Origin of the sequence: Segatella oulorum F0390 (genome assembly GCF_000224615.1) — a bacterium.
Taxonomy (GTDB): domain Bacteria; phylum Bacteroidota; class Bacteroidia; order Bacteroidales; family Bacteroidaceae; genus Prevotella; species Prevotella oulorum.
Genome location: NZ_JH114215.1, coordinates 402,336 through 460,006, shown reverse-complemented (window position 1 = coordinate 460,006; position 57,671 = coordinate 402,336). Strand labels below are relative to the sequence as shown.

Genomic DNA, 57,671 nt, shown 5'->3' with positions numbered 1-57,671 from the left:
ACGATGCACATATCATGATCTACGGATACTGTGCCATATTTCTTTAATTCATTTACAATCTCATTTAAGTGAACTTCTGAGTCTATGCTCATAGACACGCCGACTTCACTTGTCGTAATCATGTCTATGGGGGTTTGGTAGCTTTCAAAAATCTCAAATACTTTGCGCAAAAAACCAGTTGCTAAAAGCATCCTACTACTTTTAATTTTAACAGCTGTAATATTATCTTTAGCGGCAACAGCTTTTATTTTTCCTTTAATAATTGTATTATCAATGATGGTACCTTCAGCTTCTGGCTCCATTGTGTTTTTCAATCTCACAGGTATTCCTGCATATTTGGCAGGCTGTATACATGTCGGATGTAAGATTTTTGCACCGAAATAAGCCAGTTCGGCTGCCTCTTCAAAATTAAGTTGGTGCAATGCTTCTGTTTTCTTTACCACTCTGGGGTCATTGTTATGCATCCCATCAATGTCGGTCCAAATTTGGATTTCGCTTGCAGAAAGCGCTACACCAATGAGTGAAGCCGTGTAATCGCTGCCTCCTCGCAAAAGATTGTCTACCTCTCCATAGGCATTTCTGCAAATGAAACCCTGCGTCATGTATATTTGAAAGCCTTGATGATGCTCCATGATTTTCCCCAATTCCGTTTTTATAAATTCTAAATCGGGTTCACCATTTTTGTCTGTACGCATAAAGTCGAGGGCATTGAGCAATATGGCCTTAACCCCTTTTTCTTTGAGATAGTTCACAACCATATTGGTACTCATGATTTCTCCTTGCGCAACAATATTTTTTTCTTCAAAACTGGTGAATAAATCTTTTGTAAATGAACGCAGATATTCAAACTCCTTTAATAGGAACGCTTTCGTTTTTAATTTGTATTCTTCTGTAGAATATAAATCTTGCGCATGTTGCAAATATTTTGCTTCAAGTTTATTAATCACTTCATTTGCGCCTTCTGGATTTTTTTTATAGAGGTAATCAGCAATCTCTATCAACGCATTTGTTGTGCCGCTCATCGCCGAGAGAACAACAAATGTGGGTTTTGAAGATGCTGTAACTAATGATGCGACTTCTTGCATGCGGCTAACCGTACCAACAGAAGTACCACCAAATTTCATAACTTCCATACTCATCCTTGTATTTGTTATTTTGTTATGGCTTTGGGTTGTTGACACGCTCGGCATCTTCTGCGAGAGCTATGTGATTATATTCTTTTGTGACCTCTGTAAGAATGCTATTCTCACAGCGATATACGATACCCGGGATTTTGTTTAACAACGTTATGTTGTGTGTGGTAATCACGACGGCCGTATTAGCTCTTGTGATGTTTTTTAGTAAATGAATAATATCACTTGCTGTTTCAGGATCGAGATTACCTGTCGGCTCATCTGCCAAAATTATCTTGGGCTCATTTAAAATTGCTCGTGCAATAGCAACACGTTGCTGCTCTCCTCCCGATAATTCATGTGGATATTTATCGATCTTATCCAACAAGCCCACATCAGAAAGTGTTGTCTCAATGCGCTCATTTATTTCTTGCTCATTTTTCCATCCCGTAGACTTTAGGACGAACTCAAGGTTTTTTCGTACACTTTTTTCGTGCAGCAGTTTAAAATCTTGAAAGATAATGCCAAGCTCTCTGCGCAAGGCCGGCACTTCTTTTCGTTTTAAAGTCAGCATGTCGCGCCCCAGGACTTCGGCTTTCTGTTCGTCCTTTTCAGCATCCTTGTATAAATCAAGTTCGCAATATAATGTTTTGAGCAAGCTTGTCTTTCCAGATCCGACTTTGCCGATGATATAAATAAATTCTCCTTCTTCAACCTGAAAATTCACATCTTTCAAGACGAGATTATCCTCTTGGTAAATGTCTATGTTGTTGTAGCCAATTAAACTCATGCTTTGAAAAACTTAATGTTGTTATGGTTTCATGAAAAATATCTAATGAAAAATGATAGCTACAAAGGTAGATAATATAATTTAGAAAAAAGAATGTATGATTTCTTTTTCAACTTTATACGGCTCTGCGTCATAATTTGCCAGCAAAAGTGTAGCAGTTGGGAAATGAGGATGAGAAATCTTTGGGACTCTCCTTAAAGAGTCCGTAAAGACTGCTGCCACTGCCGCTCATCGAAGCGTAGCATGCACCTTGCCGATAGAGTTCTTCTTTAATTTCTTTCAGCTGCGGATAATTTTTGAATACCGATGTCTCGAAATCGTTTGTCAGTTCATTCTTCCATGTTTCAACAGGTTGTTTCACGATGTCTTTGCAGCATGTTGCGGGTCGTTGTGGTAAAACATGAGCATAGGCTTCTTGTGTAGAAACAGCAACCGGTGGTTTTACAATGCCAATGTAATAGGATTGCAAGAGATCTTGGAGCTCATCCATGGGCGACAAATTACTACCAATTCCTTCAGCAAAAGCAGCTTCATTGCGGATAAAAAAAGCACAATCTGCGCCCAAATTTGCAGCATATCGTTCCATCTCTGCATAGCCTAAGTTGAGGCGGAAACGCTCATCCAACAATTTTATCATAAATGCAGCATCGCTTGACCCGCCACCTAATCCTGCCTGTGAGGGTATTTGTTTGTAGAGATGAATGTGGATACGCGGCAATTTGAAATCGCGTTTCAGCAGTTGATAAGCTTTCACCACAAGGTTGTCTTGTTCGTTGCCTTCCAGCTTGTTTCCCGTTATTTTAAGATCGCAATCGGTTGCCGACGGGAAGTTTTCGTCCATGTTTTTAATTTCGAGTGCATCACACAATGGAATGGGGTAGAAAATGGTCTCAATATTGTGATAGCCATCGCTTCTTTTTTCGACGATGTTGAGCCCGAGATTGATTTTTGCGGTAGGAAATAAAATCATGTGTTTATGCTTATTTTTATAGGTTGCAAAAATACAAAAAATAGATTTAGCGAGGCGGCTTATACCTAAAAAAATGATTACCTTTGCCGAAAATCAAAAAATTTTATGGTAGAAAGTAGTACTAACGGTGCCCGGCGCCGAAAGGGAACACAACAGATAGACACCACCTATGGGCATTTGCAGCCACAAGCCACCGACATCGAGCGGGCTGTGATTGGCGCGCTGATGATTGATAAAGATGCTTTTTCGGTGGTTTCGGAAGTGATTTGTCCCGAGACTTTTTATGAGCCTCGAAATCAAAAGATTTATCAAGCGATTCAGAATTTGAACATGACTGAGCGTCCCGTTGACATCATGACGGTGACAGAGGAGCTGAAACGCAATGGCACTTTCGAAGAGGTGGGCGGCTTGCCCTATTTGATGGAGATTAGCGACCGTGTGGCATCGTCGGCCAATGTCGATTATCATGCGCATGTCTTGGCACAAAAGTTTTTGGCGCGGCAGTTAATTCAATTTGCCAGTAGGGTAGAGGAGAAGGCGTTTGACGACACGGTTGATGTAGATTTGTTGATGCAGGAGGCCGAGGGTTCGCTCTTCGAGATTTCGCAGCGCAACATGAAGCAAGATTACACCCAGATAGACCCTGTGGTGAAAGAGGCCATCGATATCTTGCAAAGAGCTTCGGCCAACAAAGATGGTTTAACGGGTATTGCGACAGGCTACACAAAATTAGACGAAATAACGAGTGGCTGGCAGAAGAGCGATTTGGTGATTATTGCCGGTCGGCCGGCCATGGGTAAAACCTCATTCGCTTTGAGTTTGGCCAAAAATATTGCGGTTGATTACCAAGTGCCCATTGCTTTTTTCTCGCTCGAAATGAACAATGTGCAGTTGGTAAACCGTTTGATTTCCAACACGTGTGAAGTGGCAGGTAGCAAGATTTTGAGTGGACAACTCACGCCCGATGAATGGGAACGTTTAGACAAGAATTTGAGAAAGCTCACCGGGGCGCCTATTTATGTGGACGACACCGCCAGTCTCTCGGTTTTTGAACTGCGCACGAAAGCGCGCCGACTGGTGCGCGAGAAAGGTGTGAAGCTGATTATGATTGACTATTTGCAGCTCATGAATGCCAACGGAATGAAGTTTGGCAGTCGTCAGGAAGAGGTGTCAACCATTTCGCGTTCGCTCAAAGGATTGGCTAAAGAATTGGACATTCCCATTTTGGCCTTGTCGCAATTAAGCCGTAATGTGGAAGGTCGTGAAGGCTTGGAGGGCAAGCGTCCCGTGTTGAGTGATTTGCGTGAGTCGGGTGCCATTGAGCAAGATGCCGATATGGTGCTCTTTGTGCATCGTCCCGAATATTATCATATTTACGAAGACGAACATAAAAATGACTTGCGCGGCATGGCACAAATCATCATTGCCAAGCACAGAAAGGGTGCGACGGGCGACGTGTTGCTCACGTTTAAAGGTGAGTTTACCAGTTTTCGCAATCCCGAAGAGTCTTATCATTCGATGCACGATGGCGGCGAAATCGTTGGCTCACGAATGAATGGCGGTGAGAGTAATCCGCCGGAGAGCTATCCATTAAGTGACGCTCCATTCCAAGAAACACGTGGCGATGTGCCCTTCTAACGCCGCGCATGGAATAGTATAAAAGGATTTTGGTGTTTGCCGATGGTTGAGCAAGCACCATTTTTCTTTGGAAGCGGCTTGCTAACAAATTAGCAAACGCAAAAAAATGATTTTTGGCCTTGCTAAAAACTTAGCAGGGCAAAAAAAACGATTTTGAGGCTTGCTAAAAACTTAGCAGCGCAAAAAAAACGATTTTGGGCCTTGCTAAAAACTTAGCAGGGCAAAAAAACGATTTTGAGGCTTGCTAACAACTTAGCAGGGCAAAAAAATGATTTTGAGGCTTGCTAACAACTTAGCAGGGCAAAAAAATAATTTTGAGGCTTGCTAACAACTTAGCAGCCGCAAAAAAACGATTTTGAGGCTTGCTAAAAACTTAGCAGGGCAAAAAAAATGATTTTGAGGCTTGCTAACAACTTAGCAGCCGTAAAAAAATAATTTTGAGGCCTTGTGTAGCATCGTAATGGCTCTATTCGCCTTTAAATTGGGCGTTTTGTTTTCGCATTTCAGTGAAATTTGCTATTTTTGTCTCGCTAATTACAAAATCATTATTGCATTGGCACGTGCTATTCCTTTACATCCTGACATTTGTTGCAGCTTGAACAATAGGCTGTTGCTTATGCTTACCGGCTTGAGCCTGCTCTTGCTGTTGGGAGGTTGTGCGTCGGCTCCGAAGCAAAGGATTGATGCGCTCAATGGCAAGTCTTATGCTTTTCACTACCGCAATTTAGACTCGGCCAAACATTATGCGGAGCAAGCGTTGGCTTTGAGCCGGCACGATGACGAGGGGCAAGCTGAAGCACTCAATAATTTAGCTTTCGTAGCCACGATGCGCATGAATTATCAGACGGCCTATGCGCTGTTGCACAAGGTGAAGAAGATAACAGACAATCAAATAGAATTGTTTGTGAGTGACGTGCAAGCCATGCGCCTTTGTCAGCGCCAATCGCGCAACAAATCGTTCTACACGTATCGGGAATTGGCATTGCGCCGTTTGCGTCGCATTCGTGAAGAGTGGAAATACCTGACCTCGTCGCAACGACGTCGGTTTACTTATGCCGAAACGGAATTTGACATCATCACCTCCACCTATTATTATTATGTGGGCTTGAAGCGGCAATCCATCGAGGCGCTGAAGCAGATTGACCCCTATGGAGCCATTCAACAAGACACGGCACAGCTGCTTTCCTATTATTATAACTTGGGTACGGGAAGCATCATCGATAAAGGGAGCAGCCAAGAGATTGCACAAAAAGAGTTCGATTATTTGATGCGCTGCTACGAATTGGCACGCCACAACGGTTATGTGTTTTGGGAAGCCAATGCCATGCAAGCCATCAGCGAGCTTTTAATCGACCCTTCCGATCGCAAATTCCTTATTCGCAACAACATTCCTTTCATTCAGCACCTCAACGTCGACAACCTGCCCGACTCGCTTTTGGCAGGCAACTTGGCGCAACGTTCACTCAACATGTTTCGGCAGTTTGGCGATGTCTATCAAATAGCCGGTTCCTATCGCACCTTGGCACAATGCTATTGGCAACTTGGCGATTATAAATCGGCGCGAATGTGCTTAGACAATGCTTTGAGCGACACCATTATTAATCGTGCGCCCGACTTGGTTTCTTCTATCCGCGAGCAAATGTCATTGGTCTTTGCGGCCATTGACGACAAGGCACAAAGCGATTATAACCGAAATGTTTATTTAGATTTGCAAGAGCAAACCCGACAAGACAAGCAGCTCGAGGCACGTGCCGACCAGCTCAACAAATCGGCGGCTCAGCTCAACGGCATGCTCATTGCCGTGGCCACCATGATTGTTGTGGTGGTGGTTTTATTGGTCATATTCGACCAAATGCGTCGCCGTCGTGACAAACAATTTTCGGTAGAGCAATTGCTTGCGCCTTTAGAGCAATGGCAAGTGGAGGAAGAAGAGCGGCTGGCGCAAATCGATGAGGCTTTGCAAGCTGTGGAAGACCAATGCCACGTGGCCGAGCTTCATTTGTCGGACAATTTGCGTCGCAACATTGAGCAGCGTGCTAAGGTGGCTTTGGTGAACGTCATCACTCCGCTTATTGATCGCATTTTGCACGAGATTGATGTGTTGAATCATCGACATGAGTCCCCGGCAGAGCGTGCCGCACGTTATACTTATATTGGCGAGTTGGCCGGCAAGATTAATGAATATAATAATGCGCTGACGCAGTGGATTCAGTTGAAGCAAGGGCAACTCAATCTCAACATCGAGCGCTTTGCTTTGCAAGATTTGTTTGCCATTGTTGAAAAAAGCAGCTTTAGTTTCAAAAACAAAGGCATTCAGCTGATAGTAGAGCCTTCGAAAGCCGTTGTAAAAGCCGATCGGGCGCTCACACTCTTTATGCTCAACACGCTGGCCGACAATGCACGTAAATATACGCCTTCGGGCGGGCATGTGTGGATTGCGAGCCAAGTGCTCGAAGCAGAAGGTGCTGTTGAAATTGCAATTCGGGACGATGGCGAAGGCATGTCGCCCGCACAAGTGGCTCATTTGTTCGAGCATAAAGTGATTGTAGACGAATGTTTGCAAGGACAGGAGCAGATGGAGACTGAAAAATCCCATGGCTTCGGTTTGATGAATTGCAAAGGCATTATCGAGAAATATCGCAAAGTGAGCAAGATTTTCTCGGTGTGCTCGCTCACAGTAGAGAGCCAACTTGGCAAAGGAAGCTGCTTCAAGTTTAGACTGCCTCAGGGCATGCAGCGTGTGTTATTGCTGTTGGGTGTTCTGCTGAGTTCCGTTTCTTCGTGGGCTGCACCCCACTATTTGCTCAAGCAAGCAGCCAGCTTTGCCGATAGCGCTTACTTCTCTAATCTCCGCAGAGACTACACCATAACATTGGCTTACGCCGACAGTTGTCGTCAATGCCTGAACCGCTATTACCGCCTTGCTCATCCCAAGGCTGTCGACACGTTGCGTTATGTCGGCACGGAAGTGGTGCCAGCCGAGATCAATTGGTTTCGTCAGCAAGTGAAAATGGATTATAACATCATTTTGGACATGCGCAACGAGACGGCCGTTGCCGATTTGGCTTTGCACCAATGGGCAGCCTATCATTATAACAACAGAGCCTATACGCAGTTGTTCAAGGAGACTTCGGCCGACAACTCTTTAGACGAATACGTGCACGTGATGCAACAATCGGAAAATAGCAAAAATGTGGCGGTTGTGCTACTCATTATGCTGTTGATTTCAATCTTCCCAGCCTATTATTTCTTGTATTATCGCTACCAGCTTTATTATCGTTTGGCTGTGGAACGTGTGGGGAAAATCAATGCAGTGCTGTCGGCCGATTTGCCGATTGAAGAGAAGTTGCGTGCCATTGACAGACTTTGGAACAAGGGCAATTTCTTATTGAAAACGCCCGACCCACGACTCAATGAGGTGGTTGATCGCATTCGAGTTGCCTTGAAGAGCAGCATGGCTTCGGGGCAGCAAAAGCGCATTGCTTTGGAGCTGGCACACGATGAGCTCCACCGCATTGAATATGAAAGTCAGCAGCTGCACGTGAGCAACAATGTGCTCGATAATTGCCTTTCGACACTGAAGCATGAAACCATGTATTATCCGTCGCGCATTAAGCAATTGGTAGATGCCGAAGAGAAAAATTTAGCCTCTATCAGCGAAGTGGCTCGCTACTACAAGCAGCTCTATGCTGTTTTGAGCCGGCAAGCCATGTTGCAGATCGAGAAAAATCTCAAGGTGACACCCGAACTGATAAAATACTTATTGCTGTTGCTGAAGAAAATCAGCCACGAAACCGATATGCATTGCCGCATGGTGGACAAAGATCCCAGCTACATTGTGGTTGAGGCAGAACTACCCACGCTACAACTGTCGGCCGATGAGCGTGCATTGCTCTTCACGCCATCGTCGGTCAATATTGAATACATGGTGTGTCGGCAAATAGTGCGTGAGATAGGCGATGCCACAAATTTGCGTGCTTGTGGCATTCAGGCGCGCCAACGAGTCGGCGGTGGGACACTTGTCGAAATCACTTTACCTCGCAGAATTAAAAAATTAATTGAAATATGAATCCATTCAAAGTAATTATTGTTGAAGATGTGCCACTCGAGCTGAAAGGCACAGAAGGAATACTTAGAAATGACATTCCCGAGGCGCAGATCATTGGGACTGCCGATAACGAAGCAGCTTATTGGAAATGCCTGAAACAAGAGGTGCCCGACTTAGTGCTGCTTGATTTAGGCTTGGGTGGCAGCACCACCATTGGCGTTGAGTTATGCCGGCACACTAAAGAGATGCATCCTCATGTGAAAGTGCTTATCTTCACGGGTGAAATTCTCAACGAGAAGCTGTGGGTCGATGCACTTGATGCAGGCTGCGACGGTATTATTCTCAAGAGTGGCGAAATGCTCACCCGTAGCGATGTTGCCAGTGTCATGGATGGCAAGCGCTTGGTGTTCAATCAGCCCATTTTAGAGAAGATCGTGGCGCGTTTTAAAACAGGAGTTACCAATCAACTCATGCAGCAGGAGGCTTTGGTGAATTATGAAATCGACGAATACGATGAGCGCTTCTTGCGCCATTTGGCCTTGGGCTATACCAAAGAGCAAATCACCAATCTGCGTGGTATGCCCTTTGGCGTGAAGAGTTTAGAGAAAAGGCAAAACGAATTGGTGCAGAAGTTATTTCATGAGAGTAGCAGCGGTACAGGAATCAATGCCACGCGCTTGGTGGTGCGTGCCATTGAACTGCGCATTTTAGACATTGATAATCTGCATGCCGATGAAGAGTAGGAGAGGGCAGCGCCTCTTTGCCGTGATAATGTTGCTGTTGCTCGTAGCACAAGGGCTGGTTATTTTGGGTTCATGGCTCATCACGGCCATCCTGCCCAGCTTGCAGTTGCACTCCCTACTGAGCAGCGAAGGCATCCGTTGGTTCTTTGGCCAATTCTCCTATAATCTCGCTTCGCCTATCATGGTGTGGATGCTGGTGGCCACAATGGGGTATGGCTGCATCACCACGAGCGGATTGCTGCACTTAAAACGTCCTTTAGACTTCAGACAGCGGTTGGCCTTGCGCTTCGTTGTTTCCGAATTGGTTGTACTCATCGCCGTGCTTGTGTTGCTCACATTGCTGCCCCATGCCGTGTTGCTCAACATTGACGGCCATTTGTTTCCCAGCAGTTTCTCAGATAGTATTATTCCCTATCTGTCCTTTTCGGCTTGCATCATGGGCGTAAGCTATGCGTTTTTGTCGGGGCACATCACTTCACTTGTGCAAACCTTTTCCATGCTCTGTTCGAAGTTCGACACCTTGTCGCCCCTATTTGTGCTCTACATTGCAGCGGCTCAACTCTTTTGTTCGATCCGTTTTGTCCTCACTATAGGCGCACAATAGCTCGCAGAGTCCGATATTCCGTACTTTGCGTCGTAAAATAGATATAATTTTGAACGCAAATGACCCTATTATTGGTAAGAAAAAGGGCATGCAAGAAGTTTATAAAAAACATTTCGCTGCAATAGGGTGACTACCTTTAAAAGAAAAAGCGTAACTTTGTGTGCACGAAAAGGATAATTTTTTATGGATGAAACAATCGATATAAAAGGGGCTCGTGTAAATAACCTCAAAAATATTTCACTCAGTATTCCTCGCAATCAACTCATTACGATTACCGGTGTGTCGGGTTCGGGCAAATCGTCTTTGGCTTTCGACACGCTTTATGCCGAGGGACAGCGTCGCTATGTGGAAAGCCTGTCGGCTTATGCACGCCAATTCTTGGGGCGCATGAGTAAACCGGAGTGTGATTTTATTCAAGGACTTCCACCAGCTATTGCCATTGAGCAGAAAGTTATTTCGCGCAATCCACGTTCAACAGTGGGTACAAGTACAGAAATCTACGAATACCTTCGTTTGCTCTATGCACGTATCGGCCACACCATTTCTCCTATCAGTGGTGAGGAGGTAAAACGTCACACGCCCGAAGATGTAGTTAACCAAATGTTAGAATACGCCGACGGCACGGCCATTCTCATTTTAGCGCCCTTGCATCTTGGCGACAATCGTACGCTTGAAAAACAGCTTGAAATGTATATGCAAGAAGGTTATGCGCGAGTTTTCATCAACCAAGAAGTTGTGCGTATCGAGGATGTTTTAGATAATGCACAACTGCTTCAGCAGCCTGTTGGAGATTTTTTCTTGGTTATTTCACGCATACGTGTTGATCATACTAAAGATACCCGCACGCGCATGACAGACGCTGCAGAAACGGCTTTTTATGAGGGTGATGGAAATCTTCGTCTCAGCATTCAGCCAAGTAATATTGCCTTTGACTTCTCTACGCGGTTTGAAGCTGATGGAATAACGTTTGAAGAGCCCAACGACAACATGTTTTCATTTAATTCTCCTTTAGGTGCCTGCCCCACCTGTGAAGGTTTTGGAACCGTAATTGGTATTGATGAAAAGTTAGTCATTCCCAATACTTCCTTGAGTGTTTATGAAGGTTGCGTACAATGCTGGCATGGTGAGCGCATGGGGATGTGGCAAAGCGAATTTATTCGTCGAGCTGCCCAAGACGATTTCCCTATCTTCGAACCCTATTACAAGTTGGATAAGAAGTATAAACAAATGCTTTGGCATGGTCTTGATAGCGAAAAAGACATGGATATTCATGAGAAGATTTGTATTGATGCGTTCTTTCAAATGGTAAAAGAAAACCAGTACAAAATTCAATATCGGGTGATGCTGAGTCGCTATCGCGGAAAAACAATTTGTCCGGATTGCCAAGGTATGCGACTAAAGAAAGAAGCTACTTGGGTGAAGGTAAATGGAAAAAGTATCACTGAATTGGTCGAGATGCCTGTAGGATTGTTGAAAGATTGGTTCTGCAATTTAAATCTTTCGCCGCAAGAGGCCGATATATCCAAACGCTTAGTCACCGAAATTCAAAATCGCTTAAACTATTTGGTTGAAGTGGGACTGAGCTACCTCACACTCAATCGTCCTTCCAACACGCTCAGTGGCGGCGAGAGTCAGCGTATCAACCTCACAACCTCGCTCGGTTCATCGCTTGTCGGTTCACTTTATATCTTGGACGAACCCAGTATTGGCTTGCACAGCCGAGACACCGATAGGCTCATTCATGTGCTCAGAGAGCTGCAGGAAGTTGGCAACACTGTGATTGTGGTTGAGCATGATGAAGAGATCATGCGTGCAGCCGATTATCTCATTGATGTCGGCCCTGGTGCAGGCAACTTAGGAGGAAATATTGTTTTTCAAGGTAGCACGAACCTGCTTTCGCAAAAACCAGCAGCAGAACTCACTGCAGAATATCCCCAATCCTATACCATTAAGTATCTCACCCATACCGAGACCATCGCTGTTCCCAACTCTCGGCGCACTTGGAATCAATCCATTATGCTGAAAGGTGCACGCATGAATAATCTGAAAGGTGTTGATGCAACCATTCCGCTGAATGTGTTTACATGTGTTACAGGGGTTTCGGGCTCAGGAAAATCATCCCTCATCAAAGGAATTCTCTACCCAGCTCTCAAACGACAACTTGACGAAGTTGCTGATGCGCCTGGAGAATTCACAGCTTTAGAGGGAGATGTAAAGGCAATCAGGCACATTGAATTTGTCGACCAAAACCCCATCGGAAAGAGCACACGCTCCAATCCTGCTACTTACGTAAAAGCCTACGAAGCTATTCGTCAATTATTTGCCGAACAACCATTAGCAAAGCAAATGGGCTTCACTCCACAATATTTCTCATTCAATACTGATGGCGGACGATGCGAGGAATGCAAGGGCGCTGGTGTCATCAATGTAGAGATGCAATTCATGGCCGACCTTGTGTTGGAGTGTGAATCGTGCCATGGACAACGTTTCAAGCGTGACATCTTAGAGGTTAAATTCCACGACAAGAATATCAACGATGTGCTGAACATGACCGTCTCCGAGGCCATTAGCTTCTTCGACGCACACAAACAAAAGACGATTGTTAACCGTTTGCGTCCCTTGGAAGATGTCGGCTTGGGCTATATCAAGTTGGGACAGAACTCGAGTACGCTGTCGGGCGGTGAAAACCAACGCGTGAAGTTAGCTTTTTTCATTGGACAAGAAAAGCAAGACCCCACGCTCTTCATCTTTGATGAACCCACGACGGGACTCCATTTCCATGACATTCAACGTCTGCTAACGGCATTCAATGCACTTATTGAGCGTGGGCACACGATTCTTGTCATTGAGCATAATTTGGATGTCATCAAGTGTGCCGATTATGTAATTGACCTCGGACCTGATGGCGGAGATAAAGGTGGTGAACTGGTTTTCCAAGGAACACCAGAGGCCATGATGGGATGCAAACGCAGCATCACTGCAAAATATTTGAAAGATAAACTATAAACACGCATAATCGGATGCAGAAAGCGCTTAGCATACTCATTCCCTGTTACAACACCTATTGTGTGGAATTGGTGCGCCAACTTGCCGAACAATGCGAAAACATTGAAGGCTTGCACTATGAGATTATCGTTGCCGACGATGGCAGTTGCGACGAACATATCCGCATGCGCAATAAAGAAATCTTAGAACTTGACTATGTGGTTTATCTCATGCGCAAGGAGAATGTCGGTAGGGCACGCATCCGAAACTTTCTTGCTCAGCAGGCGCAATATCCTACACTGTTGTTTATTGATGCCAACATGGTCGTCCCACGTGCTGATTATATTTTGAACTACATGCAGCTTAGCGACTCTACGCGTGTGGCCTATGGCGGTTACCTTTTAGCGCAGGGGGATGAAAGAAATTTAAGATATTGCTATGAGCGCGCGGCAAGTGCAAAAAATCAGCTGAAGGAACGCGTCAAGCAGCCCTACCGCAAGCTGCGCACTTCTAATCTTTTTATTCTACGTGAGGTGGTGCAGCAATGTCCTTTCGATGAGAACCTGCATCAATATGGCTATGAGGACATGCTCTTGGGAGTACAACTACAAAAGGCCAATATTCCTATCGTGCACATTGAAAATCCCGTCCTTTTCTATCGTTATGAAAGCAATGCGCAATTTGTGCGGAAGACCGAGGAAAGCTTGCGAAATCTTTTCTTGTTGCGTCAACGCATAGGTGATTTCTCGCAGTTGCTCAACACTGCGAAAACGATGCGGGCGTGGCACGTTGATTGGATTTATCTTAATTATTGGCGCCGAAAGCAACAGGCATGGAAAGCTCAGCTGTGCAGCAAGGCTCCCAATCTGAATGTTTTCAAGAGCTATAAATTAGGCTATCTCATTTCACTCTTTGCGGCAACCGATTCAAATCAACCAACCAACGGTTGTCATGCTGTTTAAGGGCAATGGCATAAACAGCTTTCTCAACCTGATGCGCCACCGTGCCAAGCGTGTCCATCGCCAAGAAACTGGAGACTTCCACCTTGGCGTTCATCTGTTGTTCGTTCTCACCATATTGCAGCGACACCACTTCGCATTTTGCTGCCGATGTCATAGTACGCAGCGCTTCAACATCTTCTTCGTGCACTTGCGATGCGGCATATTCCAACCAGCGTTTCGAGTCGGCCGTCACATAAGGCACACACGCCTCGTACTGCCAGTTGAAATAATGTAGTGCAAAAGAATCGACACACGCATCAGCCGCGCCTTCATCTGTGAAATGCTGGCATGAGGAGGTTGAAAACCATAAGCATGCAGAGGCGAAATAAAAAATAAATTTATGCACAAACAACAAATTAAATTGAATGAAATAAAGCTCGTTATCGGCGCAAAGTTAGTGAAATTCCTTGGTTTACTCGGCTTTTCTTAATAATTTTGCCGCAAAGAAACAGGAAAAATGCTGAAGTTTATTTCATTTGGTAGTGGAAGCAGTGGTAATTGCTACTACCTTTATACAGAACAGGATGGTTTGCTTATCGACGCTGGAGTTGGCATTAGAACGCTGAAAAAACACGTTAAAAACTACGGACTTTCTTTAGACAAAGTGCATCATTTGCTCGTCACCCACGACCATGCCGACCACATCAAATCGGCCGGCTATCTTAGTCTCGAGCCGGGAATAAACGTATATGCAACCCATAAAGTGCATCAAGGCATAGAGCGCAACTATTGTGTGCGGAAGAAAGTTGTCCCCGAACACATGAAAATCATCGAGACGAATGCCACTTTCAACATTGGCGACTTCAGCATCACGCCCTTCCATGTGCCTCACGATAGCGCCGACAACGTGGGTTATAAAATTGTTTACCACGGCATCACGTTCGTGCTCATAACCGATGCCGGTCAGGTCACACCCGATATGCAGCGGCACATCAGCGAAGCCAACTATCTTGTGATAGAGGCCAATTATGACGAGGCCATGCTCCAGCAAGGCCCCTATCCGCAACATCTGAAAGCACGAATTTCGAGTCCCAATGGTCATCTCAGCAACCGCGCTTGTGGCGAGGCGCTCGCTCAGTTTGCCACACCAGCGTTGAAGGCGGTTTGGCTCTGCCATTTGAGCGAAGAGAACAATCACCCGGTGTTGGCACAAAAAACCATTGAAGATATTCTCAAGAGCCATGGTATCATCGCCGGGGTAGACTTTGCTTTAGAGGTGTTGAAGCGGAAAGTGCCCAGCGGATACAAAGAACTCGTTTAGATTTTTGGCGGACAACGCCACCGCCAGTGTTTCTAATCCGCTTCAGAGCAGAACCACGTTAGATACAGTGTTTCTAATCCGTTTCAGCGAAAAAACACGTTAGTTACCGCTTCACTAATCTGTTTCAGCGAAAAAACACGTTAGTTACTGCTTCACTAATCTGTTTCAGCGAAAAAATGCGTTAGATACAGTGTATCTAATCCGTTTCAGCGAAAAAACACGTTAGATACAGTGTATCTAATCCGTTTCAGCGGAAAAACACGTTAGTTACTGCTTCACTAATCTGTTTCAGCGAAAAAATTCGTTAGTCCCCGGGGGGCTAATCTGTTTTCAAGAAAAAATACGTTAGTCCCCGGGGGACTAATTATTTTTTTAACAAAAGCACGTTAGCCCCCGGGGGATTTTTCAATTTCATTAACGTAAAGGCGTTAGTCCCCTGGGGACTAATCTATTTCAAAGAAAAAACACGTTAGTTCCCGGGGATCTAATCTTTCCGGTTCGTTTTTAGGTGCAACCGCCTTGGTAGTCTGATGATATAGCGCAAAGAAAACAATAATATGCATCACTTTTTGGGATGAAGTGATGCATATTGCAATGAAATTACCAAGACTTTTCTTTGCCGTCCACCCGATTTTAAAATGGGGCGAAAGCGGAAGTCTGCATGGGAGAGCGTGCTTCAATAAAGCGCCAAGAATGGATTTTATTTCGCAATCTTCTTTACACGACGCTCATGGCGCCCGCCTTCAAAGGTGGCACTAAAGAAGCTGTCTAAAATTTCGGCAGCTGTTCGGTTGTCGATAAATCGTCCCGGCAACACGATTGCATTGGCATCATTGTGCTGACGCGTGAGCTGCGCGATGTCTTTGTTCCACGCCAATCCGGCCCTCACACCTTGATGCTTGTTAAGCGTGATAGCCATCCCTTCGCCACTGCCACAAATGGCAATGCCGGGATAAACTTCGCCGTCCTCAATGGCCTGGGCCAAGGGGTGGGCAAAATCGGGATAATCAACACTCTCATCGCTAAACGTACCGAAATCTTTGAAGGCATAACCTTTCGTTTTAAGATATTCAACTACGAATTGCTTCAAAGGAAAGCCGGCGTGATCGCAAGCTATTCCAACCGTTTTAACTTCCATAGGCTTGTATATTTAAAGGTGAAAGGGATAGCCAGAGACGGCCATCCCTTGTTAATTTTTATCGATTTAAAAATGCTTTTACTTCTTTGTAAATATGCTCGGCTGTATAGCCTAATTTCTCGTCTAACACCTTGTAGGGTGCCGAGAAGCCAAAGGACGACATGCCATAAATGGCGCTCTTGGGGCCTATGCCAACCAGACCTTCTAATGTAACCGGTAGGCCGGCCGTTAACCCAAATTTCTTTACGTCGGCAGGGAGCACGACTTCCTGATAGGCTTGGGGCTGTCTGCGGAACAATCCCTCGGAAGGAGCACTCACCACGCGCACATGCACGCCATCGTGGCGCAACATTTCGCTCGTAGCTACCAATGTCGATACTTCAGAACCGTTGGCCACTAAGATAATATCGGGTTGCGCATCCGATCCGCTCACAATATAAGCGCCTTTCGCAACATCCGCATAAGGATTATCTGCTGGCAGCATGTCCACATTTTGTCGCGAGAGAATAAGCGCTGTCGGTGTGTCTACATTTGCCATAGCCAGTTTCCAGCATTCGGCCGTCTCGTAGACATCCGCGGGACGGAACACCCGCACACTATCGTAGCCTGCATGGTTTTTTAGCTTCTCCATCAACCTTATCTGAGCTTCTTGTTCAATGGGTTGGTGGGTTGGGCCATCTTCTCCAACTCGGAAAGCATCATGACTCCAAATAAACTTCACCGGTGTCTGCATCAAGGCTGCTAACCGAATGGCGGGCTTCATGTAATCAGAGAAAACGAAGAATGTTCCCATGGCCGCCACCACACCGCCATGAAGCATCATGCCAATGCACATATCGGCCATGGTCAGCTCGGCCACACCGGCCTGAAAGAATGCGCCGCTGAAATCGCCACGCACCAACTCTTTTGTTTTCTTTAAAAAGCCGTCGGTCTTGTCAGAATTGCTCAAATCGGCCGATGCACAAATCATATTGGGCACTTGCTCCGCTAAAATTCCTAAGCATGCGGCACTGGCCACACGTGTGGCAGCACCTTCTTGCAACGTAAGCCCGCTCCAATCAACCTTTGGAGCGCGGCCACTAAACCATTCGTCCATCTGCTGTGCCAAATCAGGATTGGCTTCGCGCCATGCACGTTCAGCAGTCCGACGCTCTGCAACCAATTGATTTAATTGCTCTTTTCGCTGTGCATAAAGCTGTGCCACATTATCGAAAATCTCAAAAGGTTGGTCAATATTCCCTCCTAAATGCTTTATGGTGTTGACATAGGCATCTCCACCAAGTGGCGCACCATGCGTTTTCACGCTGTGCTCATAGCTGCTTCCATCTTCTTTCAATGCACCTTTTGCCATGATTGTTTTACCGATTATCAACGTCGGGCGTTGTGGTTCGGCAATGGCTTCATCAAGTGCATGGCGAATTTCGTCTACGTTGTGCCCGTCAATCGTAACCACTTTCCACCCCCATGCTCTATACTTCATGGCTGTATCTTCGGTACTGACCAAATCGCATTGTGTGGAAAGCTGTACATTGTTGGCATCATAAAACATAATCAAGTTGTTCAAACCCAAATTACCTGCAATACGCCCGACGCCCTGAGAGATCTCTTCTTGAACGGCACCGTCGCTGATATAAGCATAAATTTTATGCTGCATCATTACCGAACCTAACCGCGCCTCAAGGAACTTCTCGGCTACGGCGGCTCCGGCAGCTAACGCATGTCCCTGCCCTAATGGGCCAGAGGTGTTTTCAATGCCACGTAAAACATCAACTTCGGGATGTCCAGGTGTAACAGACCCCCATTGCCGAAAGGCTTGAAGCTCGCCCAAAGAAAAATAACCGCGCAAGGCCAATGCTGCATAAAGCATCGGACTCATGTGACCCGGATCTAAGAAAAATCTATCACGCCCAGTCCATGCGGGGTCTTGAGGGTCATAAACTAAATATTCAGAAAAAAGGACATTGATAAAATCTGCGCCACCCATCGCACCACCAGGATGTCCGGAATGCGCCTTTTCTACCATTGCTACAGCAAGAATACGAATATTGTCTGCTGCGTGATTCATTACGTTAATGTTGTTCATTGCTCTATTATTGGTGCACAAATATACCATTTTTCATTTAGATAGCCAACCGCTATTGCATGTTTTTTGCTTTTCTTGCTCTGATTTCCTGTTTATTTTAAGTTCTTTGAATGATAATCTTTGAAATACAAAAAATCCTCCATGACTGATTTTGCCATAGAGGATTATTTTTATGTATGTGATACATTATCGAATTCTGTCTGCCGCACGAACTAATTTTTCATCTGCTAAAATGGCGTGGCGTGCTAAAACATAGAGCAATAAAGATGTCAATGGAAAGAAAGCTGTGAAACGAATTTCCAATGTTGTATCTTGACGTTCAATGCTAAAGAATAAGAAATAAATTGCAACGACATGCCACAACACCAATAAAATAACGTTTATCAAGCACAACTTTGCTTGAAATTTACGCGCTTTGAATGCGGATATTGCCCACACATTGAGTGGCAGTGTGAGCAAAAGCAACACAAATAGTGGAACAGTCTTAAAGTTGGGAATTCCACGCCCCAAACGTTCACACAGATTGGTTACCAACGTATCCATGTGCAAATCGTTGCCAACAAATGTTGCCAAAGGAAAGGAAAGGCAGACAAATGTTAGAACTAATGCAATAAGCAGATATAAAGTTTGCTTGCGCTGTATCATTAACCCTCTTGATTGTAATTGTCACGTGTGGGGTCACGCCAATAAACACTTCCCTCTATAAACTCTTCTGTGGCCAAAAGTGTTGGTTTGGGGAGCTTTTCGTAGTAGCGCGAAATCTCTATTTGCTCACGATTTTCGAAAACCTCTTCTAAGGTGTCATTATATGAAGCAAACTCTGACAGCTTTTTATTTAAGTCTTGTTTAATCTCTACTGAAATTTGATTTGCCCGCTTAGCAATTATAGCAACACTTTCATAGATGTTTCCTGTTTCCCGACTTAAGTCCATAATGTTGCGTGTCACTGTATTCACAGGCGCTTTTGATTTCTTATAGTCCATATTATTTATATGATTTTATAATTGATTTTCGTTAGAATGACGCATTGTAAACCGCTTGCATCTTGCGATATATTTCTCTGCCGTAGCCTTTTCTTTTGAATCAGGATATTGATTGATAAAGCCATAACATTCATCTTCCGCATCTTGATAACGCTCTAACTTCTTTGCTTCAACACTCTGTTCAGCCAACTCGAACTTGCTCTTCATAATCAGTACAGAGAAGTCTTCACGCAAATTAGAGTATGGATAATCTTTCAATGCATTCTGGCTGGTAACAATACAAGCCTCATAGTTATTTCCCCCTTCTGTGCAATTACCAAAATACGTTCCAAGATTAAAATATAACTTTGCAGAATAAAGCTCTTTCAAAACCAACTTATCCTGCAATTCGAAAAGTCGCTTCTGTGCTTCATCCTTCAATTTCCCATCAGGATAGAGATCCAAATAGGTCTGGAATGCAGCTATTGCAGTAACAGTCATCGATTGGTCTAAACGTGGCTCAGGCGTTCCCATATACAGACTTTGCCCCTCATAATAATGTGCCATTTCTGCCAAATAACCTTTGGGATATGACTGGTAATAACGCTTAAAAGCTTGCGCTGCACCCTCATAATCCATGCTGTTATATTCGGCCATGGCCAACATGTAGAGGCTTTCCTGCGCATTATCGGTGCCTTTTTCTATATTGATGAGTCCTGTCAACAAAGTAATTGCCTGTGCGAACTTCCCTTCCGCATAGCACTCTTTGGCATACTCATATTTATATTGAGTATTCTCTGTTTTATAGACCTTTGTAAACTCTTGTGCACAACCCGCAAACAAGATTGCCATGCAGCACAAAAGTATTCCGTTCTTTCTCATATTGGATAATTTAGCGCAAAGGTAGCTACTTTTTCATAATCTACAAAGTAACGAAAACACTTTTTAGTACTTTCGCTATGCGACCATGCTTTTTATGCCGCCTCCGCAAGCTATTTCTTAAAAAAAAGGTAACTTTGCGGCTTGTAATAAGGATACACAAATGAAATTTGAACTTACTTCACCCTATAAGCCTACGGGAGATCAACCGCAGGCTATACAACAGTTAGTCGATGGAATTAACGACGGGACAACTGCGCAAGTGCTGCTTGGTGTTACGGGTTCGGGCAAAACCTATACTATGGCCAACGTCATTGCACAAGCCAATAAGCCCACACTTATCTTGAGCCACAACAAGACATTGGCTGCGCAGCTCTATGAAGAGATGAGAGGCTTTTTTCCACACAACGCTGTGGAATATTATGTATCCTATTATGATTATTATCAACCCGAAGCCTATCTTCCCACGACCGACGTCTATATTGAAAAAGATTTAGCTATCAACGACGAAATCGACAAGTTGCGATTGCGTGCCGTCTCTGCGCTACTTTCAGGGCGGAAAGATGTTGTTATTGTTTCGTCCGTTTCGTGCATCTATGGCATGGGGGCGCCCATTGCAATGGAAGAAAACATCATTCGCATTCAAAAGGGAAAGCAAATAGAGATGAGCGAGTTTCTACGTCGATTGGTGAGTGCGCAATACGTGAGAAACGACATTACTCCCGGACGAGGCATGTTTCGCGTGAAAGGCGATACGGTCGATATTTTCACCACCTACAGCGACAATGTGTTGCGACTCACATGGTGGGACGATGAGCTCGACAGCATTGAGGAAGTAGAAGCCGACACGTTTCATCGCATCGACAGTTTCAATCAATATGAAATCTACCCTGCTACCTTGTTTGTTACCACACCCGAACAAACCACGTATGCCATTCGCGCCATACAAGATGATTTGGCCGAGCGCATTGCCTATTTCGAATCGATTGGCGACAAAGTCAAGGCGCAGCGCATCAAAGAGCGCGTGGAATATGACATGGAGATGATTAAAGAGCTCGGCCACTGCAGCGGTATCGAAAACTATTCACGCTATTTCGACGGACGCCAGGCTGGTGATCGCCCCTACTGTCTGCTCGATTTTTTCCCAAAAGACTATCTCATGATCGTTGACGAAAGCCACGTGAGCGTTCCACAAATAGGCGCCATGTATGGTGGAGACCGCTCGCGCAAGCAAAACTTAGTGGAATATGGGTTCCGACTGCCTGCTGCATTTGACAACCGCCCACTGAAGTTCGATGAGTTCCACAGTCTCATTCACCAAATCATCTACGTCAGTGCCACACCCGCCAACTACGAAATCGAAGAGGCCGAAGGCGTAGTCGTAGAGCAAATCATCCGTCCGACGGGGCTGTTAGATCCCGAAATCGAAGTGCGCCCATCTGAAAACCAAATCGACGATCTCATGGCCGAAATACTCCATCGCATCGACCTGCAAGAGCGCGTGTTGGTGACTACACTCACAAAACGAATGGCTGAAGAGTTGACCGAGTTCCTCTTAAACCACGACATCAAAACCAACTACATCCACAGCGACGTGGCCACGTTAGACCGTGTGAAAATCATGAACGATCTGCGTACCGGTGTCTACGATGTCTTAGTGGGTGTTAATCTGTTGCGCGAGGGGCTCGATCTGCCCGAGGTGTCGTTGGTGGCCATTTTGGATGCCGACAAAGAAGGATTTCTGCGCAACCATCGCAGCTTGACACAAACGGCCGGGCGGGCGGCACGCAACGTACATGGCAAGGTCATTATGTATGCCGACAGTATCACCGAGAGCATGCAACGCACCATCGATGAAACGGCACGCCGCCGTAGCATCCAGATGCAATACAACGAAACCCACCACATCGTGCCCCAACCCATTGAAAAGAAAATTGGCTCGTCGCTGATGGAGCAAACTACCGGCAATGACGATACACGGCAGAAAAAGGAAGCCCCTGACACAAAATATGCACTGTTCACCCCCGTGGGCGAAGCCTTTGTGGCCGACCCCATCAGCCGCAGCATGAGCAAAGAAGCGCTCAAAAAGAGCATTGCCAACACCACAGCGCTAATGAAGCAGGCTGCCAAGGAACTCGATTTCTTGCAAGCCGCACAATATCGTGACGAAATCGTCAGGCTCGAAGCCTTGCTCAGCGAAAAATAAGTTTGCAAGGAAATCGGATATCTTGATTGCACTTTTTTGATGGAATGTGCCGGATTTCCAAATAAAAATAGTAGCTTTGCAACGCTTTAAAACGAGGAAAGGTGCTCGAGTGGTTGAAGAGGCACGCCTGGAAAGCGTGTAAACGCCTAAAGCGTTTCGTAGGTTCGAATCCTATCCTTTCCGCATAAAAAGGACATTGGGTTGGCTGATTGCGCCGAATGTCCTTTTATTTTTAGGGCTATTTTTCCAACACACTTCAAAATGGTGACCATTTTGGGGTATTCTGCCGTGAAAGTCCGCATCCGTTGACTTTTTTGGGGTATTCTGCCGTGAAAGTCCGCATCCGTTGACTTTTTTGGGGTATTCAGCCGTGAAAGTCCGCATCTGCTCACCGTTTTGGGGTATTCTGCCGTGAAAGTCCGCATCCGCTCACCGTTTTGGGGTATTCAGCCGTGAAAGTCCGCATCCGTTGACTTTTTTGAGGTATTCAGCCGTGAAAGTTCGCATCCGTTGACTTTTTTGGGGTATTCAGCCATGAAAGTCCGCATCCGTTGACTTTTTTGGGGTATTCGGTTGTGACAGTTTCAAAACCAGATTCTTTTGTATTTTCACACCAAAAAGCCAGCATAGGGACTCTGTGCTGGCTTTCTATCTGCTTCTTATCTGTATTTTTAATCGAAGTTCTTATCATCTAAGTATTCGAAACCGCAATAGGGCACTAAAACTTTTGGAACGCGGATGCCATGGGGCGTCTGATTGTTCTCTATGATGGCTGCAACGATGCGGGGTAGGGCGAGGGCAGAACCGTTAAGTGTATGACACAACTCTATCTTCTTATCTTCCTGTTTGCGATAGCGGCATTTCAGGCGGTTGGCCTGATAGCTTTCGAAATTGGATACCGAGGAAACCTCCAACCAGCGCTTTTGAGCGGCACTCCATACCTCAAAGTCATAGCAAATAGAAGATGTGAAGCTCATATCGCCACCGCACAATTTAAGAATGTGATAGGGAAGTTCTAACTTCTTTACTAAACCCTCTACATGTTGAAGCATTTCGTTGAGCGACTCATAAGAGTGCTCGGGCTTGTCGATTCTTACGATTTCGACCTTATCGAATTGATGCAAGCGATTTAAACCTCGCACATCTTTCCCGTAAGACCCGGCTTCTCTACGGAAGCATGCTGAATAAGCGCATCGCTTGATAGGGAGCTCTTTCTCGTCAAGAATAACATCTCTGAAGATGTTGGTCACAGGTACTTCTGCTGTGGGGATGAGGAAGAGATTGTCTAAGTTGGCATGATACATCTGACCTTCCTTATCGGGCAACTGCCCCGTGCCGTAGCCTGAATCTTCGTTGACAACGTAAGGTGGCTGCACTTCTAAATAGCCCGCCTTGCGCGCTTCGTCTAAAAAGAAAGCTTCGAGTGCCCGTTGGAACCGCGCCATCTTACCTAAATAAATAGGGAAGCCTGCACCTGTGATTTTTACTCCCAAATCAAAGTCAACTAAGTTGTACTTTTTCAGCAAATCCCAATGGCACAAAGCTTCATCGCCAAGGTCGGGCTTCGTGCCGCCTTCTTTCACAACAACATTGTCGTTAGCATCTTTACCTTCGGGCACTTCGTCATTAGGAATATTTGGAATAGAAAGCAGCACCTCAGTCATGTCCTTTTGTGCTTTCTCCATAACCTCATTTAAAGCCTTGTCTGCAGCCTTTAGTTCAGCCACTTGGTCTTTTATTTTTTCGGCTTCTGCTTTGTTTCCATCTTTCATCAAGCCACCAATCTGCTTGGAAAGCTGATTTTGTTGTTGTTTGTTAGCATCAAGCTTCTGTTGTGCTTTACGGCGTATCTCGTTATATTCGAGTACTTTTTCAACAGCCTCACGTGCCCCTTGAAAATGTTTTTTCTCGAGTCCTTTAACAACGCGTTCTGTTTCTTCGCTAATCAATTTGAGTGTAAGCATTGATTTCTTTCTTGTTTGATGATTTTATTGATGCACAAAGTTACTATTTTTTTTGAAGTGGAAAATATTATTTTGCGCTTTCCTTAACCACATAAAGGGGAGCTATCCTAAATGATAAAAAATCCAATTGCACTATGCAATTGGATTTTATGGTTTGTTTGGAATAAATCTTTTTCTTTATTTATGCTTCGCTTTTTGTTTTAGCTGCGTAAACTTCGGGTGAGAGAACTGATACCGTACTCTTATTGAATTTACCTTTGTGGAAATAAACTACACCATCCGTCAAAGCGTATAATGTATCATCTTTTCCTTGAGCTACATTTTCACCTGCGAAGTGCTTGTTACCACGTTGGCGAACGATGATATTGCCAGCAATAATCTTTTGGCCACCCCAAATCTTTACGCCTAATCTTTGTGAAGCTGACTCGCGTCCGTTCTTAGAACTACCTACACCTTTTTTATGTGCCATTTCTTGTTCCTCCTTCGTTTTAAGCGTTAATTGATTTAATTGTAACCTCTGTGAATTGTGCACGATGACCATTCTTTACGCGATAGTCCTTGCGACGCTTCATCTTGAAAACGATGACTTTGTCACCTTTTACAAGAGGGTTAACAATCTCTACTACTACTTTCGCACCACTTACCGTAGGTGCACCGACTTTTACTGCGCCATTGTTGTCAATGAGCAATACTTTGTCAAATTCAACAGTCTTTCCTGCTTCTGCATCTTTAATGTGATGTACGAAAAGCTTTTTGCCTTCTTCTGCTTTAAACTGTTGACCGTTAATTTCTACAATTGCGTACATATTTTATTGTTAAACGGGTTTCCTCCGATAGGCGATTGGCATTTACCAATACTTCTTTGAGCCTAAACGGGATAAATCGCCTGCAAAGGTACACTATTTTCATGGAATTTATTTAAGCTGCTTGCAGAAATGCCGTATTTTAATATTCCTTAACCCAGATTGTTTGGGAACTATTGCAGTATAGCCAAGTTCTAATGACAAATACAATAGGAGGAGTAATCATAAAATATTTATGGATTAAGTGGTAAGATAGATGAGGTCACTCATAATATCATCCGAGACAAATAATCCTTGTTCACTAATACGCAGATGATTATCCTTTAGGATAAGATTACCATCTTTTAAATGTTTTTGGGCTTCTTGTTTCATATAATTTGCCAACTGGGAGCCGTATTCGTGTGTCAAATAAGCGAGATCGATACCTTCTTGTGTGCGTAGTGCCGTAGTGACAAGATCATTGTAACGTGTGTAAAGATCTAAAATCTCAATCGTTTGTGGCAGTTGTTGACGTGCTATAGCTTCCATATATTGCATGACATTTGATACATTCCATTTACGTTGTTCCCCATTATAACTATGAGCTGCTGCACCTATTCCTATATAAGGTATCTCGTGCCAATAACTACTATTATGCAAGCTACGATGATAGGGCTTGCAAAAATTACTGATTTCGTAGTGTTCATAGCCAGCTGCTTTTAAGCGTTGGCATAGTTCTGTATACATGTTTCGGCTTAACAGGTCGTTAATTTCATGTATTTTTCCGCTATCACGCCATTTATATAAGGTTGTTCCAGCCTCGTACATTAGGCTATAGGCTGAAATGTGTGGAACGTCGCATTGTAAAGCGATATTGATATCGTTCATCCATTGTACTAAAGTTTGGTTAGGTAGTCCAAACATTAAATCAATACTGATATTGTGTAGCTTAGCTTGATGCAATAGTTCAATAGCATATAGTGCCTGTTGACTTGTATGTCTGCGGTGAAGAAATTGTAGCAGCTTATCATCAAATGTTTGTACCCCCATACTTATTCTGTTCACAGGAAGCATTGTAAGCTGTTCTATGAAAGATGGGGTAAGGTCATCAGGATTGCATTCGAGAGTCACTTCTTTCCAGTTTCCTCCCCAAAGGGATTCAATTTGTGCGAAGAGCTGTTTTAATTGTTTAATGGTCAGCACGCTTGGAGTCCCCCCACCTATATATATAGTAGAGAGGTGTTGTGCTTCATCTGCTCTAAGCAGCATCTCTTGACACAGAGAATCAACATATTGTTGTTGTAGCTGTCGTTGTGTCGTACTATAAAAGTTGCAATAAATACAACGATTTATACAGAATGGGATATGGATATAGAGACCTTGCATGTATCTATTTTCCTGCAAAAGTACATTTTTTGTTCAAATCTTTTGTGGATTATAATATTTTTTCTACCTTAGACCACGAAAATGTAGGTCTATCTTGCATTCTAACAGCAAAACAATTTATAATTTTTTTAAATCTAATTGGTATATGAAGGTCTATCAGACGAATGAAATCAAGAATGTGGCCTTACTCGGAAGTTCGGGTAGTGGCAAAACAACTTTGGCCGAGTGCATGTTGTTTGAAGCAGGTGTTATCAAGCGTAGAGGGAGTGTAGCCGCAAAGAATACGGTAAGCGACTATTTCCCAGTAGAGTTAGAGTATGGTTATTCTGTTTTTCCAACGGTTACGCATGTGGAATGGAATCACAAGAAACTTAACATTATCGATTGCCCGGGTAGCGATGATTTTGTGGGTGGTGTGGTAACATCCCTGAATGTAACAGACCAAGCTGTTATTTTAATTAATGGACAATATGGTCCGGAAGTAGGAACACAAAATAACTTCCGTTATACGGAGAAGCTAAAAAAACCTGTTATATTCTTAGTTAATCAGTTGGATAGTGATAAATGTGATTTCGATGCTATTATCACATCCATGCAAGAAATTTATGGAAAAAAATGTGTCCCCGTCCAGTATCCGTTGCAGACAGGACCAGAATTCCATGCATTAATCGATGTGCTTGTCATGAAGAAGTATTCGTGGAAAGCAGAAGGTGGTACCCCCATCATAGAAGATATTCCTTCAGAGGAAATGCCTAAGGCTTTAGCCTGGCATAAGGCTTTAGTTGAAGCTTCTGCAGAGCATGATGAAGTGTTGATGGAGAAATTCTTTGAGTCAGAAGCACTTTCTGAAGATGAAATGCGCGAAGGCATCCGCAAAGGGTTAGTTACACGAGGCATTTTCCCTGTATTCTGTGTTTGTGCAGGAAAAGATATGGGAGTTCAACGCCTGATGGAATTCTTGGGTAATGTTGTTCCTTTTGTAAACGAAATGCCTGTCCCGCATAATTCACGTGGTGAGGAAGTCGTTCCTGTCGCTTCTGGTCCAACAAGTTTGTACTTCTTTAAAACGGGAATGGAACCACATATAGGTGAAGTTTGTTATTTTAAAGTGATGAGTGGAACCGTATCTGCCGGAATGGATCTAACGAATGTTGACCGTGGAAGTAAGGAACGCATTGGGCAGATTTATGTTTGTGCAGGTGCAACTCGGTTACCTGTTGACAGCTTGCAAGCGGGTGATATTGGTTGCACTGTGAAATTGAAGGATGTAAAGACGGGAAATGCTTTGAATGAAAAGGACTGTGACTGGCATTATAATTTTATAAAATATCCCAACTCGAAGTATAGTCGTGCGGTGAAAGCTGTTAACAGCCAAGATACCGAAAAGCTGGTTGCTGCTATTCAACGCATGAGTCAAGAGGATCCAACTTGGGTTTTAGAACAAAGTAAAGAGCTACGGCAAATTATTGTACATGGACAAGGTGAGTTCCATCTGCGCACATTGAAATGGCGCTTAGAAAACAACGAGAAGCTACAAGTAATCTTTACTGAGCCCAGAATTCCATATCGAGAAACTATTTCCAAAAAGGCAAAGGCGCTGTACCGCCATAAGAAGCAAAGTGGTGGTGCCGGACAATTTGGTGAGGTACAGCTTATCATTGAACCTTATGCTGAAGGAATGGCCGATCCTACTACTTATAATTTTAATGGACAGGAATTTAAAGTTACCCTTAAAAGTAAAGAAGTTATTGACTTGGAGTGGGGTGGTCGCCTCGTGTTTATAAACTCAGTTGTGGGAGGAGCTATAGATACACGCTTTATGCCTGCTATATTAAAAGGTGTAATGGATTGTATGGAACATGGCCCACTGACAGGAAGTTATGCGCGGGATGTACGAGTCGTCGTGGTTGATGGTAAGATGCATCCTGTTGATAGTAATGAGCTTTCATTTATGTTGGCAGCACGCCATGCCTTCTCTGATGCTTTCAAAGAGGCTGGACCAAAGATTCTTGAACCCATTTATGATTTAGAGGTGTATGTGCCTGCTGATTTTATGGGTGATGTTATGAGTGATTTACAAGGTAGAAGAGCATTGATTGTGGGTATGGATACTGAAGCAGGTTACCAGAAACTACAAGCTAAAATACCTCTAAAAGAACTCAGTAACTATAGCATTTCGTTAAGTTCTTTGACAGGAGGACGAGCCTCTTTCACAACAAAGTTTGCAAGTTATGAGCTTGTTCCCACAGAACTTCAGGCAACTTTGATTGCAGCCCACGAAAAAGAATTGGCAGAAAAAGTAGAATAAATAGTTGTTTATATAGAATAGGCGAGTTATATGGCTCGCCTATTTTTTTGTATATCTACGTGATTCTAAGGTAAGAAATTTGCCTAAAAAGTTGCTAACCTTTTCTTTTTGGAGGTTTTGCTTCATTATAAACCCGGAAGTTATATCAAACTCCCGGGTTTATTTCGTTATTGAAAATTACCATCATTGAAATGGTTCTAATCTATCTTTGTCTCCTTCACTATTGATAGAAAATGTCGATGCACCGTGGTGTCAGTGAGTAATTCCGGGTGAAAGGCCGTCACAAGCTGGCAGCCCTGCTGGGCTGCCACAATGTGCCCATCGACTGTAGAAAGCACTTCGACATCATTTTCCACCTCACTAATATAAGGTGCACGGATGAATGACATCGGAATAGTCTGTCCCGCAAAATTATCTTCGGTGAAAAAGCTACCTGTTTGCCGCCCATAGGCATTACGCTTCACTGTGATATGCATCGTGCCCAGGCGCTCACGCACATCATTTTCCACATGCTGAGCCAAGAGTATGAGTCCTGCACAAGTGCCAAACACTGGCAAACCATTGCAAATATCCTGCCGCAGCGCATCGAGTAGATACAACTCTTTCAATAGTTTTGATTGCACCGTACTCTCACCGCCAGGAAGTATCAATCCATCTTTGGGTTGTTCCCAATCGACAGCCTGCCTCACCTCAAAGCTCTCTACACCCAATGTCTGCAACATTTTTCGATGTTCGGCAAAGGCTCCTTGCAAAGCTAATACAGCTATTCTCATTTGCCTCGTTCTGCCATTAAGAGTTCAATCTCGTGCTCGTTGATACCCACCATGGCCTCGCCGAGATCCTCACTGAGTGAAGCTATTAATGCAGCATCCTGATAGTTAGTGACAGCTTTCACAATGGCTGCCGCACGCTTAGCAGGGTTTCCGCTCTTGAAGATACCACTCCCCACAAACACTCCTTCAGCACCTAATTGCATCATGAGTGCAGCATCAGCAGGCGTTGCAACTCCACCTGCAGCAAAGTTTACGACAGGGAGTTTTGCGTTATCATGCACGTAGCACACTAACTCATAGGGTACTTGCAATTGCTTTGCTGCTTCATAAAGTTCGTCGGTGGCCATGCTTGCTATGCGGCGAATTTCACTTTGCATTGCACGCATGTGGGTTACCGCCTGAATAATATCACCTGTTCCTGGCTCGCCCTTTGTACGAATCATTGCTGCTCCTTCGGCTATGCGGCGCAACGCTTCTCCAAGATTCTTTGCACCACAGACAAAAGGAACCTTGAATTTTGTCTTATCGATGTGGTAAACGCCATCGGCTGGAGACAACACTTCGCTCTCATCAATATAATCGATATCGATAGCCTGCAGTACTTGCGCCTCTACGAAATGACCAATGCGGCACTTTGCCATCACGGGAATGGATACAGCCGCCTGAATTCCTTTAATCATCTTGGGGTCACTCATACGAGAAACTCCTCCTGCGGCGCGAATGTCTGCCGGAATTCGCTCTAAAGCCATCACTGCACACGCACCCGCTTGCTCGGCAATCCTTGCCTGCTCTGGAGTGGTGACATCCATAATCACTCCGCCTTTTAGCATCTGTGCTAAATTGCGATTTAATTCTTGTTGGTTAACTTCTTTCATCTTCTTGTTATAATATTTAATTTAATCATCAAATAAATGGTGCTTTGTCACACGCTGAATTTCAGAATACGCATGCCAAAAGCTGGAACATCGACATATAATGCTGCATCACGCCTGAGAGGGAGTTCTACCACTGCACCCGTCAGCAAATCACAAGCCTTGACATTGCACAATGAAAGCCGGCAACAATCAAAGGCATGTGCAGGCAGGAAAACGCCCGTAAATTTATCTTCTGAAGCAAAATTCACGATCACGAGAAGTTTATCATGCTCTGTGTGACGAATAAAAGCATACTCGGTATGCGTATCAAAATCACTACGATTTAAATTAGCGTACATCAAATCGAAAAACTCTCCTTCCTGAATAACCTTCTCCTCTGCTGCTATTCGTAATAGCTTCTCATAACACTTTTTTAATTGCAGCTCGGTTGATGTAAGTTGCTGTGGAACGGCCTGTGCGCGCAAAAGCGTGTCTAATGCCCAGTAATCAAAAATAGTTGTACGCCCATCGACTCCACTAAATCCTTCCTTATCCATACCACGTTCACCATATTCCTGCCCGAAATAAAGCATAAAAGGATTGGTCCTCAGCAGCAAAGCCACAACAACTGCAGGCAAAGCCCGTTGTCCATCATGGGTAAAAAAATCACTGGCAATGCGTTGTTCATCGTGATTTTCTAAGAAATAAAGCATGTGGGTGTGAATGTCATCGGTTGCTTGCCAAACTTGTGTGATAGCGGTTGCATCGCATTCACCACGTACTACACTCCGCAAACAATCGTACATGCCAACCTTGTCATAGAGATAATCGAATCCGCTACGAATGTAAAGACGATAGAGTGAGGGGTTATATACTTCACCAATAAAGCTAACATGCGGGAAAAGTCGTTTCACTTCAGACGTCGCGTATTGCCAAAAGGCTGCCGGAACCATTTCTGCCATGTCACATCTAAAAGCATCTATCCCCTTTGAAGCCCAAAACAAAAGAATATCAAGCATCATCATCCATGTGCGAGGCATTGGCGAAAAATGTTCACTTCGTCCACCTGCATCGCAATAATCAATGCCATAGTTGAGTTTAATGGTCTCATACCAATCACTTTTCTGTGGCGTTGCATGAAAGCAATCATTTCCAGTTGCTTTCGCAGGCTGCTCAATATAAGATGAATGTTTGGTGATATTTTCAAGATTTAGAGGCTGTCCCCAGCAGTAATAGAAGTTGTTCTGCACAGAAAAATGCTTACTGACATCATCCTTTTCACCCAAATCAGATATACCTGTAGGTTTAGCAACGGATTGATATTCGCGTGCTACATGATTAGGAACAAAATCTATCATTACTTTCAAACCAGCTGCATGTGTACGAGCTATCAGAGCTTGCCACTCTTGCATACGGCACGGAACATCATCCGCTAAATCAGGATCAACATCATAATAATCCACCACGGCATAAGGTGAGCCTGCTTTGCCTTTTACAACGTCTGCATGCTGACGTGGAATACGAAATGCACTATAGTCTGTTTGTGTAGCATGCCGTAATACTCCAGTATACCAAATGTGAGAAAAGCCTTGTGAACGGAGCGCTTTTAACCGTGCTAAAGTAAAAGCGGAAAACTTACCACAACCATTTTCGGCAACAGAACCTGACTCTTTACGAGTTGGGTTCATATTGCCGAAAAGACGTGGTAATACTTGATAAACAAGGAGTTTATGTTGCATTACGCTAAACCATGAGCACTAACTTCCTTGTTAATGCGAGCAATCATTCCTTGCAAGGCCTTACCTGGACCACATTCAACAAACTCAGTTGCACCCATAGCAACCATTTCTTGAACGCTGGCTGTCCAACGAACTGAACTTGTTAATTGCGCAATTAAGTTCGCTTTAATCTCATTTGCATCAGTATGAGCCTTTGCATCTACATTTTGGATAATAGGACATTTGGGCGCATGGAAATGAACCTTTTCAATCGCTGCTTGCAATTCATCTTTTGCAGGCTGCATCAGGGGTGAATGAAATGCCCCGCTAACGTTCAAAGGTAAAGCACGTTTTGCCCCTGCTTCTTTCATTTTTTCACAAGCAGCATTCACTGCTTCAACATTTCCAGAGATAACTAATTGCCCCGGGCAATTAAAGTTTGCTGCAACAACAATATTCCCTGCACTGCTCACCTCTTGACAAACAGCTTCGACTTTCTCATCTGGCAGCCCAATGATTGCAGCCATTGTGCCGGGGTTTTGTTCACATGCTTTCTGCATTGCATTCGCACGTGCTGCAACTAAACGCAGACCATCTTCAAAACTTAAAGCTCCAGCGGCCACCAAGGCTGAGAACTCTCCTAAAGAATGCCCCGCTACCATTTTGGCATCAAAGTCATCACCCAAACACAATGCTTGAATAACGCTGTGCAAGAAAACAGCAGGCTGTGTGACCTTTGTTTCCTTAAGCTGTTCATCGGTCCCAGCAAACATGATATCGGTTATCTTAAAACCTAAAAGTTCATTAGCTTTATCAAACAACTCTCTCGCTTTAGAATTCGTTTCATAAAGCTCTTTTCCCATACCAACAAATTGGGCACCTTGCCCAGGAAACACAAATGCTTTCATATCTTTTTTATTATTATTGATTTTGATTGATTGCACAAAAGTACAAAAAAAAGTAGAATTTTAGGCACAGAATACCAAAAATCCCGAGAACCAACAGTCGGTCTCGGGATCTATATAGATTTGCTTTACAGTGCAATACTGAATATAGTCTATTCTGCAGTAGGTTCTTCTACGACTTCTACCACTTCTGTTTCAACAGGAGCTGCCTCAACTGGTGCATTTTCTGCAACGACAATCACAGGCACTTTGACTTCAACATCCTTATGAAAGTGAACCGTAGCCTCTCCTTCGCCCACTTTCTTAATATCACGCATGGTGATAATCTTGCGATCAACCTCGATACCCTTCTTAGCCAATTCTTCAGCAACGGTAGCTGCATTTACAGAGCCATAGAGTGCACCCGTCGCACTAACTTTTGCAGTAATCGTCAGAACAACACCTTCGAGTTTAGCGCCCTTCTTCTGAGCTTCATCCTTGATGACAGCCAACTTGTGTGCTTTCTGCTTTAAATCTTCAGCTAAAACTTTCTTTGCTGAAGCTGAAGCGATGATAGCTTTGCCTGTGGGGATAAGGAAATTGCGGCCATAGCCACTCTTTACATTTACAATATCATTCTTGTATCCAAGTCCGATAATATCTTCTTTTAAAATAATCTCCATACTAACGAGTCCTCCTTCATTATTTCATCAAATCGGTTACATAGGGGAGCAATGCGATTTGGCGTGCACGCTTAACAGCTTGTGCAACACGACGCTGATACTTCAATGAAGTACCTGTAATGCGACGAGGTAAGATTTTGCCTTGCTCATTCAAGAACTTCTTCAAGAACTCGGGATCTTTGTAGTCGATATACTTGATACCACTCTTCTTAAAACGACAATACTTCTTCTTGCGTGTATCAATTGAAGGAGCTGTCAAATAACGGATTTCTGATTTCTTTTGTTCTGCCATAATTAAGCCTCCGCCTTTTTAGCATATTTACTTCTGCGCTTTTCAGCATACTGTGCAGCATACTTATCCAAGCGAGTTGTCATGTAACGAATTACTCTCTCATCACGGCGATAGCCTGTTTCGAGTGTATTCACAATTGTGGGTTCGCCTTTGAATTCTATTAAGCAATAGAATCCTGTAGACTTTTTGTCAATGGCATAAGCCATCTTTTTCAGTCCCCAAGCCTCTTCATTCAGAATTTCAGCACCATTGTCGGTAAGTAAATTTCTGAATTTAGCGACCGTTTCCTTCATCTGTTCATCAGACAAAACGGGAGTTAAAATGAAAACGGTTTCGTATTGATTCATACAAATTTAAATTGATTTAATTAATTGTATATAAAAATGCACCTAAGCCTTTGTGAACATTCTGCCACGTACCCAAAATGCGGTGCAAAAGTACTGCCTTTTTGCGACATAAACAAATTTTTTTGTAACTTTGTCACGAAATAGATGGTTATGAAAAAAAATAAATTACGCAAAATACAAATACTACTTGGTAAAATAAGTTTACCGCTTGTGTATACGGGTGTACTATTTTTGGCCTCAACAAGGATTTCTTTTTTGCAACATCATAATTCGTTGTTAGGAATAGGCTTATTACTCATTATTGCAGGGATTGCGGGCTACTTTTATAGTTGCACGCCACAAGAATAACCCTTATCGTTACAAGGTTCGTCACAATAGCATAGCTTTTGTGGCCTAATATCGCTGATATTAGTGCATAAAAAAGGCCATTTCATGCGATGAAATGGCCTTTTTAAGTTGCTTAATCCTCTTCAGGTGTGATTAACTTATACCCTTTACCATGAATATTAATAATTTCAATTTGAGGATCATCCTTTAAATGCTTGCGCAGCTTGGTGATATAGACATCCATAGAACGCGCATTAAAATAATTATCATCAATCCAAATGGTCTTCAAAGCATAATCACGCTGAAGAATTTCATTGGCATGTGAACAAAGCAGTGCTAACAACTCATTTTCCTTGGTCGTTAGTTTTGTTTGCTTTTCTCCAATAACTAAAAGTTGTTTTTGAGTGTCGAAAGTAAACTCGCCAATATGATAGAGTGTGCTCTCTTTGCTCTTTTTACCATGCACACGACGCAAGATAGCCTCAATTCTAAACACGAGCTCTTCCATAGAGAAAGGCTTTGTGATGTAGTCATCTGCGCCAATTTTAAAGCCTTCTAATATATCTTCTTTCAGCGTTTTTGCCGTTAAAAAGATAATAGGCACTTCAGAATTGGCTTGCCTTATTTCTTGTGCCAGCGTAAACCCATCCTTCTTAGGCATCATTACATCAAGCACGCAAATATCAAACTTATTCTTCATAAATTCTCTGTATCCCACTTCACCGTCAGGACAAAGCGTTGCAGAGAAGTCTTTTGCCTGCAGATACTCACGCAATAACATACCTAAATTCTCATCGTCTTCACACAATAAAATTTTTAACTTGTCTTCCATAACTCTTATTTTTTAATATTTAATTATGTATTGAATTCACTTATGTAGTCAAAAATGGTAACTTGATGGTGAAACAAGTTCCCACACCATATTCACTATCAACCTGGATTGTTCCACCATGCAAATCGACCATCTTTTTGACATAGGCTAAACCTAACCCAAATCCTTTCACATCGTGCACATTACCAGTATGAACACGATAGAATTTATCGAATATTTTTTTCAGATTATCTTTTTTTATACCTAATCCTGTATCACGCACAGACAGACATACGCGATTGCCTTCATTCCAAGTATGCAGATAAATATCTATAGGCTGATCTGCCTTTTTGTATTTTACAGCATTATCCAAAAGATTAAAAATTATATTTTGGAAATGCATCTCATCAACATATATTTCAGAATCAACAGCTTCAATGTTTATATACACTTTTCCACCCGTATGTTCAACGCGCAAGGTAAACGAATGACCGATGCTTTCTATCATTTCATTTAAGTCAATTCGTTTTTGCTTCAGTACAGCTTTTTTACGGTCATACATGCTCATCTGTAGCACTTTCTCTACTAAGAAACGAAGGCGACGGCTCTCATCATTGATAACACCACCTAAATGTGAAAGCATTGTTTCACTCTTTGCAACACTACGATCATTCAGCATTTGCGCTGCAAGTGATATACTGGCAATAGGAGTCTTTAGCTCATGCGTCATGTTATTGATAAAATCGTTTTTAATTTCACTATAACGTTTTGAGCGGAAAATGATGACAATGGTAAAAATAAATGTAACCAAAAGCACCAATGTAAAGACAATGCTGGGAATCATAAAACGCACACTCGAAAATATATAATGATTCATATCCGGAAAATGGATACGGACGACTCCCATTTTTGATTGTGGATCATTACGAAACAGCATTTGTGAATAGGAGTATTCCTCACCATCATCAGAATAATCAGGACATCGATATACTTCACGCCCATCTTGCGTTAATACCGTAAAATGATAAGGTATGTTGATACCGTTATTCATCAATTCTGCTTTTAAATCCTGATCCAGAAGTTTAAAATTTACACGTTCTTTCAAAGGTTTATCTGAAGCAGAATACAAAATGGAATAAACGACTTCGTCTAAAAGCGCCTTTTGATAGACATAACGGTTTTTTATAATTTCTTGTAACGACTTTGATGCTTCTGAAATGGAGTTCTTATCAGATTTGAGTATCATCGCCTTAGGCATAGAAGATGGCTTTACGGCGATTGTTTTCAATTCGAAAGAAGAATATATTGTACCATCCTTGCCTATAGTGGCATATTGATGACTTTGTTGAATCGTTCCATCATTGGGGCGTCCTGAGCGTGTTCCCATTGAATCAACTGTAAAAGAACGACGTTCAGACTCTTTCACATCTCTTTCCAAATAGCGCAAAGTCTCGTTTAATTCTAAATTGCGGGAAGCCTGATAGAGTGCACGATTGACCGATTCATCAAACTGCTCCTTTTTCATCTTTGCCATTTCCTGTATATAGCGCAGCTGCAAAAACAACAATCCCATAAACGAAAGCCCCATAATAGCGGCAATAGTCCATATCGTTCTTTTCTTCATAGTGACAAAGATAATGATTTTATTTCCGATTAACAATTAATTGTTAACAATATTACCTTAATTAACTTTTTTATGAAGATAAATACTATTTAATTTCATATGCACAAGTATAGAATAAGCTTAGTATGTAAATAGTTCTAACTGCTTTGATTCTTCGACATAAACACTCTGTTAGCAAAGACCTTTCCATAAAGCACCTTTGTAAATACACTCCAACACCCTGTTATCATGAAGAGCATCTTTTTGCAGAATACACGAGGCATGAGCTCTACAAAGCGGTTATAGGATACCGCATTGGGGAACTCTTTGTGGAAGCAGCCGCGGATACAATTCTGATAATACTCCTTAAAATTGCGATAGGTACCGAAATGATAGCATATAAGAATCGTCATCACCTCACTTTCGGAAAGCCTTCCTTTACGATTTCTGTAACGTTTTCCATTACCATCCTGGTTGGGTAAACGCAGGTTTTTCTTCAGCTCACCATCCAAATTTTTGTCAAACTCATTGATAATACAGAATATTTCTGTAACTTTGTCCTTGGTAATCATCGCTATATTTGTTATATAAGTTGCTGATTTTTAACTATAAAGTTACAAAATAATAGCGAGATTTACCAACTTTTTAAGCAATTTTCCTATCCCGAACTCGCATAGTTTTTTCATTAGAATTGAGATAAATAGAATAAAAAATAACATATAAATAATAATTTTTCAAGAAGTTTTAATTAATATGGAACAAAGAACACAATTTAAGCGGTTGAGAAATTATATATACGAGAATCATCCCTTGTTTGTTATACCAAATTATCAAAGGGGATATAAATGGTCTGTTAAGTCAAAAGGCAAAGAATCATCTCTGGAGCATCTACTTCTTGACTTAGTAGATGAATTCGGCAAAAATCCTAATAGCGACTATTTTCTACAAGGGGTAACCGTAACTGAAAGATTTATAGACGGTCGAAAGAATGTTGTTCTTATTGATGGGCAACAAAGAACAACAAGTATATATCTAATATTATGGTATCTTTCAAACTCAAACCTTCAGAAATCCAATGGACATGAATCGTTTGATTTGTCTTATGATGTGAGAGAATGTTCGCAATTGTTACTCTATGAACTAAAAGAGATACCTTCTGAAAGAATAGAGAATCTGAAAACACACTTGTGTTCATCATCATCTTTAAGTTCCTACTCAGAAAAGATAAAGAAGAACATGAATCAAGATGCTTATTACTTTATTGAAGCAACTAGGCAAATCCATCACATTCTTAAAGATATAAACAAAGAGAGCTTTCAGAAATTTCTGTTGGATAAAGTTAGTTTGCTATATATTGTTGTGAATGAAGACAAGGCCGTTAAGACGTTTTCCATGATGAATGGTAATAAAGCAACAATGTACCAAGAAGAGTTAATAAAGGCGGGGATGCTCCATGCTGTGTCGAGTAAACAACTTACATTGACAGAATACATGTCACCAGAGAAACAGTTGATGCAAATTTGGGCACAATCATGGGAGGGGAATTCTTTACGAAGTAAATATGCAAGAGAATGGGATAAATGGTTGTATTGGTGGAATAGAAAAGATGTAAAGGATTATTTTAATACATCAAAACCAATGGGACTACTGCTGGAATTCTATGCCCTCCGAAGAAAATCCTTAAAAACATTAGACTACAAAGAGTTTAAGCAGTTATTGAGTAGTGGGAGAAATGGCTATCAGGCAAAACAGATTTTCAAGGATTTGCGAGATTTACAAAAGTCCTTCGAGGATCTGTTTTCAACCCCAAAAATCTATAATTATCTAAAAATGTCTTTATTGTGTAACACAGGTAAGGAAGATATGATGGACATTCTACTCTTTTTTATTTCTAATAAGCATAATATTGCCGCTCTAAAAGATTATGCTAATTGGAGACTGGTAGGAACTACGCATAGAGAATATTGTCACCCAGAGAGCTTGAAAGATGATGAAAAAACAAAGGAAGCAAAAGCAGAAAACGTGCTTGATTCCCTATCTGAGAATAGAGTATATGGCAAATCGGATGGTTTAGCCTTTAAACAATTACTTCGATTAAATGTTGAAGAATACAATAGACTTCATGATGGGAGAGGACATATATTCGACTTTTCGATTTGGAAAAATAAATCACTGGAACATATCTTCCCTAAATCAAGAGTATATCATATCGCGTTGGACAAAGATGAGAATCCAATATATGTCAATGGTAAATTGTTGTACAAAAGGGGAGACGGAACGGAAATTTCAGAGAGTGATTTGACTCTTCTGATAAAAGAGAAATCAGACGCAATGCTTGATAGAAAACTCTTTAAGAATAATGGCAGTGAACATTGTATTGGTAATCTCGTTCTCTTATATGGCGGGGATAACTCTAAGTTTGGAGCGAAGTCTTTTGAATCAAAAAAAGCTTTGTATTTCAACCCTAATGCAGAATGTGAAGGATTAAACTTTAAAAGTAGAAGCCTCTTACATTCAATGTACGCCTTTGCAAAGTCAACTTGGGGCGTAACTGAAATACAGCAACAGAAAGATGAGTTTATTGAGATTTTTAAGAAAACATATAATATCAATTTATAATATGAGTAATTTAAGAAATGGAGAAGAATTTTCACTTAGTGAATTGTTCTCTCATGACAACAAGATAGTCATCCCTGATTTGCAACGAGATTATTGTTGGGGTAACAACGCATATATCAAACAAGAAAAAGTCCAAAAGGAACTTGTTTCTAGCTTCGTTGGTGACTATTTACTGACTTCCTTTAAGGAGCAATCCTCTCCAACCAGCGACCTTCTACTTGGCCTTGTTTATGGATATGAAGAGCCTTTAAATTGTTTCAATATTTGTGATGGACAACAACGTATCACCACTTTATTCTTATTATTGGGAATGGTTAATAGATTCTCTGATGGAGAATTTAATGGATTCATTATTTCGTCTGTGGAAATGCAAGATGATTATGAGCCACACCTTCTCTACTCAATTAGAGAAAGTACATTGTATTTCCTGAGTGATCTTTCACTAAACTTCTTCATAAACAACTTTTTATCAGGTGTTTCTCTAATCAAAGAATCAAATTGGTACTTTGATGAATATGAAAGAGATGCGACTGTACAAAGCATGTTGGCAGCCTTGGGAATAATAGAGAAAATACTCGTAAATGAAAAGGATATCGACTATAAATCTTTTGGTAAATTCCTTCTCAACAACCTTAAAATGATATATTATGATATGGAAAACCGTGCTAGAGGCGAAGAAACATATATCGTAATCAATACAACAGGCGAACCATTGTCGTCAACAGAGAACATAAAGCCAATATTATTAGGAAACATTAGCGATAATAAGCTCTACAATGAACAATGGGAGGAGCGAGAAGACTGGTTTTGGCAGAACAGAGGAAGTGATCTCTGTGCTGACGATGGAATGAAACAATTTTTCATTTGGTTTTGGCAGTCAAGGCTATTACAAGAAAAAACTTATAAGGGTGATAAGGAATATCCAATTGATTCCAAAAAAGAGTTTCTCAACATTAGTAAAGATTCGTATACCAAAATTTTAGATGAGGTTAATTCTTATTTTATAGCACTCAAATACTTAGTAGACGTACTTGATGAAAACGAAGAAATCAAAAGACAACTCAGCTATATACAATCACCTAAAAAAAAATATATTGGAATTTTTTCATGGCTAAGAGAACAAGATTACAACATTGTCCTTCCACTAATTGGATACATACAGAAGTTCAAAAGGCCTCAGAAGCTGAATGTCTTTATGAGAAGAATTAGGCGTAATTGGTTTGATTCAATTCGCAAACGTCATATGATTGACGACATTAACACATATTTTGTGGATTGGAGGTATATTTTACAGATTATCAGTAATTCAACTTCAGAGGAAGATGTGCTGAATTATGATACTGAGAAGAATATAGATTCAATAAGACTAATTTCTAATATAAAATTGAATCAATGGAATAATGAAGATGAGATCTTTAAGAAAAACCTTATTGCAAAGAATGCCGAAAGGGAAAACGAAGTTCAGAAATGGGAAGACAATATTGATATGATGGGGGATTTATCTATTATATCGAAAACTATCAACACTTCTATCCAATGGGATATTGCACAAAAAGTGTATAACAACTTTAATCTCTTATTGAAGTGTTTCTGCAATGAGGAATATGTAAGGAATAGTAGTGAACCATTAACTCTTAATATTGCTAATTATTATCGTCTTTTCAGAGTATTGAGGGGATATTTTGCTCCAGGACACATTGACTATACTAAAAATATGAATGGCGCTTGGTTTTCATGGAGAGATGAGGATCCTCCTTATTTTCACTATTTACTTGATCCAGCATTAGTACGTGTATTAAGGTCTAAATCCAATGAAGATTTGCTTGTATGTCTAAAAGAAGAGGTTAGAAAATCGATTTTAAAATCTAACATTGTGAGTAACAACTTACCAAATATTCATGATGATAATTTCAATTCTATAGCTTACCTGAAACTATGGCTTACAGCAAAAGTACTTTGGGCTGAAAAATATGGATTGCTATTGAGTTATTGGGATGGATCAGGTATTGCTGCTTGGGATGATTGTCAAAAAAATAAGATTGACAGAGAACTACCATTCACTCTTGCGAATTCGCATTGTGGATACGCTATATGTAGACCTGCTAACAGGATTGCTTATGTATCAAAAGAAAATGCAGATAAAGAAGAATATTTTGACTCACAACTTTCGATAAAGAAAACTATTCGAGAGGCTGACGAAGAGGTTAATGAGTTGTTCTTCCGTTTATTAAAGGAGTGATTGAGCGAGTAAGTAAACTGTGTCATGCTATAATGAGTCTACTTTTTATTTATCATAATCCATATTATCCGAAATAAGTAAAGAACTCCATTAAACGGCAATAAAAAAGCGATGACCTTCACAGGTAATCGCTCCAAATCTTCAATAGGTATTAGTCTCTCTTAAGGCAAAAAGATTGTTTTCAGGATAACATTGACAAATGTAATACTTTTTTTTGAATAAAAAAAACTTTTAGCAAAATTTTCTTCGAAATATTTTCAAAAATTGTTGATTTTGATGGAAATATGGAGCATGAGACCCTATTTTAACTGATCAATGCTTATTTTATAACTACTTTTTTATGATTAATAATATACACGCCAGCTGGAAGATGCTCCATAGATGTTCCCATATATAGTCCATTTACTGTGTATATTCGGTTCTCATATTTCGAGTGACTTGTTGCATGATGAATAGCTGATGGTGGATTATTTTTTATATCGGCATAATAGGTAAATGTGATAGTGCCATTATGGTCGCGCTGGATATTGCCTAATCCCTGATTTACTTTGTAATAATTTGCATTAGCTTCTGACCGGTCAAGTGTACTGCCGGCTGTATACCACCAGAAATTAGGCAATTTTAAATCGTCATTGAGTTTATCAACATTATTTGGTCCCGCAAAGAGATCGCCCTTCAATTGGTTCATATAAACCTTCTGTCCATTCGTAGAAGGCTGCAGATAGGATGAAAACAGCAAACCGTCTGCAGGAACAACCGCGATAGTGGGTTTATTGGCTATATTGTTGGGATGATAATAGAAGTCAAGATTGTCGACATCTGTAATGCGATAAACCAATAATCCCGCGGCGGGCAATCCACCATACCAATTTTCTTTCTTAATATTCTCCATCAAGAAATATTCACGACTGTCGTTGGGATTAACAATCTGATAGGCTGCTCCACCCTCATTCAGCGTTTTATCCATCGTGATAGCCTGCCGATCAGTCAATAAAGGTTGGATATTTACAGGCCAGCCCATTTGTTTCCGCTCCCAGGCAGTATAAGGCATTGGAATAAAACCTCCGTTTCCTGCATATTCGCCACCATCCATCAAATCCCACAACTCCATTTCCTGGTTGTGAACATGTGCCGAACTCACTGTGGGATAAATATCAGGAAGTCCCATTGTGTGAGAAAATTCATGGCACGTTACGCCAATGCTATTAATCTGAGTTTTTCCTGTATGCTTGTCAGCCACGCGTGGAAAAAGCTCTGCACCAATGCTATATCGGAAGACCCTTTTACCATTAAGCTCAGGTGTAGTGCCTGTCATGTAGCTAGCACAAGCCCACACATTTTCACCTAAACCGCCATTGTTTTGCCCCAATCCTGCATAAATCACATAGACACAATCAAAATAGCCATCATGATTGCTGTCATATTGATTTACATTTGTTATTTGTCCTTTAACCAATTCAAATGCATCACGGGTAAGTTCCTCAGGACGCTCATCATTATTATCGTCAGGATCGTTTCCACCATAGTAGCTCATGTTGTGTGGAAGTTCTACTGGACCATAAACATCAAATATGGGTGTAAACGCACCATTGCTTGATGCTTTGAAATATTGTGCGACACTGCTGAAATTGCGATGGTTTCCATTACCACGATTCTGTAACTTCCCAGTTGCGTTAAAAAAATCATTGAATGCAACCTTAGGTTGGTCAACGCTGATTTTCTTGTCTTTAAAGCTGGCTAAAATCACCAGTATTCGTGGCGATCCTGTGTGTGGTGTATAATGTACTATGGGATTTACAACGCGTGTGCCTTGCCCTTGTAACAACTTGTTGTCTGGGTGCTTGCGGGGTGTGATAAATGCAGCTTCCGGGCTATCCCATGCAGGCATTGGAATAATTTTTCCATCATTGCACCGCACAAAAGTAGTGTCATTGTTCGTTGCGGACAGATTTGGCACATAAGCTATCAGTGCAAAGAACAGGATAAGACTTTGCTTCTTAAGAAAAAATTTGCAACATTGTTGCATGCGGTTCAAGTTATCCATTTGTTTTCTTTTGAGTTTATTTAAAATAATATTGTCCTTTTCTGCGTGTCATCCAGCCATAATCGATAGCATGTTGAGGGCAATGATGATAGCATGCAAAACAAGCTAAGCATCTTTCATTGTGCTTCCAAGCTGGCTTTTGCCGAAATCCGCCCACGATGTCATCTACAGGACAGACCATTTTACAAATACCACATGCTACACACCTTTTCACATCAACATGGAAAGGTGAATCGGTTATGAAATAATTCGTGAATACTTTCCCCAAGAAATAGCTATTGATGCGAGGCCATTTACTTAAATGTAAATGCACCTCTCCCCTCTTACAATCAAAGATAGCTTTCGCATAATCTCTCAATGCCTTTTCTGCCTCATGCTTTTTTCGTAGCATCGTAGCTCTACTGTCTATATCCATAAAAGGGAGTCCCACATAGGTATTTGGCATAAGGAGCGAAAACATGGCCTGCACATGCAGTCCCACTTTTTCTAAGTCCTTTTGTGCATAATCCATCGTTAGCCCTACATCGTTGCCCGCTGTGCACAAAAGATAGCAAAAATGCTGTTCTAAATGTGTTGCACGCAGCTGTAATTTCTGCATGAATGTGCGCACTATTTTTGGAGGACGCCAGCCATGGACAGGGAAAACAAATCCTATTCGTTCATCTGTCTTTAACGCAAAATTGCAATCCCCATCCATAATTTCGGGGATTGCATATAATGTTTCTTGTGTGAACTGTGCTAATTTTTGCGCAGCCCATTTACTATTTCCTGTGCCAGAAAGATAAAAAATCATCTACTTCTGAGCTTCATTCATCACACCTTCAATATAGAGACGTGTCATCTCTGTTTTTGCATTTGTGCGCACTGTGATGCTCTTCTTAAAATGTCCAGGAAACTTTCCTTCTCCATTATAGGTTACTTTAATCTGCCCCTTTTGGCCAGGTTGAATAGGAGCCTTAGTATAAGAGGGGATTGTGCAACCGCAACTTGCAATTGCTTGATTGATAACTAAAGGTGCATCGCCTACATTTGTAAAAGTAAAGATAGCTTGTTGCACGGCTTCTTTCTCTGTAAAAGTACCTAAATCCTGAGTTGTCTTATCAAATTTAATTTCTGCTTGCTTCTGTGCAAAGGCCATCGAAACAAATGCTATCATAAGGATGGCTATCATTAAACCTTTCTTCATAATTCCTTCTTTTAAAGTATTATATGGAGTGCAAAAATACAAAAGTTAAGTGATTTTATCGGGTGTTTAAAGTTTTTTTGCATTATATTACCAAACTTTCGCAGCCATTCTAATCACATCAACACCTTTGCTATGTTGCAATTTTGAATTAAGACACTCCTCGCTAAATGTCATCCTGTCGGATTGCTTCCAGGAATTTCTGCAACAGATGTATATCTTTTATGGTTGGAGACTTTTCAAATTTACTGTTCAGATTGATACCAACACATTGTGGATGATGAAATTGTCGGATAGCAGCCACCGTATTGGGCCCAATTCCTCCACCCAACAAGAAAGGTAGTTTGCCGGAATAGGCATATAAAATACTCCAATCGAAAGGCTCATCAGCATCTGTTGCTTGATTATGCTTTGCATCAAACAAAAGCATATCGGCATGCCCTTCATATTGTTGACAGCAGGAAAGATCAGCCTTATCTGCCACATAAATAGTCTTTATAAACTTTATATTGGGGCGAATATCAGGATCAACACTGCGTCGAAGATTATCAATAAGCACAGGAGAGGCTGAACCGTCAAGCTGTACATAATCCAACTGATAGTTATAAATATAGGTGATGATTTGCTGGGGCATGGCATTCGTAAATACACCGACGCGTTTGGGTGGTTGAAGTGCTTGAGATGTCTGTTTCAGCAATATATTATGATGTGGCTTTGCATAATCAGGTAAAAGCCCTGCCCCACTCGGCTGCAAACGAATAAAACGGAAAGACTCCGGAGAAAAAACAAATCCTATCATATCAACCGAAAGGTTTGAAACCTCTTTAATATTGTGGGCACTGCACAAGCCACAAACTTTTATTTGCAAAGGTAGTTGTCGATTTTTCATAACCATTTTTCAATGTTTACAGAAAGTGTACTATTTACGCGGGAAAAATGCGCCATATTGCCTGCAAATTTACAATTAGTTTATGAATAAAACATTAAAGATTTTAGGAAAATGCAATATTACTTGCTAAGCTGCGTTAGAGAAATAGACAACCATTCATTAAGCAGCAACGTATGAAGCCTCAAAAAAACGAAGGGCCACAGCCTTCAGAACGAACATTACACATTATTCGCCAAGTGGCCTATACCTATCAATTGGTAAAGTTTAAACACGAAAGAACTTCATCTTATTTGAATTAAAAGAAACACAACAATATGGAAACACTCATTTCTCCCTCGCTTTTATCGGCCAACTTTCTGAACTTACAGAAAGATATCGAGATGGTTAACCAGAGTGAAGCCGACTGGTTACACTTGGACATCATGGATGGAGTCTTTGTACCCAATATCTCATTTGGATTTCCAGTGATTGAAGCTGTACAAAAGATTTGTAAAAAACCTTTAGATGTGCATCTCATGATTGTGCAGCCCGAGCGCTATATTGAGCAAGTTGCTCGCCTGCAAGCAATGATGATGAATGTGCATTATGAAGCCTGTACGCATCTGCATCGCACTATTCAGCAAATTCATGCCGCGGGGATGAAAGCGGGTGTCACGCTTAATCCTTCGACTCCTGTAAGCATGTTGGAAGATGTGATTGATGTGGTTGACATGGTGTTGCTCATGAGTGTTAACCCAGGTTTCGGCGGACAGCAATTTATTCCACATACAGTAGAAAAAGTTAAGCGGCTAAAACAGCTGATAGAAACTGCACACACCAGCACACTAATTCAAGTAGATGGGGGTGTTGATGCAAACACAGCTCCGGCACTTGTTCAAGCAGGTGCTGACGTTTTAGTGAGTGGGAGTTATATTTTTAGAAGCCAGAACCCACTTGAAACCATCGCTGCCTTAAAGCACGTTAGAAATATGTAGTAGGCGTTTTAGCTCAAATGGTTATTATGCCGATTCGAAGGTCAAGCAAGTTGCAAAGAGATGTTGTATATTCGTGCCATCTTTCGCAAATTGCGGATGGCATAGTGCAAACGTCCTAAACTCGTGTTGATGCTTACATTGGTCCGCTCTGCGATTTCTTTAAACGGCATTTGTTGGTAAAAACGCATGAAAACAACTTCACGTTGCACGGGAGGAAGCAAATCTACCATGCGTTTTACATCGGTTAGTACTTGTGCATTGATGCACTCTGCTTCAATATTGTTAGCCAAAAGCGCCCTTGCCGAGAGTTGCGTGAGCGTATCATCTTCAATAGAAATGATGTTCTTATGCTTTTGCGAACGAAATAAATCTATCATCACGTTGTGGGCGATGCGCGTGAGCCATGCACCAAATTTTCCATTCGCCCGATAAGCGTTATTCTGCAATTTGCTAATGGCTCGCACAAAAGTTTCCTGGAAGACATCGTCAGCCACATGTCGGTCGCGAACCACGAAGAGAATATATGTAAAGAGCTGACTTTGATTGCGTCGCAACAATTCATCAAAAGCGCGATTATTGCCGGCAACATAGCGCAACGCCAACTCTTCATCTGTAAGTGAATTTAGATTCATCATCTGTTATGTTTAAAGGATTGTGAAAGAGATTTCCTGCCATTCATTTTCTACGCCGTCTAAAATTGGGATTAAAACTCTTGGGCTTAGCCTTAGCCTTTGGAGATCCTTGTGTGGCAGTTGCCTTCTGATGTGTATTTTGCGACCCCTCGTGCCGTTTGGCTATCGGCGCTTCATGCGTCGGAGGCGTGTACGTACTTCCTATAGGACGGTCATCGTAATGTGCTGTATGCGACTTTGAAAAGCTTGCTGATTGCCCTTTAGGGAAAAGGGCTGCAATGAGATCTTCGCGGTGGATGCGCCGCAATTCGCGCGCAATACCCTTACGTTCCTCCGCCTTATACCAAAAGAAGAATTGGCGTTGTGCCAACTTTTCTTGCGGTGTCTTAGCGCTGAACACAGGCTCCAACGTGTAGGGATTGTAGCCCGTGTACCAGGCTTCGGTTGAAATGGTCATGGGCGTAGGCGTGAAATCCTGCACCTGCTCTAACTGGAAGTTCAATTTTTTAGTAATCACGGCCAATTCGGCCATGTCTTCTTCTCGACATCCAGGATGCGAACTGATGAAATAAGGGATGAGTTGTTGCTTCAACCCAGCCTCTTTATTCACTTGGTCAAAGATTTCTTTAAACGCATAAAACTGCGAAAACGAGGGCTTTCGCATAAGTTGGAGCACCTCATCCTGTGTATGCTCGGGGGCAATTTTCAAGCGTCCGCTCACGTGGTTAACAATCAGTTCGCGTGTATATTGTTTTGCTGCCGCATTAAGTGTCTCATCCTTGCTCTTGTGCAGCAACAAATCATAACGCACACCACTCCCAATGAAGCTCTTTTTTACGCCAGGAAGTGCATCTACGGCACGATAGATTTCTAACAGCTGACTGTGGTCCACATTCAAATTGGGACAAATCTCTGGATGAATACACGATGGACGTTTGCAATGCTCACACGCTTTGAGGTTACGGCCACGCATGCCATACATGTTAGCCGACGGCCCGCCAAGATCAGAAATGTAGCCTTTAAAATCGGGCATCTGCGTCACCTTTCGTGCTTCTTCCACAATGCTACGCTGGCTGCGACAAGCCACAAACTTGCCTTGATGAGCCGAGATGGTGCAAAATGCGCAGCCACCAAAACAGCCTTGGTGCATGTTGATGGAGAATTTAATCATGTCGTAGGCCTGTAACCGCTTATTTTTATATTTTGGATGGGGCAAACGGGTATAAGGAAGGTCGAAAAGCGCATCCACCTCATCGGTTGTCATCGTGGGATAAGGCGGGTTGACCACCACATATTGTTTGCCCACCTGCTGCAAAAGCCGCTGCGCATGAATCTTGTTTGATTCTTCCTCAATATGCCGATAGTTCTCGGCCTCGGCACGTTTGTCGTGCAAGCAAGTTTCGTGAGCATGCAACACAATATCGTCGGCCTTGATTTCATTGGCAAATTGGGCAATAGGCGTCAGATAAACCGTCTGCGGAATGTCGTGAATGTCGGCAATGCGACGGCCAGCATCAATGTCCTGACAAAGCTGAAGAATGGACTTTGCCCCCGAACCATAGAGTATCAAATCGGCCTTGCTGTCGCAAAGAATGCTCGGGCGTAACCGATCTTGCCAATAATCATAGTGTGTAAGGCGGCGCATAGAGGCTTCGATGCCTCCCAAGACGACGGGAACATCGGGATAAAGTTGCTTCAAAATTCGTGAATAGACAATCGTCGGATACTCGGGACGGCAGTCATGTCGACCGTCGGGGCTATATTCATCGACGGCTCGCAAACGCCGATTAGCCGTGTATTTGTTCACCATCGAATCCATGCAGCCCGGCGAAATACCAAAAAACAGCCTCGGCCGCCCTAACTTTTTAAAATCACGATAATCGCCATGCCAATCGGGTTGCGGCACGATGGCCACGCGATAGCCTGCAGCCTCTAAAGAGCGGCCGATGACGGCCACACCAAAAGAGGGGTGGTCGATATAAGCATCGCCCGAAAAAAGAATGACATCAAGCTCGTCCCAACCACGGAGCATACACTCCTTTTTCGTAGTTGGAAGAAAATCGGTGAGTTGATAATGCGATGAATCCAATCTTCTTATCTCTTTTTTATATCCGTATTTAAACTATGTTCTCGATACATCGGAAATGCTCCTTGTGCTAAAAGTCTCCCAAAAACAACGCGCGAAGCGGCACTTTTCTGAAAAACCTTGGAAAAACAACGCGCGAAACGATGTTTTGGAAAAAAACCTTGGAAAAACAACGCGCGAAACGATGTTTTGGAAAAAAGCCTTGGAAAAACAACGCACGAAACGATGTTTTGGAAAAAAGCCTTGGAAAAACAACGCGCGAAACGACGTTTTGGAAAAAAGCCTTGGAAAAACAACGCGCGAAACGGTATTTTGTTTTTAAAACCATGCAGAGTGTGCGCTGGAAGCATCCTTTTATGCGTCGCACCCTTCTTCTCCAGCCTGCTTGCTCTTCCAATCGGCAAATAGCAGCATCAGCTGGTGCAAGCCAAAGGCCTTCATATTGGGATGGTAGATCACATCGAGGCAAAGATCCAGCAACGGTTTGTTGTTGCCTTCTTCGCTCTCGAGCAGTGAGCGCACATTGAATTTCAGCTTGTCCAACACGTTTTCGTCGACAATGCCATTGCTATCTACCAAATTGCGCGTCAGATGATAACGGTCAATGGTTTGCAGATGTTCCTCGGTGAGTTCTATCGAACGCGTACCCGATGGATTTGCTTGTATTTTATACATTGTTTTATATTGTAAATGATGATTTCGTTTATTGAAAAAGTTGCTGCATGATGGTGCGCATCAGCATGGTGCGTTGCGAACGTTGCCGAATACATTCAAAGGGAAAGCCCATGAACCACGCCCGATAGTTTGGCCCGCGGTAGCATGTCGCAGCCGGCTGCCCGTCACTATATTGCAGCACCATGGCCGCACCATCCAAAGGTTGCAGCGCATCGACCGAAGTTGCGGCATAATGGTCAGCGTTGGGGGTGCGGAAAATGTCGAAGCTGTCTTGCCCAGCGTAAATGGTTTCACCTGCATGGCACGAGTCGCAGCTGACCGACTCAACCTTGAATACATCGGAAAGAAACTTTCTGTCAGACTCGCTGCGCTGGTCGGAGGCCGCATAACTGCCGCTTACCAACAGTTGTCCACGCTGCGCCACATAATTGCGTAACAGTTGTTGCAACGGCTTTGAGAAGGTCTGACCGTAGCGGTCGGTTTTCTGCAAGCCCAAAAGAAGGTCTATAGCCTGATAGCGGGTGAGCGGCTCCAGCCTCTTCTCTACACAGCTGAGCGTGCAACTGGCCACATTATAAGTGCCTATGGCAGCAAGTGCTTCCACATGGCTGCGCACAGCCGAGAAATCGTTGCCAGCAATGAATTTTCCTTCAAGTTCGTTGCCGCTATAGCCCAAACCGGTTGCATCTTCAATGCCCATGCGTGTCTTGTCGAAATTGAGCTGTCGCCCACTCCATCCTGCAGTTAAACCATAGGACACACCAGGGTCTTTGTCCATATCAAAGCCTTGACGGTCGGCATCATCCACCACGAATGGTGGGGCTAAACGAGTGAATCCATTTGCCACGAGAATCGTTTTTGTGGCGCCCGACACATGATAGGCCGACAGTTCCTCCGTTGGGAAGCTCTCGCCACCCTGGTTGATGGCCGTCACCTTGAAATTATATTGCACGCCGGGCTGCAAGTCGATTTCTGTGTAAGGAGTGCCCACCACAACACCATTGTCATAGCCTTTGTCGCCCATAGCTGTGTAGACCACGTAGGAAGAAGGCGTGGCAGAGGGTTCTAAACTGTCGGGAGTGGTCGACCAGGCCAGACGAATGCGTTGCGGTTGCACAAAAGTGAGACGGAAGTCTTGTGGGGCGAGGGGCGCAATAACCGTGGGACGTCCATGTGCACCATTCACATAGCGAGCAATCGTCTTATAAAGAGAGCGTGCCATGAGAAATTTAAAATGGGGATCTTGCCCTAACAGCATGTCGGGAAAATTCTGATGGGAAAGGGTCTCAATAATGGCACTCGGCACTTCGGACAGACGTGTTTCGGCATAGTTCTTATCCCAAAGATAACGAATGGGCCAAGGGGTCTGCGAGGCTGACAAATCTCGTTGCAGTCCGTCCAACAACTGTTGTGCAAAATCTTTCGAAACCAAACGGCTCACGCCTGCATTCAGCTGGCCTTCGTTGAAATGGGTCGTGCAAATGGCCAACGAACCCACCAAACTGCCATCGGCGTTGTAGCCTGCGTCACTATGCACCGCTAAAGCCAATTCGATCGGAACGCGCTTACCCTCTAAGTTGGGCACATAGCATGACCCTCCGCTAAGCCAGTTGGTCATCTGAGGACGTGCATTGATATCATCCCCATAATCGTTGGCACCTAATTTCCCATTATACACCCACGTGGGTGCTCCAGCCCATTGCGCATAGTAGCGCGCACCTTCCAAACAACGCGGCATACCACTGACTATTCCGCCACGCGAAATGTTACCCATTCCTCCTCCAAAACGCAAGGCATCAGCTGTAACCACACCATGATGCGCGGAGTGGTTGGTGAGCACAACGCGATTGTCCAAGCTACTGCCAGCATCAAAATCAAACGAGCCCAAATAAACCCATGTACCACCACCCATGGTTTGATTGACCAAAAAACGAGTTGCCTGCCCGCGATGATAAACGATATATTCGGCATCGGACACGCTTTTTTCCGTTGTTTGATAACTCACGTACACGGCAAAGCGTCCTGCCTTCTGGAATGTGGGCTGATAGGAAATGAGTGACGGATTTTTGCTTCTCGTGGCTTTGGCCATGCGCGCCGTCCCTTGTTCAAACGGATTTTCACCATTTTCGTAACTCCCTTGATGCATTGAGAAACCAGGAGTGTCGGTTGTGGTCCACACACCTTTTACATTTTCCTCCCGATAGGCTGGCACTTTTGAAATATCATTATCGATGATGTGCTCTTCGGTTTGCCAATCACGCTCACGCGGCGTAAACACAACCGCTCCTGCTCGTTGCAACATCGGGATGAGATAAGGTACGACGATCGTTTGCGTGAACAAATCTTCTGTTGTGCAAAAGAGCGCAGGACGCTGCCACACCCATTTACTCTTGTTTATGTCGTAATAGCGTCCATGGCTCGCCCATAAGGAAATATGGCGACCAAATAAACCATGCGGAATAGCAAATGGATGTGAAGCATTTGCTACCCACGGTGCATCGACATCATCTATATCGCCCCAAAACTGACGACCAATATCTGCAGGCAGCTTGGCATCTGGTAAAAGATACGCTATGGGTTGCCCGCCACATTGCAATTCCAGCTGATAATGCTGTGTGAAAGTAGGGAGTAGTTTTTTTATCGATTTATAAAGCTTATGTAATTGCTTAGGCATAATATTTTGCAAATCGGGAGCATTATGGAACTCAACTAAGAGGCGTCCTTTCGCATCTAAGGTGATAGACTTTACCTCAATCGGAGCCGAAAAATCAAACTTCTCTTGATAATATTTCGCAAAATAGCCATTCATCATCACTTTATAGGTGTTTAAATCTGTGGGCATTTCTGCCCACAGAAACAATCCATACCAAAACAGTGACAACAATAGCAATACTTTGCGTAGATGTGGTAAACTCTTCTCAATAAGCAAAATTCTCTGGTTTTTTCCCTTTAAATGACTTGAAATAATCTTTTATTAAAGGCATATCACGTTCAATATCACCGGATGGAATAAAAGTTTGCGTGCATACAATCTGTTTCTTTTCATAATCAACGCCATAGAGAAGAATGGGGATTTTCGCACCAAGCGCAATGTAATAAAATCCCTTTTTCCAATCAGCATTAGGTGAACGTGTTCCTTCGGGCGTAATACAAAGTCTGAAATCGGACGATCGCATAGCCGTATGAACTAAATTATCTGTCATACTGCTGTGCTTACTTCGCCACACGGGTATGCCCCCTAACCGTCTAAACAACATGCCCAATGGCCAAAAGAACCATTCGCGCTTCATCAGGAAATTGATTTTTATACCTTCAGACCACGTGAATAGCTGACCTAAAATAAAGTCCCAATTACTTGTATGAGGTGCTAAACAGATAATAAACTTTTCAGGGAATGGGATGGTGACATGTTTTGTCCATCCCATTTTCTGATAGAGAAGCCAGTTGGCAAACTTTTGTATACGCATTCGCCTTTATAAATTCTGAATGTGGTCAACAATTTCATTTACCTGTGTATTGAAATCATTGATAATTACTTTGTAATAAGCTTTTGCAGGAAGTCCTGGCTCCGGATGCGAAATGCGGCGGATAAAATCATTGTGAACCGAAAGGATTACCCTTAAGAGGGCATCTAAATTCTCCTGATTAATCTTTTTACCATAAAGTGAAGCTGCTACGGCTTCGGCAAACAAGTCGCTACAAACATAGTCTATAGACCGTTTTAATTCTCTCTTCTTAGCCATAATCTTTGTAACTTTTATATTTATGCTTGCCAAAGATAAACAAAAAATTGTAATTGTAAAATATGCACCTTAAAAAGTTTCGGATAATTTTTGTTTTCATTCCATTTATTTTTATGTTTCACAGAAAAGTCGTAAATTTGCGCGTGTTATTGCATAACATTAATTTATAATCATAAAATAAAATCGAAATGATGGAAATTAGCGCATTGCAGAAAGCAAGATCTGCTTATCAGCCTAAGTTACCCAAAGCCCTTCAGGGTGCAGTGAAGATTGTAGAAGGAGCGCCAACACAAAGCGTTGACAATCAAGAAGAGATTAAGAACTTATTTCCCAACACGTATGGAATGCCCTTGGTAGAATTTGTTCCAGGAAATGAGACCAACCAAAAGAAGATGAATGTTGGTATTATTCTTTCTGGTGGACAAGCTCCTGGCGGGCACAATGTCATTAGTGGTTTATTCGATGCCGTTAAGAAACTTAATCCCGAAAACCGCCTTTATGGCTTTTTAATGGGGCCAGGCGGATTGGTTGACCACAACTATATTGAAATTACTTCAGAATTTATTGACCCGTATCGCAACACCGGAGGTTTCGATATGATTGGCTCTGGACGTACAAAGTTGGAAAAAGAGGAGCAGTTTGAAAAAGGCTTGCAAATCATTCGCAAATTAGACATCAGCGCCATTGTTATTATTGGCGGAGACGATTCGAATACCAACGCTTGTGTATTAGCTGAATATTATGCAGCCAAGAAATATGGTGTACAAGTGATTGGCTGCCCAAAGACGATAGATGGCGACTTGAAGAACAGTCAAATCGAAACGTCATTCGGTTTCGACACCGCTACAAAGACCTATTCAGAGCTGATTGGCAACATCGAGCGTGACTGCAACTCTGCACGCAAATATTGGCACTTTGTAAAGCTTATGGGGCGTTCGGCTTCACACATCGCGTTGGAATGTGCACTGCAAACCCAACCCAACATTTGCTTAATCTCAGAAGAAATTGAGAAAAATGACCTTACACTGAACGAAGTGGTTGAGAACATTGCCAACACCGTAGCTTATCGTGCCGCACAAGGCAACAACTTCGGTGTAGTGCTCATTCCCGAAGGTTTAATCGAGTTTATTCCTGCTATCGGCCGCCTTATTCAAGAGCTGAACGACCTACTTGCTGCGCACGGTGCCGACTACAAGGACTTGAACAAGGATGCACAGCGTGCTTATATTCTCAGCCATCTGTCAAAGGAGAATGCTGCAACGTTCGAAACCCTTCCTGAAGGTGTGGCACGCCAATTAAGTTTGGATCGTGACCCTCACGGCAATGTGCAAGTATCACTCATCGAAACAGAGAAACTTCTTTCAGAGATGGTTGATGCTAAACTTCAGCAATGGGCTAAGGAAGGAAAATACAATGGAAAATTTGCGCCGCAGCACCACTTCTTCGGCTACGAAGGACGTTGCGCTGCTCCATCTAACTTCGATGCCGACTATTGCTACGCCTTAGGAACCAGTGCGGCTCAACTCATTGCTAATGGAAAGACTGGTTACATGGCCATTGTTAAGAATACCACAGCCACAACTGACAACTGGAAAGCTGGGGGTGTGCCTATTACTATGATGATGAACATGGAACGCAGGAACGGCCAGATGAAGCCTGTTATCCGCAAGGCATTGGTTGAACTTGATGGTAAACCTTTCAAAGCTTTTGCTGCAAAACGCGATGAATGGGCGAAGAATACAGCATACGTTTATCCAGGTCCTATCCAATATTGGGGACCAGCTGAAGTTTGTGATCAACCCACCAAAACGCTGATTTTGGAACAAAAATAATCCAACTTATTATCAATTCATATATAGGGAAAGGAAAAACACCAGAAAACAAGCCTTTCCCTATATTTTTATTTGCATGACAACAACAAAACGAACCTACAAGCGGACTCGAAAAAGAAGGAAGCCAACCACACGTAAACGTTTTCGCCCCTTTCGTAATCTCTCACGCAAAACCATTGCATGGGGAGCTGTGGGTATGATAGCGGTCTACGTTTGGTGCTTTTATCATTTCTTTGTTGGACCTACGGGGTTCCGTTGGCGTGCACTTTATGGTGAAGCTAAATATCCCGAAGGCTACGAAATCCACGGCATTGATATCTCCCATTATCAAACCAACATCGACTGGGAGAAGGTGGCCAATGCAATGATTGAGGGAAATCCCATTCGTTTTGTCATTATGAAGAGCACAGAAGGAACGGGCAAACTCGACGAAACGTTTTATGAAAACTATCAGAGTGCCGGAGACTATGGCTTCATTCGCGGTGCCTACCACTTTTGGAGCACCAAATCGTCTGCACGCGATCAAGCCTATTATTTTCTTGATAAAGTTCATCTTAATGATGGCGATTTGCCACCCGTTTTAGACGTGGAGCACAAACGTCCCGATCAGACCACTGAAGATTTTCAACGCGATGTGCTCACCTGGCTTCACATTGTGGAAGATAAATATCACGTGAAGCCCATACTCTATACCTACCACAAATTCAAGCAGCAATATCTTTCAGCACCCGTTTTCAACGACTATCCCTATTGGATAGCTCACTACTATGTAGACAAGGTGGAATATAAAGGTGCTTGGAAATTTTGGCAACACACCGATGCAGGAAAAATTCCTGGTATAAAAGGTTATGTCGATTTTAATATCTATAACGGCAGCTACTACGATTTAAAGAAAATGGCCATCGGCAGTAGCCGTTGGTAAGGGCGGCCTCAACCCTCCTCTGCCTGCTACAACATTATATGCGAAGCTCTTTCAGGATAGCCGCCATCTTTTGTTTTGTCGTTATCGTTGTGGGAACTAATGGCAGGCGCAGCACATTCTCAATCATCCCCATATCATTCAGTAATGCTTTGCAACCCGCAGGATTGCCGTCGATAAAAAGTAAGGAATAAAGTTCGGTGAATTTGTGATGAATTTTCCGTGCGGGTTCATATTCTCCATTGAATTCTAAGCGAATCATACGGCTAAACTCTTTCGGCAGCGCATTACCAATCACGGAAATAACGCCTGCTGCACCACTGGCTACCATGGAGAACGTCAAAGCATCATCGCCACTAATCACGTCGAAGCGATGGGGCTTATTCTTAATAATCTCATCCACCTGCTCCATGCTGCCGCTGGCTTCTTTCACGCCAACAATATTTGCAAAATCATTGGCCAAGCGAACAATAGTCTCGGGCTTCATGTTGACCCCCGTCCGCCCCGGAACGTTATAGAGCACAATGGGCAACGGGCTCACTTCGGCAATGGCTTTAAAATGCTGATAAATTCCTTCTTGAGAAGGTTTGTTGTAATAAGGACAGATGCTCAAAATGCCATCAATCCCCGTCCAATCGGTCGTCTTGATTTCTTCCACCACAGCGGCGGTATTGTTTCCACCAC

Annotated in this window: 48 protein-coding genes, 1 tRNA gene and 1 pseudogene (2 of these 50 cut by a window edge); 15 read left to right on the top strand and 35 right to left on the bottom strand. The window is 42.8% G+C overall.

Annotated elements, in window-relative coordinates; genetic code table 11:
- From HMPREF9431_RS01965 to ispE, 3 genes are all read right to left on the bottom strand, one after another.
- Positions 1-1,133, bottom strand: the 5' portion of a protein-coding gene (locus HMPREF9431_RS01965) for an aspartate kinase (RefSeq protein WP_040560687.1). It extends 190 nt beyond the left edge of the window; 1,133 of the gene's 1,323 nt are visible here — the first part of the coding sequence; it begins with the start codon at positions 1,131-1,133; the stop codon falls past the left edge of the window.
- Positions 1,134-1,158: 25 nt separating this feature from the next.
- A complete protein-coding gene (locus HMPREF9431_RS01960; protein ID WP_004379392.1) occupies positions 1,159-1,902 on the bottom strand; it encodes a cell division ATP-binding protein FtsE in 744 nt (247 codons plus the stop codon).
- A gap of 130 nt (positions 1,903-2,032) precedes the next feature.
- Complete coding sequence (ispE, locus tag HMPREF9431_RS01955; RefSeq protein WP_004379391.1) at positions 2,033-2,872, bottom strand: 4-(cytidine 5'-diphospho)-2-C-methyl-D-erythritol kinase; 840 nt, start codon at positions 2,870-2,872, stop codon at positions 2,033-2,035.
- A 105-nt stretch (positions 2,873-2,977) separates the two neighbouring features.
- On the opposite strand from ispE, the gene dnaB reads away from it, so the two are divergent.
- From dnaB to HMPREF9431_RS01925, 6 genes are all read left to right on the top strand, one after another.
- On the top strand, positions 2,978-4,510 hold the full coding sequence (dnaB, locus tag HMPREF9431_RS01950; RefSeq protein ID WP_004379390.1) for a replicative DNA helicase: 1,533 nt from the start codon (positions 2,978-2,980) through the stop codon (positions 4,508-4,510).
- A 616-nt stretch (positions 4,511-5,126) separates the two neighbouring features.
- On the top strand, positions 5,127-8,579 hold the full coding sequence (locus HMPREF9431_RS01945; RefSeq protein WP_040561038.1) for a sensor histidine kinase: 3,453 nt from the start codon (positions 5,127-5,129) through the stop codon (positions 8,577-8,579).
- Positions 8,576-9,301, top strand: coding sequence for a DUF5932 domain-containing protein (locus HMPREF9431_RS01940; RefSeq protein WP_004379388.1), 726 nt, complete (start codon positions 8,576-8,578; stop codon positions 9,299-9,301). The genes HMPREF9431_RS01945 and HMPREF9431_RS01940 overlap by 4 nt, the downstream gene beginning before the upstream one ends.
- The gene (locus HMPREF9431_RS01935; RefSeq protein ID WP_004379387.1) at positions 9,291-9,905 is read left to right on the top strand and encodes an AbgT family transporter; all 615 of its coding nucleotides are present in this window, start codon (positions 9,291-9,293) and stop codon (positions 9,903-9,905) included. Before HMPREF9431_RS01940 ends, HMPREF9431_RS01935 begins: the two co-directional genes overlap by 11 nt.
- 183 nt (positions 9,906-10,088) lie before the next feature.
- Positions 10,089-12,911 carry an excinuclease ABC subunit UvrA gene (gene uvrA / locus HMPREF9431_RS01930; RefSeq protein ID WP_004379386.1) on the top strand — a complete coding sequence of 941 codons (2,823 nt, stop codon included), beginning with the start codon at positions 10,089-10,091 and terminating at the stop codon, positions 12,909-12,911.
- 14 nt (positions 12,912-12,925) lie between these two features.
- Complete coding sequence (locus HMPREF9431_RS01925; RefSeq protein ID WP_004379385.1) at positions 12,926-13,852, top strand: glycosyltransferase family 2 protein; 927 nt, start codon at positions 12,926-12,928, stop codon at positions 13,850-13,852.
- Here the strand turns inward: HMPREF9431_RS01925 and HMPREF9431_RS01920 are convergent.
- Entirely contained in the window at positions 13,791-14,237 is a 447-nt protein-coding gene (locus HMPREF9431_RS01920) for a hypothetical protein (protein WP_155812913.1), read from the bottom strand. The two genes, HMPREF9431_RS01925 and HMPREF9431_RS01920, sit on opposite strands and share 62 nt — an antisense overlap.
- Before the next feature lie 111 nt (positions 14,238-14,348).
- Here HMPREF9431_RS01920 and HMPREF9431_RS01915 point away from each other — a divergent pair, with 111 nt between their 5' ends.
- Positions 14,349-15,152, top strand: coding sequence for an MBL fold metallo-hydrolase (locus HMPREF9431_RS01915; protein ID WP_004379383.1), 804 nt, complete (start codon positions 14,349-14,351; stop codon positions 15,150-15,152).
- Between the two features lie 700 nt (positions 15,153-15,852).
- Here HMPREF9431_RS01915 and rpiB read toward each other — a convergent pair.
- From rpiB to HMPREF9431_RS01890, 5 genes are all read right to left on the bottom strand, one after another.
- A complete protein-coding gene (rpiB, locus tag HMPREF9431_RS01910; RefSeq protein ID WP_004379382.1) occupies positions 15,853-16,290 on the bottom strand; it encodes a ribose 5-phosphate isomerase B in 438 nt (145 codons plus the stop codon).
- A 58-nt stretch (positions 16,291-16,348) separates the two neighbouring features.
- The gene (locus HMPREF9431_RS01905) at positions 16,349-18,373 is read right to left on the bottom strand and encodes a transketolase family protein (RefSeq protein WP_040560686.1); all 2,025 of its coding nucleotides are present in this window, start codon (positions 18,371-18,373) and stop codon (positions 16,349-16,351) included.
- A 186-nt stretch (positions 18,374-18,559) separates the two neighbouring features.
- Positions 18,560-19,018, bottom strand: coding sequence for a DUF4293 domain-containing protein (locus tag HMPREF9431_RS01900; protein WP_004379380.1), 459 nt, complete (start codon positions 19,016-19,018; stop codon positions 18,560-18,562).
- Positions 19,018-19,356, bottom strand: coding sequence for a DNA-directed RNA polymerase subunit omega (locus HMPREF9431_RS01895; RefSeq protein WP_004379379.1), 339 nt, complete (start codon positions 19,354-19,356; stop codon positions 19,018-19,020). The genes HMPREF9431_RS01900 and HMPREF9431_RS01895 overlap by 1 nt, the downstream gene beginning before the upstream one ends.
- Before the next feature lie 15 nt (positions 19,357-19,371).
- On the bottom strand, positions 19,372-20,217 hold the full coding sequence (locus HMPREF9431_RS01890) for an outer membrane protein assembly factor BamD (protein WP_004379378.1): 846 nt from the start codon (positions 20,215-20,217) through the stop codon (positions 19,372-19,374).
- A gap of 160 nt (positions 20,218-20,377) precedes the next feature.
- Between HMPREF9431_RS01890 and uvrB the strand changes: the two genes are divergently transcribed.
- Together uvrB and HMPREF9431_RS01880 are read left to right on the top strand one after the other, a co-directional pair.
- Positions 20,378-22,420, top strand: a complete 2,043-nt coding sequence (gene uvrB / locus HMPREF9431_RS01885) for an excinuclease ABC subunit UvrB (protein ID WP_004379377.1) — start codon at positions 20,378-20,380, stop codon at positions 22,418-22,420.
- A gap of 95 nt (positions 22,421-22,515) precedes the next feature.
- Positions 22,516-22,603, top strand: a tRNA-Ser gene (locus HMPREF9431_RS01880).
- Between the two features lie 488 nt (positions 22,604-23,091).
- Here the strand turns inward: HMPREF9431_RS01880 and serS are convergent.
- The 4 genes from serS to hemW form a co-directional block, all read right to left on the bottom strand.
- On the bottom strand, positions 23,092-24,384 hold the full coding sequence (gene serS, locus HMPREF9431_RS01870; RefSeq protein WP_004379376.1) for a serine--tRNA ligase: 1,293 nt from the start codon (positions 24,382-24,384) through the stop codon (positions 23,092-23,094).
- Between the two features lie 181 nt (positions 24,385-24,565).
- Positions 24,566-24,853, bottom strand: coding sequence for a 50S ribosomal protein L27 (rpmA, locus tag HMPREF9431_RS01865; protein WP_025070053.1), 288 nt, complete (start codon positions 24,851-24,853; stop codon positions 24,566-24,568).
- A gap of 19 nt (positions 24,854-24,872) precedes the next feature.
- Complete coding sequence (gene rplU / locus HMPREF9431_RS01860; RefSeq protein ID WP_004379374.1) at positions 24,873-25,190, bottom strand: 50S ribosomal protein L21; 318 nt, start codon at positions 25,188-25,190, stop codon at positions 24,873-24,875.
- A 237-nt stretch (positions 25,191-25,427) separates the two neighbouring features.
- Entirely contained in the window at positions 25,428-26,552 is a 1,125-nt protein-coding gene (gene hemW / locus HMPREF9431_RS01855; RefSeq protein WP_040560683.1) for a radical SAM family heme chaperone HemW, read from the bottom strand.
- A gap of 145 nt (positions 26,553-26,697) precedes the next feature.
- Here hemW and HMPREF9431_RS01850 point away from each other — a divergent pair, with 145 nt between their 5' ends.
- Positions 26,698-28,860 carry an elongation factor G gene (locus tag HMPREF9431_RS01850; RefSeq protein WP_004379372.1) on the top strand — a complete coding sequence of 721 codons (2,163 nt, stop codon included), beginning with the start codon at positions 26,698-26,700 and terminating at the stop codon, positions 28,858-28,860.
- Between the two features lie 197 nt (positions 28,861-29,057).
- On the opposite strand, the gene pdxT is transcribed toward HMPREF9431_RS01850, so the two are convergent.
- The 10 genes and pseudogenes from pdxT to HMPREF9431_RS01795 form a co-directional block, all read right to left on the bottom strand.
- Positions 29,058-29,633, bottom strand: a complete 576-nt coding sequence (gene pdxT, locus HMPREF9431_RS01845) for a pyridoxal 5'-phosphate synthase glutaminase subunit PdxT (RefSeq protein ID WP_004379371.1) — start codon at positions 29,631-29,633, stop codon at positions 29,058-29,060.
- The gene (pdxS, locus tag HMPREF9431_RS01840) at positions 29,630-30,508 is read right to left on the bottom strand and encodes a pyridoxal 5'-phosphate synthase lyase subunit PdxS (protein WP_004379370.1); all 879 of its coding nucleotides are present in this window, start codon (positions 30,506-30,508) and stop codon (positions 29,630-29,632) included. The genes pdxT and pdxS overlap by 4 nt, the downstream gene beginning before the upstream one ends.
- A 47-nt stretch (positions 30,509-30,555) precedes the next feature.
- Positions 30,556-32,226, bottom strand: coding sequence for an alpha-amylase family protein (locus tag HMPREF9431_RS01835; protein ID WP_004379369.1), 1,671 nt, complete (start codon positions 32,224-32,226; stop codon positions 30,556-30,558).
- Complete coding sequence (gene fabD, locus HMPREF9431_RS01830) at positions 32,226-33,113, bottom strand: ACP S-malonyltransferase (protein WP_004379368.1); 888 nt, start codon at positions 33,111-33,113, stop codon at positions 32,226-32,228. The genes HMPREF9431_RS01835 and fabD overlap by 1 nt, the downstream gene beginning before the upstream one ends.
- A 149-nt stretch (positions 33,114-33,262) precedes the next feature.
- A complete protein-coding gene (gene rplI, locus HMPREF9431_RS01825) occupies positions 33,263-33,772 on the bottom strand; it encodes a 50S ribosomal protein L9 (protein WP_004379367.1) in 510 nt (169 codons plus the stop codon).
- Between the two features lie 19 nt (positions 33,773-33,791).
- Positions 33,792-34,064: a 30S ribosomal protein S18 gene (gene rpsR, locus HMPREF9431_RS01820; RefSeq protein WP_004379366.1), complete on the bottom strand. Its 273-nt coding sequence runs from the start codon at positions 34,062-34,064 to the stop codon at positions 33,792-33,794.
- Between the two features lie 2 nt (positions 34,065-34,066).
- A complete protein-coding gene (gene rpsF, locus HMPREF9431_RS01815) occupies positions 34,067-34,411 on the bottom strand; it encodes a 30S ribosomal protein S6 (RefSeq protein ID WP_004379365.1) in 345 nt (114 codons plus the stop codon).
- Between the two features lie 460 nt (positions 34,412-34,871).
- A complete protein-coding gene (rprY, locus tag HMPREF9431_RS01805; RefSeq protein ID WP_004379364.1) occupies positions 34,872-35,570 on the bottom strand; it encodes a response regulator transcription factor RprY in 699 nt (232 codons plus the stop codon).
- Positions 35,571-35,610: 40 nt separating this feature from the next.
- Positions 35,611-37,173 carry a sensor histidine kinase gene (locus HMPREF9431_RS01800; RefSeq protein WP_025070051.1) on the bottom strand — a complete coding sequence of 521 codons (1,563 nt, stop codon included), beginning with the start codon at positions 37,171-37,173 and terminating at the stop codon, positions 35,611-35,613.
- A 227-nt stretch (positions 37,174-37,400) separates the two neighbouring features.
- Positions 37,401-37,724, bottom strand: a pseudogene (locus tag HMPREF9431_RS01795) (IS982 family transposase); the annotation flags it as partial.
- Between the two features lie 181 nt (positions 37,725-37,905).
- Here HMPREF9431_RS01795 and HMPREF9431_RS01790 point away from each other — a divergent pair.
- Entirely contained in the window at positions 37,906-39,771 is a 1,866-nt protein-coding gene (locus HMPREF9431_RS01790) for a DUF262 domain-containing protein (RefSeq protein ID WP_004379360.1), read from the top strand.
- A 1-nt stretch (position 39,772) separates the two neighbouring features.
- Entirely contained in the window at positions 39,773-42,010 is a 2,238-nt protein-coding gene (locus HMPREF9431_RS11945; protein ID WP_004379359.1) for a DUF262 domain-containing protein, read from the top strand.
- Positions 42,011-42,329: 319 nt separating this feature from the next.
- On the opposite strand, the gene HMPREF9431_RS01780 is transcribed toward HMPREF9431_RS11945, so the two are convergent.
- The 4 genes from HMPREF9431_RS01780 to HMPREF9431_RS01765 all read right to left on the bottom strand — a co-directional run bounded on the left by HMPREF9431_RS01780 (position 42,330) and on the right by HMPREF9431_RS01765 (position 46,126).
- Entirely contained in the window at positions 42,330-44,054 is a 1,725-nt protein-coding gene (locus tag HMPREF9431_RS01780; protein ID WP_004379358.1) for a M6 family metalloprotease domain-containing protein, read from the bottom strand.
- 16 nt (positions 44,055-44,070) lie between these two features.
- Positions 44,071-44,847, bottom strand: coding sequence for an EFR1 family ferrodoxin (locus HMPREF9431_RS01775; RefSeq protein ID WP_004379357.1), 777 nt, complete (start codon positions 44,845-44,847; stop codon positions 44,071-44,073).
- Positions 44,848-45,240: a DUF1573 domain-containing protein gene (locus HMPREF9431_RS01770; RefSeq protein ID WP_004379356.1), complete on the bottom strand. Its 393-nt coding sequence runs from the start codon at positions 45,238-45,240 to the stop codon at positions 44,848-44,850.
- A 163-nt stretch (positions 45,241-45,403) separates the two neighbouring features.
- Positions 45,404-46,126: a phosphoribosylanthranilate isomerase gene (locus tag HMPREF9431_RS01765; protein WP_004379355.1), complete on the bottom strand. Its 723-nt coding sequence runs from the start codon at positions 46,124-46,126 to the stop codon at positions 45,404-45,406.
- 314 nt (positions 46,127-46,440) lie between these two features.
- Between HMPREF9431_RS01765 and rpe the strand changes: the two genes are divergently transcribed.
- Entirely contained in the window at positions 46,441-47,100 is a 660-nt protein-coding gene (gene rpe / locus HMPREF9431_RS01760) for a ribulose-phosphate 3-epimerase (protein ID WP_004379354.1), read from the top strand.
- A gap of 41 nt (positions 47,101-47,141) precedes the next feature.
- Here rpe and HMPREF9431_RS01755 read toward each other — a convergent pair whose 3' ends face one another.
- From HMPREF9431_RS01755 to HMPREF9431_RS01725, 7 genes are all read right to left on the bottom strand, one after another.
- Positions 47,142-47,735, bottom strand: a complete 594-nt coding sequence (locus HMPREF9431_RS01755) for an RNA polymerase sigma factor (RefSeq protein WP_040560658.1) — start codon at positions 47,733-47,735, stop codon at positions 47,142-47,144.
- 40 nt (positions 47,736-47,775) lie between these two features.
- Positions 47,776-49,764 (bottom strand): YgiQ family radical SAM protein, encoded by a 1,989-nt coding sequence (locus HMPREF9431_RS01750; RefSeq protein ID WP_231287749.1) that lies wholly within the window; start codon positions 49,762-49,764, stop codon positions 47,776-47,778.
- A 62-nt stretch (positions 49,765-49,826) separates the two neighbouring features.
- Positions 49,827-50,168 (bottom strand): hypothetical protein, encoded by a 342-nt coding sequence (locus HMPREF9431_RS12725; protein ID WP_155812912.1) that lies wholly within the window; start codon positions 50,166-50,168, stop codon positions 49,827-49,829.
- Positions 50,169-50,172: 4 nt separating this feature from the next.
- On the bottom strand, positions 50,173-50,493 hold the full coding sequence (locus HMPREF9431_RS01740; RefSeq protein ID WP_004379351.1) for a hypothetical protein: 321 nt from the start codon (positions 50,491-50,493) through the stop codon (positions 50,173-50,175).
- A gap of 28 nt (positions 50,494-50,521) precedes the next feature.
- Entirely contained in the window at positions 50,522-53,422 is a 2,901-nt protein-coding gene (locus tag HMPREF9431_RS01735; protein ID WP_004379350.1) for a golvesin C-terminal-like domain-containing protein, read from the bottom strand.
- A complete protein-coding gene (locus tag HMPREF9431_RS01730; RefSeq protein WP_004379349.1) occupies positions 53,412-53,960 on the bottom strand; it encodes a 1-acyl-sn-glycerol-3-phosphate acyltransferase in 549 nt (182 codons plus the stop codon). The genes HMPREF9431_RS01735 and HMPREF9431_RS01730 overlap by 11 nt, the downstream gene beginning before the upstream one ends.
- A gap of 6 nt (positions 53,961-53,966) precedes the next feature.
- The gene (locus HMPREF9431_RS01725) at positions 53,967-54,236 is read right to left on the bottom strand and encodes a hypothetical protein (RefSeq protein WP_004379348.1); all 270 of its coding nucleotides are present in this window, start codon (positions 54,234-54,236) and stop codon (positions 53,967-53,969) included.
- Positions 54,237-54,427: 191 nt separating this feature from the next.
- Here HMPREF9431_RS01725 and HMPREF9431_RS01720 point away from each other — a divergent pair, with 191 nt between their 5' ends.
- Complete coding sequence (locus HMPREF9431_RS01720) at positions 54,428-56,068, top strand: diphosphate--fructose-6-phosphate 1-phosphotransferase (protein WP_040561026.1); 1,641 nt, start codon at positions 54,428-54,430, stop codon at positions 56,066-56,068.
- Positions 56,069-56,144: 76 nt separating this feature from the next.
- The gene (locus tag HMPREF9431_RS01715; protein WP_004379345.1) at positions 56,145-56,990 is read left to right on the top strand and encodes a glycoside hydrolase family 25 protein; all 846 of its coding nucleotides are present in this window, start codon (positions 56,145-56,147) and stop codon (positions 56,988-56,990) included.
- Between the two features lie 34 nt (positions 56,991-57,024).
- On the opposite strand, the gene dapA is transcribed toward HMPREF9431_RS01715, so the two are convergent.
- Positions 57,025-57,671, bottom strand: the 3' portion of a protein-coding gene (gene dapA, locus HMPREF9431_RS01710; protein ID WP_004379344.1) for a 4-hydroxy-tetrahydrodipicolinate synthase. The gene runs 241 nt beyond the window's last position; 647 of the gene's 888 nt are visible here — the last part of the coding sequence; the start codon falls outside the window, past its right edge; the stop codon is at positions 57,025-57,027.

What these genes read in the sequence shown, in the direction of transcription:
- HMPREF9431_RS01750 (WP_231287749.1), bottom strand. Translation starts at nt 49,764, where the DNA reads ATGCTCCGTGGTTGGGACGAGCTTGATGTCATTCTTTTTTCGGGCGAT.
- hemW (WP_040560683.1), bottom strand. Translation starts at nt 26,552, where the DNA reads ATGCAAGGTCTCTATATCCATATCCCATTCTGTATAAATCGTTGTATT.
- pdxS (WP_004379370.1), bottom strand. Translation starts at nt 30,508, where the DNA reads ATGAAAGAAGTTAACCAACAAGAATTAAATCGCAATTTAGCACAGATG.
- HMPREF9431_RS12725 (WP_155812912.1), bottom strand. Translation starts at nt 50,168, where the DNA reads ATGCTTCCAGCGCACACTCTGCATGGTTTTAAAAACAAAATACCGTTT.
- HMPREF9431_RS01720 (WP_040561026.1), top strand. Translation starts at nt 54,428, where the DNA reads ATGGAAATTAGCGCATTGCAGAAAGCAAGATCTGCTTATCAGCCTAAG.
- rpsF (WP_004379365.1), bottom strand. Translation starts at nt 34,411, where the DNA reads ATGAATCAATACGAAACCGTTTTCATTTTAACTCCCGTTTTGTCTGAT.
- uvrB (WP_004379377.1), top strand. Translation starts at nt 20,378, where the DNA reads ATGAAATTTGAACTTACTTCACCCTATAAGCCTACGGGAGATCAACCG.
- HMPREF9431_RS01935 (WP_004379387.1), top strand. Translation starts at nt 9,291, where the DNA reads ATGAAGAGTAGGAGAGGGCAGCGCCTCTTTGCCGTGATAATGTTGCTG.
- HMPREF9431_RS01890 (WP_004379378.1), bottom strand. Translation starts at nt 20,217, where the DNA reads ATGAGAAAGAACGGAATACTTTTGTGCTGCATGGCAATCTTGTTTGCG.
- HMPREF9431_RS01940 (WP_004379388.1), top strand. Translation starts at nt 8,576, where the DNA reads ATGAATCCATTCAAAGTAATTATTGTTGAAGATGTGCCACTCGAGCTG.
- HMPREF9431_RS01790 (WP_004379360.1), top strand. Translation starts at nt 37,906, where the DNA reads ATGGAACAAAGAACACAATTTAAGCGGTTGAGAAATTATATATACGAG.
- rpiB (WP_004379382.1), bottom strand. Translation starts at nt 16,290, where the DNA reads ATGGAAGTTAAAACGGTTGGAATAGCTTGCGATCACGCCGGCTTTCCT.
- HMPREF9431_RS01905 (WP_040560686.1), bottom strand. Translation starts at nt 18,373, where the DNA reads ATGAACAACATTAACGTAATGAATCACGCAGCAGACAATATTCGTATT.
- rplU (WP_004379374.1), bottom strand. Translation starts at nt 25,190, where the DNA reads ATGTACGCAATTGTAGAAATTAACGGTCAACAGTTTAAAGCAGAAGAA.
- HMPREF9431_RS01770 (WP_004379356.1), bottom strand. Translation starts at nt 45,240, where the DNA reads ATGAAGAAAGGTTTAATGATAGCCATCCTTATGATAGCATTTGTTTCG.
- HMPREF9431_RS11945 (WP_004379359.1), top strand. Translation starts at nt 39,773, where the DNA reads ATGAGTAATTTAAGAAATGGAGAAGAATTTTCACTTAGTGAATTGTTC.
- HMPREF9431_RS01775 (WP_004379357.1), bottom strand. Translation starts at nt 44,847, where the DNA reads ATGATTTTTTATCTTTCTGGCACAGGAAATAGTAAATGGGCTGCGCAA.
- fabD (WP_004379368.1), bottom strand. Translation starts at nt 33,113, where the DNA reads ATGAAAGCATTTGTGTTTCCTGGGCAAGGTGCCCAATTTGTTGGTATG.
- HMPREF9431_RS01715 (WP_004379345.1), top strand. Translation starts at nt 56,145, where the DNA reads ATGACAACAACAAAACGAACCTACAAGCGGACTCGAAAAAGAAGGAAG.
- ispE (WP_004379391.1), bottom strand. Translation starts at nt 2,872, where the DNA reads ATGATTTTATTTCCTACCGCAAAAATCAATCTCGGGCTCAACATCGTC.
- pdxT (WP_004379371.1), bottom strand. Translation starts at nt 29,633, where the DNA reads ATGAGAATAGCTGTATTAGCTTTGCAAGGAGCCTTTGCCGAACATCGA.
- rpe (WP_004379354.1), top strand. Translation starts at nt 46,441, where the DNA reads ATGGAAACACTCATTTCTCCCTCGCTTTTATCGGCCAACTTTCTGAAC.
- HMPREF9431_RS01755 (WP_040560658.1), bottom strand. Translation starts at nt 47,735, where the DNA reads ATGATGAATCTAAATTCACTTACAGATGAAGAGTTGGCGTTGCGCTAT.
- HMPREF9431_RS01780 (WP_004379358.1), bottom strand. Translation starts at nt 44,054, where the DNA reads ATGGATAACTTGAACCGCATGCAACAATGTTGCAAATTTTTTCTTAAG.
- HMPREF9431_RS01800 (WP_025070051.1), bottom strand. Translation starts at nt 37,173, where the DNA reads ATGAAGAAAAGAACGATATGGACTATTGCCGCTATTATGGGGCTTTCG.
- HMPREF9431_RS01765 (WP_004379355.1), bottom strand. Translation starts at nt 46,126, where the DNA reads ATGAAAAATCGACAACTACCTTTGCAAATAAAAGTTTGTGGCTTGTGC.
- HMPREF9431_RS01960 (WP_004379392.1), bottom strand. Translation starts at nt 1,902, where the DNA reads ATGAGTTTAATTGGCTACAACAACATAGACATTTACCAAGAGGATAAT.
- dnaB (WP_004379390.1), top strand. Translation starts at nt 2,978, where the DNA reads ATGGTAGAAAGTAGTACTAACGGTGCCCGGCGCCGAAAGGGAACACAA.
- rplI (WP_004379367.1), bottom strand. Translation starts at nt 33,772, where the DNA reads ATGGAGATTATTTTAAAAGAAGATATTATCGGACTTGGATACAAGAAT.
- HMPREF9431_RS01900 (WP_004379380.1), bottom strand. Translation starts at nt 19,018, where the DNA reads ATGATACAGCGCAAGCAAACTTTATATCTGCTTATTGCATTAGTTCTA.
- HMPREF9431_RS01915 (WP_004379383.1), top strand. Translation starts at nt 14,349, where the DNA reads ATGCTGAAGTTTATTTCATTTGGTAGTGGAAGCAGTGGTAATTGCTAC.
- rprY (WP_004379364.1), bottom strand. Translation starts at nt 35,570, where the DNA reads ATGGAAGACAAGTTAAAAATTTTATTGTGTGAAGACGATGAGAATTTA.
- HMPREF9431_RS01945 (WP_040561038.1), top strand. Translation starts at nt 5,127, where the DNA reads ATGCTTACCGGCTTGAGCCTGCTCTTGCTGTTGGGAGGTTGTGCGTCG.
- HMPREF9431_RS01740 (WP_004379351.1), bottom strand. Translation starts at nt 50,493, where the DNA reads ATGTATAAAATACAAGCAAATCCATCGGGTACGCGTTCGATAGAACTC.
- uvrA (WP_004379386.1), top strand. Translation starts at nt 10,089, where the DNA reads ATGGATGAAACAATCGATATAAAAGGGGCTCGTGTAAATAACCTCAAA.
- HMPREF9431_RS01850 (WP_004379372.1), top strand. Translation starts at nt 26,698, where the DNA reads ATGAAGGTCTATCAGACGAATGAAATCAAGAATGTGGCCTTACTCGGA.
- rpsR (WP_004379366.1), bottom strand. Translation starts at nt 34,064, where the DNA reads ATGGCAGAACAAAAGAAATCAGAAATCCGTTATTTGACAGCTCCTTCA.
- HMPREF9431_RS01835 (WP_004379369.1), bottom strand. Translation starts at nt 32,226, where the DNA reads ATGCAACATAAACTCCTTGTTTATCAAGTATTACCACGTCTTTTCGGC.
- HMPREF9431_RS01725 (WP_004379348.1), bottom strand. Translation starts at nt 54,236, where the DNA reads ATGGCTAAGAAGAGAGAATTAAAACGGTCTATAGACTATGTTTGTAGC.
- HMPREF9431_RS01895 (WP_004379379.1), bottom strand. Translation starts at nt 19,356, where the DNA reads ATGGACTATAAGAAATCAAAAGCGCCTGTGAATACAGTGACACGCAAC.
- HMPREF9431_RS01730 (WP_004379349.1), bottom strand. Translation starts at nt 53,960, where the DNA reads ATGCGTATACAAAAGTTTGCCAACTGGCTTCTCTATCAGAAAATGGGA.
- HMPREF9431_RS01925 (WP_004379385.1), top strand. Translation starts at nt 12,926, where the DNA reads ATGCAGAAAGCGCTTAGCATACTCATTCCCTGTTACAACACCTATTGT.
- serS (WP_004379376.1), bottom strand. Translation starts at nt 24,384, where the DNA reads ATGCTTACACTCAAATTGATTAGCGAAGAAACAGAACGCGTTGTTAAA.
- rpmA (WP_025070053.1), bottom strand. Translation starts at nt 24,853, where the DNA reads ATGGCACATAAAAAAGGTGTAGGTAGTTCTAAGAACGGACGCGAGTCA.